The 57,671-nt window shown below is 30.4% G+C and carries 52 protein-coding genes (1 of these 52 running past the window's edge); 28 read left to right on the top strand and 24 right to left on the bottom strand.

Features of this window, described 5'->3' with window-relative positions; all coding sequences use genetic code 11:
- The 10 genes from ITB9_RS04405 to ITB9_RS04355 all read right to left on the bottom strand — a co-directional run.
- On the bottom strand, positions 1-359 hold the 5' portion of the coding sequence (locus ITB9_RS04405; protein ID WP_054851301.1) for a hypothetical protein. The gene continues 277 nt to the left of window position 1, outside the view; 359 of the gene's 636 nt are visible here — the first part of the coding sequence; it begins with the start codon at positions 357-359; its stop codon lies off the left edge, out of view.
- A gap of 152 nt (positions 360-511) precedes the next feature.
- Positions 512-907 (bottom strand): type VI secretion system tube protein TssD, encoded by a 396-nt coding sequence (tssD, locus tag ITB9_RS04400; protein WP_054851300.1) that lies wholly within the window; start codon positions 905-907, stop codon positions 512-514.
- Positions 908-998: 91 nt separating this feature from the next.
- A complete protein-coding gene (gene tssD, locus ITB9_RS04395) occupies positions 999-1,385 on the bottom strand; it encodes a type VI secretion system tube protein TssD (RefSeq protein WP_028291069.1) in 387 nt (128 codons plus the stop codon).
- Between the two features lie 333 nt (positions 1,386-1,718).
- Positions 1,719-2,105, bottom strand: coding sequence for a type VI secretion system tube protein TssD (gene tssD, locus ITB9_RS04390; RefSeq protein WP_028291068.1), 387 nt, complete (start codon positions 2,103-2,105; stop codon positions 1,719-1,721).
- A 1,101-nt stretch (positions 2,106-3,206) separates the two neighbouring features.
- Positions 3,207-3,719: a hypothetical protein gene (locus ITB9_RS04385; protein ID WP_148638368.1), complete on the bottom strand. Its 513-nt coding sequence runs from the start codon at positions 3,717-3,719 to the stop codon at positions 3,207-3,209.
- 12 nt (positions 3,720-3,731) lie between these two features.
- Entirely contained in the window at positions 3,732-3,953 is a 222-nt protein-coding gene (locus ITB9_RS04380; protein ID WP_054851298.1) for a hypothetical protein, read from the bottom strand.
- A gap of 220 nt (positions 3,954-4,173) precedes the next feature.
- Positions 4,174-5,304: a nuclear transport factor 2 family protein gene (locus ITB9_RS04375; RefSeq protein WP_054851297.1), complete on the bottom strand. Its 1,131-nt coding sequence runs from the start codon at positions 5,302-5,304 to the stop codon at positions 4,174-4,176.
- A gap of 113 nt (positions 5,305-5,417) precedes the next feature.
- Positions 5,418-5,987, bottom strand: coding sequence for an AraC family transcriptional regulator (locus ITB9_RS15425; RefSeq protein ID WP_148638366.1), 570 nt, complete (start codon positions 5,985-5,987; stop codon positions 5,418-5,420).
- 592 nt (positions 5,988-6,579) lie between these two features.
- Positions 6,580-7,497, bottom strand: coding sequence for an IS3 family transposase (locus tag ITB9_RS04365; RefSeq protein WP_261975558.1), 918 nt, complete (start codon positions 7,495-7,497; stop codon positions 6,580-6,582).
- Between the two features lie 543 nt (positions 7,498-8,040).
- Positions 8,041-8,562, bottom strand: a complete 522-nt coding sequence (locus ITB9_RS04355) for a hypothetical protein (RefSeq protein ID WP_261975552.1) — start codon at positions 8,560-8,562, stop codon at positions 8,041-8,043.
- Positions 8,563-9,433: 871 nt separating this feature from the next.
- Between ITB9_RS04355 and ITB9_RS04350 the strand changes: the two genes are divergently transcribed.
- Positions 9,434-10,405, top strand: coding sequence for an IS110 family transposase (locus tag ITB9_RS04350; protein WP_054850850.1), 972 nt, complete (start codon positions 9,434-9,436; stop codon positions 10,403-10,405).
- Between the two features lie 48 nt (positions 10,406-10,453).
- Here ITB9_RS04350 and ITB9_RS04345 read toward each other — a convergent pair whose 3' ends face one another.
- The 7 genes from ITB9_RS04345 to ITB9_RS04315 form a co-directional block, all read right to left on the bottom strand.
- On the bottom strand, positions 10,454-10,801 hold the full coding sequence (locus ITB9_RS04345; RefSeq protein WP_054851294.1) for a hypothetical protein: 348 nt from the start codon (positions 10,799-10,801) through the stop codon (positions 10,454-10,456).
- A 653-nt stretch (positions 10,802-11,454) separates the two neighbouring features.
- Entirely contained in the window at positions 11,455-11,979 is a 525-nt protein-coding gene (locus ITB9_RS04340) for a hypothetical protein (protein WP_054851293.1), read from the bottom strand.
- A 281-nt stretch (positions 11,980-12,260) separates the two neighbouring features.
- Complete coding sequence (gene tssD / locus ITB9_RS04335) at positions 12,261-12,656, bottom strand: type VI secretion system tube protein TssD (protein WP_054851292.1); 396 nt, start codon at positions 12,654-12,656, stop codon at positions 12,261-12,263.
- Positions 12,657-12,752: 96 nt separating this feature from the next.
- The gene (tssD, locus tag ITB9_RS04330) at positions 12,753-13,139 is read right to left on the bottom strand and encodes a type VI secretion system tube protein TssD (protein ID WP_054851291.1); all 387 of its coding nucleotides are present in this window, start codon (positions 13,137-13,139) and stop codon (positions 12,753-12,755) included.
- A 135-nt stretch (positions 13,140-13,274) separates the two neighbouring features.
- Positions 13,275-14,153 carry a TssN family type VI secretion system protein gene (locus ITB9_RS04325; RefSeq protein WP_028291053.1) on the bottom strand — a complete coding sequence of 293 codons (879 nt, stop codon included), beginning with the start codon at positions 14,151-14,153 and terminating at the stop codon, positions 13,275-13,277.
- Between the two features lie 11 nt (positions 14,154-14,164).
- Positions 14,165-15,076 carry a hypothetical protein gene (locus ITB9_RS04320; RefSeq protein WP_054851290.1) on the bottom strand — a complete coding sequence of 304 codons (912 nt, stop codon included), beginning with the start codon at positions 15,074-15,076 and terminating at the stop codon, positions 14,165-14,167.
- A 12-nt stretch (positions 15,077-15,088) separates the two neighbouring features.
- On the bottom strand, positions 15,089-16,117 hold the full coding sequence (locus ITB9_RS04315; RefSeq protein ID WP_054851289.1) for an NlpC/P60 family protein: 1,029 nt from the start codon (positions 16,115-16,117) through the stop codon (positions 15,089-15,091).
- 208 nt (positions 16,118-16,325) lie between these two features.
- Between ITB9_RS04315 and ITB9_RS04310 the strand changes: the two genes are divergently transcribed.
- The 13 genes from ITB9_RS04310 (at position 16,326) to ITB9_RS04250 (ending at position 36,832) form a co-directional block, all read left to right on the top strand.
- Positions 16,326-16,757, top strand: a complete 432-nt coding sequence (locus ITB9_RS04310) for a GPW/gp25 family protein (RefSeq protein ID WP_054851288.1) — start codon at positions 16,326-16,328, stop codon at positions 16,755-16,757.
- Between the two features lie 7 nt (positions 16,758-16,764).
- Positions 16,765-18,597, top strand: coding sequence for a type VI secretion system baseplate subunit TssF (locus ITB9_RS04305; RefSeq protein ID WP_054851287.1), 1,833 nt, complete (start codon positions 16,765-16,767; stop codon positions 18,595-18,597).
- A gap of 11 nt (positions 18,598-18,608) precedes the next feature.
- Positions 18,609-19,613, top strand: coding sequence for a PKD domain-containing protein (locus ITB9_RS04300; RefSeq protein ID WP_054851286.1), 1,005 nt, complete (start codon positions 18,609-18,611; stop codon positions 19,611-19,613).
- Positions 19,614-19,643: 30 nt separating this feature from the next.
- On the top strand, positions 19,644-20,801 hold the full coding sequence (locus ITB9_RS04295) for a hypothetical protein (protein ID WP_054851285.1): 1,158 nt from the start codon (positions 19,644-19,646) through the stop codon (positions 20,799-20,801).
- A gap of 27 nt (positions 20,802-20,828) precedes the next feature.
- Entirely contained in the window at positions 20,829-21,335 is a 507-nt protein-coding gene (gene tssO, locus ITB9_RS04290; RefSeq protein ID WP_028291047.1) for a type VI secretion system TssO, read from the top strand.
- 150 nt (positions 21,336-21,485) lie between these two features.
- Complete coding sequence (locus tag ITB9_RS04285; protein ID WP_054851284.1) at positions 21,486-22,247, top strand: hypothetical protein; 762 nt, start codon at positions 21,486-21,488, stop codon at positions 22,245-22,247.
- Positions 22,248-22,402: 155 nt separating this feature from the next.
- On the top strand, positions 22,403-25,189 hold the full coding sequence (locus ITB9_RS04280; protein WP_261975551.1) for a triple tyrosine motif-containing protein: 2,787 nt from the start codon (positions 22,403-22,405) through the stop codon (positions 25,187-25,189).
- Between the two features lie 230 nt (positions 25,190-25,419).
- Positions 25,420-28,467, top strand: a complete 3,048-nt coding sequence (locus ITB9_RS04275) for a TonB-dependent receptor (protein WP_054851283.1) — start codon at positions 25,420-25,422, stop codon at positions 28,465-28,467.
- Between the two features lie 3 nt (positions 28,468-28,470).
- Positions 28,471-29,937, top strand: a complete 1,467-nt coding sequence (locus ITB9_RS04270) for a RagB/SusD family nutrient uptake outer membrane protein (protein WP_054851282.1) — start codon at positions 28,471-28,473, stop codon at positions 29,935-29,937.
- A gap of 30 nt (positions 29,938-29,967) precedes the next feature.
- On the top strand, positions 29,968-32,094 hold the full coding sequence (locus tag ITB9_RS04265; RefSeq protein ID WP_187294251.1) for a hypothetical protein: 2,127 nt from the start codon (positions 29,968-29,970) through the stop codon (positions 32,092-32,094).
- Positions 32,095-32,106: 12 nt separating this feature from the next.
- Positions 32,107-33,744 (top strand): family 16 glycosylhydrolase, encoded by a 1,638-nt coding sequence (locus tag ITB9_RS04260; RefSeq protein ID WP_054851281.1) that lies wholly within the window; start codon positions 32,107-32,109, stop codon positions 33,742-33,744.
- A gap of 2 nt (positions 33,745-33,746) precedes the next feature.
- Positions 33,747-36,050: a beta-glucosidase BglX gene (gene bglX, locus ITB9_RS04255; RefSeq protein WP_054851280.1), complete on the top strand. Its 2,304-nt coding sequence runs from the start codon at positions 33,747-33,749 to the stop codon at positions 36,048-36,050.
- Positions 36,050-36,832, top strand: coding sequence for a family 16 glycosylhydrolase (locus ITB9_RS04250; protein WP_054851279.1), 783 nt, complete (start codon positions 36,050-36,052; stop codon positions 36,830-36,832). Before bglX ends, ITB9_RS04250 begins: the two co-directional genes overlap by 1 nt.
- A gap of 69 nt (positions 36,833-36,901) precedes the next feature.
- On the opposite strand, the gene ITB9_RS04245 is transcribed toward ITB9_RS04250, so the two are convergent.
- The gene (locus ITB9_RS04245) at positions 36,902-37,579 is read right to left on the bottom strand and encodes a Crp/Fnr family transcriptional regulator (RefSeq protein ID WP_054851278.1); all 678 of its coding nucleotides are present in this window, start codon (positions 37,577-37,579) and stop codon (positions 36,902-36,904) included.
- Between the two features lie 110 nt (positions 37,580-37,689).
- Here ITB9_RS04245 and ITB9_RS04240 point away from each other — a divergent pair, with 110 nt between their 5' ends.
- The 9 genes from ITB9_RS04240 to ITB9_RS04200 all read left to right on the top strand — a co-directional run bounded on the left by ITB9_RS04240 (position 37,690) and on the right by ITB9_RS04200 (position 47,360).
- Positions 37,690-40,062, top strand: a complete 2,373-nt coding sequence (locus ITB9_RS04240; RefSeq protein ID WP_054851277.1) for a heavy metal translocating P-type ATPase metal-binding domain-containing protein — start codon at positions 37,690-37,692, stop codon at positions 40,060-40,062.
- 220 nt (positions 40,063-40,282) lie between these two features.
- Positions 40,283-40,477, top strand: coding sequence for a cbb3-type cytochrome oxidase assembly protein CcoS (gene ccoS, locus ITB9_RS04235; RefSeq protein ID WP_028291037.1), 195 nt, complete (start codon positions 40,283-40,285; stop codon positions 40,475-40,477).
- A 2-nt stretch (positions 40,478-40,479) separates the two neighbouring features.
- On the top strand, positions 40,480-42,678 hold the full coding sequence (ccoN, locus tag ITB9_RS04230) for a cytochrome-c oxidase, cbb3-type subunit I (RefSeq protein WP_054851276.1): 2,199 nt from the start codon (positions 40,480-40,482) through the stop codon (positions 42,676-42,678).
- A gap of 6 nt (positions 42,679-42,684) precedes the next feature.
- A complete protein-coding gene (locus ITB9_RS04225) occupies positions 42,685-42,876 on the top strand; it encodes a cytochrome c oxidase subunit IV (protein ID WP_028291035.1) in 192 nt (63 codons plus the stop codon).
- Positions 42,873-43,841 (top strand): cbb3-type cytochrome c oxidase N-terminal domain-containing protein, encoded by a 969-nt coding sequence (locus ITB9_RS04220; protein WP_054851275.1) that lies wholly within the window; start codon positions 42,873-42,875, stop codon positions 43,839-43,841. The genes ITB9_RS04225 and ITB9_RS04220 overlap by 4 nt, the downstream gene beginning before the upstream one ends.
- 10 nt (positions 43,842-43,851) lie before the next feature.
- A complete protein-coding gene (gene ccoG, locus ITB9_RS04215) occupies positions 43,852-45,276 on the top strand; it encodes a cytochrome c oxidase accessory protein CcoG (RefSeq protein ID WP_054851274.1) in 1,425 nt (474 codons plus the stop codon).
- 11 nt (positions 45,277-45,287) lie between these two features.
- Complete coding sequence (locus ITB9_RS04210) at positions 45,288-45,734, top strand: FixH family protein (RefSeq protein WP_028291032.1); 447 nt, start codon at positions 45,288-45,290, stop codon at positions 45,732-45,734.
- A complete protein-coding gene (locus ITB9_RS04205; protein WP_054851273.1) occupies positions 45,734-46,435 on the top strand; it encodes a sulfite exporter TauE/SafE family protein in 702 nt (233 codons plus the stop codon). The genes ITB9_RS04210 and ITB9_RS04205 overlap by 1 nt, the downstream gene beginning before the upstream one ends.
- Positions 46,436-46,532: 97 nt before the next feature.
- A complete protein-coding gene (locus tag ITB9_RS04200; protein ID WP_054851272.1) occupies positions 46,533-47,360 on the top strand; it encodes a universal stress protein in 828 nt (275 codons plus the stop codon).
- A 5-nt stretch (positions 47,361-47,365) separates the two neighbouring features.
- On the opposite strand, the gene ITB9_RS04195 is transcribed toward ITB9_RS04200, so the two are convergent.
- The 5 genes from ITB9_RS04195 to hemN form a co-directional block, all read right to left on the bottom strand.
- Positions 47,366-47,995: a hypothetical protein gene (locus ITB9_RS04195; protein WP_054851271.1), complete on the bottom strand. Its 630-nt coding sequence runs from the start codon at positions 47,993-47,995 to the stop codon at positions 47,366-47,368.
- A gap of 5 nt (positions 47,996-48,000) precedes the next feature.
- Positions 48,001-48,432: a hypothetical protein gene (locus ITB9_RS04190; RefSeq protein ID WP_028291029.1), complete on the bottom strand. Its 432-nt coding sequence runs from the start codon at positions 48,430-48,432 to the stop codon at positions 48,001-48,003.
- A complete protein-coding gene (locus tag ITB9_RS04185; RefSeq protein WP_054851270.1) occupies positions 48,398-49,297 on the bottom strand; it encodes a universal stress protein in 900 nt (299 codons plus the stop codon). The genes ITB9_RS04190 and ITB9_RS04185 overlap by 35 nt, the downstream gene beginning before the upstream one ends.
- 132 nt (positions 49,298-49,429) lie before the next feature.
- Positions 49,430-50,266 carry a universal stress protein gene (locus ITB9_RS04180; protein WP_028291027.1) on the bottom strand — a complete coding sequence of 279 codons (837 nt, stop codon included), beginning with the start codon at positions 50,264-50,266 and terminating at the stop codon, positions 49,430-49,432.
- 86 nt (positions 50,267-50,352) lie between these two features.
- Entirely contained in the window at positions 50,353-51,717 is a 1,365-nt protein-coding gene (hemN, locus tag ITB9_RS04175) for an oxygen-independent coproporphyrinogen III oxidase (RefSeq protein ID WP_028291026.1), read from the bottom strand.
- Between the two features lie 204 nt (positions 51,718-51,921).
- Here hemN and ITB9_RS04170 point away from each other — a divergent pair, with 204 nt between their 5' ends.
- Positions 51,922-53,085 (top strand): DUF748 domain-containing protein, encoded by a 1,164-nt coding sequence (locus tag ITB9_RS04170; RefSeq protein ID WP_054851269.1) that lies wholly within the window; start codon positions 51,922-51,924, stop codon positions 53,083-53,085.
- 8 nt (positions 53,086-53,093) lie between these two features.
- On the opposite strand, the gene ITB9_RS04165 is transcribed toward ITB9_RS04170, so the two are convergent.
- Complete coding sequence (locus ITB9_RS04165) at positions 53,094-53,753, bottom strand: HAD family phosphatase (RefSeq protein WP_054851268.1); 660 nt, start codon at positions 53,751-53,753, stop codon at positions 53,094-53,096.
- A gap of 102 nt (positions 53,754-53,855) precedes the next feature.
- Between ITB9_RS04165 and ITB9_RS04160 the strand changes: the two genes are divergently transcribed.
- The 4 genes from ITB9_RS04160 to ITB9_RS04145 all read left to right on the top strand — a co-directional run.
- Positions 53,856-54,635, top strand: a complete 780-nt coding sequence (locus ITB9_RS04160) for a zinc-dependent peptidase (protein ID WP_028606320.1) — start codon at positions 53,856-53,858, stop codon at positions 54,633-54,635.
- Between the two features lie 56 nt (positions 54,636-54,691).
- Positions 54,692-55,324 carry a Crp/Fnr family transcriptional regulator gene (locus ITB9_RS04155; RefSeq protein WP_028291023.1) on the top strand — a complete coding sequence of 211 codons (633 nt, stop codon included), beginning with the start codon at positions 54,692-54,694 and terminating at the stop codon, positions 55,322-55,324.
- Between the two features lie 69 nt (positions 55,325-55,393).
- Positions 55,394-56,191 carry a sulfite exporter TauE/SafE family protein gene (locus ITB9_RS04150; protein WP_028291022.1) on the top strand — a complete coding sequence of 266 codons (798 nt, stop codon included), beginning with the start codon at positions 55,394-55,396 and terminating at the stop codon, positions 56,189-56,191.
- A 116-nt stretch (positions 56,192-56,307) separates the two neighbouring features.
- The coding region (locus tag ITB9_RS04145) for a rhodanese-like domain-containing protein (RefSeq protein ID WP_054851267.1) at positions 56,308-57,671 on the top strand (1,364 nt) is incomplete at its 3' end.

The raw sequence follows: 57,671 nt of genomic DNA, 5'->3' as shown, positions 1-57,671 counted from the left end.
GATGGATTTACTTTAGATCCAAAGTCTTCTGAAGTACCAATTTTTTTAACATTAGCAGTCCAATGCTGATCTGTTGTTACCCACTGTATGTCAAACTCTAAATTAAATTCTTTTTTGTGTAAAGAGGCGTTACTATTATTTTCGTCATGGACTAGTGCACAAAAAACAAAGTGACTTCCCCATTGTTGCCAAATAACGTTATCTGCTTTTTGGTGCCATGCTTTTTTTTCTAAATACGACCAGTTTGGTAATCCAGAAGCGACGGTCCAAATGTATTTCCATTTTTGACGGATAACGATAGTCTTTCGGCTTGGTTCAATATAGATATCGTAAGCATCTGTTTTTTTTATGTAGTTCATTTCAAAAAGTAGCGTTTAAGTCGTTGCCATAATACGGTTTGGTATGTGCGTGTTTTATTGCATACCCTATTATTGTTTATTAAAAACAATAGTACAGTCTTTAACTATATAATAGTTATACGTTGAAAGTGTTAGGTTTGGACTTGCAGAAATTACATTTTTGCTGGCCAATTATTTGTATAGGTTGTTCCTTTTACACTAATTTCTTTAGCAGAAATTACGATTCTTGTTTTTAAGGGTTGTGCACTAACAGCATCAAAATCTTCCATATAATCTAGGCAGTAGGCCTCATTAAATGTTATGGTTTTAAGGCTGGACATATTATCTCTTTTATAAAAGACAATATCACCATTTTTGGTCATGTTATGAGAGATCATCCACTCTAAAAAGTCTGTTTTATTAGTAGATTCGATCAAGATAGTTATTTGTCCTCCACGAGGTTTTTGAGATGGTCGACCTGTAGTATCAGCGCCTTGGTGAAAACCAAAGGAGCATTCTAATACATTCATTTCGTTATCATCAATATTAAGTTTTGCTAAAAATGACATAATGAATAGGTTTAAAAAATGAGAATAAAGAAATAAAGGGAGTGCATATGCAACTCCCTTTAAATTTATGAATTATTAATAATGGGAGTTATTATACCCAGTCATTAACATGTTCTCCGTTTCCTATTCCAATACCTTTAGCAGAAATAACAAAAGATTCTGACATTGGATTTTTACCAGTAGAGTCAAAGTTTTCTAGATACTTAACCATGTATCCTTCTGTAAACTTTAATTCTTTAGAAGTAGACTCGCTATCTCTTTTTAAGAATACGATAGATCCGTCTCTACGCTCAAAGTTGTTAAACATCCAGTCAGAAAGACTTGTATCTGCAGTAGACTCAACAGTTAATTTAATTTTTCCACCTCTAGTAATAGAAGATGGTCTTCCTGTTGCATCAGTTTCTTGGTGTAATTCGTAAGATGAATTTAATACGTTATACTCTTGTCCTCCTACTTTAAGTTTTGCTTTAAAAGCCATAATAATAAATATTTAATTAATAAAAAAAGTTTAAAAGCCATTAGTGGCATACCCTAAAATTATAAAACGTAATTGAATACGCCTATCTTTTTTCGTTAAAAAGTTTTTTTATTCGATAAAGTGTAGTGTTGTTGTATGTTTCTAAATTTATAGTGCTGTTTTTTAGAAGATTATCTTACTGTGAATTGATTTGTTTACGGTGTGTTTGAAAATAATATTTTAGACTGTCAAGTTAAAAGGGGAGGAAAGGGGGTGTTTAATTGTATTTGTTTTATTAGTAAAAAAAGGGATGCCTAAGCATCCCTTTTTATTTGGTTAACTATACTAACTGGTTTATACCCACTCATTAAGGTGTTCTCCATTACCAATACCAATACCTTTTGCAGATATTACAAAAGTTTCAGCCATTGGGTTTCTGCCTGTAGAATCAAAAGTTTCACGGTATTTAACCATATAACCTTCTGTAAATTTTAATTCTTTTGAAGTAGACTCGCTATCTCTTTTTAAATATACTATAGATCCATCTCTACGTTCAAAGTTGTTAAACATCCAGTCAGAAAGACTAACGTCTGCAGTAGACTCTACTGTTAATTTAATTTTACCTCCTCTTGTTACAGAAGATGGTCTTCCTGTTGCGTCTGTTTCTTGGTGTAATTCGTAAGAACAATTTAATACGTTGTACTCTTGACCTCCTACTTTAAGTTTTGCTTTAAAAGCCATAAAAAATATTTGAAAAATTAATTGCCATTATCGGCATTTTTATAAGTTACTGATTATGTTGAGTGAATAAGATTTATAAAGGTAAACAGTAATAATATCTGTTTAAGTGTGCTTGTGGTTTGTTTAAAGTGCTATGGTATGTTGATTTTAGGTCTTAAATTTTAGCCGTTTTTTTAAGCAGCACCTTGTCTTGTTTGGTGTCTTTTTAAAAAAGTTATTTTGTGTGATTTTATATTTCTGAGACATCGTATAATGACTTAAAACATTTAAAATATTTAAGACAATTAAACAGATTTTACTTAAGTACACTAGAGTTATGGATTTGTTGCACGAGGGAAGGCTTTGATTACCATTTTCTGTTTATTATTTAATAAACATTTAGATCGTTTTAATTTTACTTTAAATAGTACTATTTACAAACAAGTGCTAGTTGGGGATTTGTACACAGTATTAATGTTTTTTTGAAGTTGTCTTGATGTTTTATTATCGGGATACTCTGTATTAAGTTTTACACACAGCTATGTTTTTGCTAATTAATTAATAACAACAACAACCTAATATAAAATCTGTTAGGTTTTTTATAAGTAGGCTGACATTAGGTATACATTATGTGCGGTTTGACGCTATATGTTTAAATTATTGTGTTATGCATTACACTAAGTTATAAGTGGTTTACTTAATTTATACTATAAGCTTGCTATAAGCACGTTATAACCATGCTATAACCACGCTATAACCTACTTTGATAGGTGTCTTAAAGTTTTGTTTATTAGGTGTTTAGTTTAATTTTTGGTTTTATGGCAAAATAGACCAGAATTATCCCTTGTTATAGGTGATTTTTACGGTATTACTTTTCTAATTTATGAGGTGTTTTAATGGCTGTAAATACATGAAGTCATGTAAAGTAATTAATGAGTGATAAGTCGCAAAAGGAAAGCATAAAATATTAATGCTAATAGCAATATGTGATATACTATTAACATAAGTTTTTACGAATGTAAAATCAGGATTATTTTATTAAGGTTTTTATAGAAGTACTTTAGCTAAACTTGAGTGGGTTTTTACTTGTTTTTTACTGTGGTGCTTTGTTGAACACTGGCTTTAATTCCAACGTTCTTTAATATAATTCATATTATTATTTAATCTATCAGAAAATTTTTCTTCATTAAATTTTTCAGCTTTTTCTAATTTTTCAATAATCTTTATACACTGTTTCCAAATCTGAATTAATTCAGAAAGTTTTGGTTTTAAAGCGTTGGCATTATCTGGTGTAAAATGAACAGTTTTATTCCTCAAGTTAAAAAGACTTACAATTTCGTTCAAATGAATTTTATTTTCTTTTAATTCATCTTTGAAGATATATATAACTCTTTCGATTATTCTCGCTTTTGAAATCCTTGTATAACTGAAATTGTCAATTTTATTTGTTTGATTTAAAAAAAGCAAATGTCTATTAATTAAAGTCTCAAAGAAAAAACCTAAATTGTTAATGTGTCCTAATATTTCTATGTTTGTAATTCTATGACTTAACTTGAAATTATAACTTCCATTTTCAGCTTCTATTTGTGACTTTTCCCAAGCTTGAAACATTAACTTCGATGTTTCTTCTGTCAAAACATTTGGAATTTACGCTTGTAAAAGTTCAACAGGATTTTCAGGAACATCTAAAAAATCTGTCATTTCTCTATCTTTTATAGAAGGTTCAATTTTATGTATTTTTTGAGAGAATAATATTCCTGCATATTCATAAGATAATGCAATATGTATATAATTAAATGACTCTTGAAGAAAGAATGAAGCTCCAGATTCAAGTTTCGAATAAATTTCAATATCGTGTTTCTCGTTCATTTTTTCGCTTGTGTAACGGTTAGTATAAGTAACGTAGGACAGTTGATAAGCGATACGTTTCGGTTTTGTACTAAGCCAAATATAATATTTTACTTTTATGTTGAAAATGCTAAATTTTATATTTGGCGACTTTATAAATAAATACAGACCTTTCGGCAAGCCTAAACTGTCCTATGTTTTTTATACATTGTTAGCCACTGGCTTTATTCTATTTTAGAAGCTAATTAGATTTTCTTCTATTATTTAAATTCTCGATTATTTTTAGTGCAACATCTTTGGATGATAAATAATTTTGGCCTGTGATTAAATTTCCATCGACTTCAACGTGAGAATTATTTCGTGGGGAAAATTTAAAAATAGCTCCTCTATCTTCTAATGTTTTCTGTATTAGAAATGGGAAATGTGTGAAATATTCTGCGTCCTTTTTTTCGAAGGAATCGGGATATCCACTGACTACTTTATTCTTAAATAAATAGTTGCCATCTTTAGTTTTTAGATTTACAACTCCCGCTGTTCCGTGACAAACCGAAGATATAATTCCGTTGTGTTGCTCATAAATAGTCATTGCTATTTTTTGAATTTCAGCATTTTCAGGAACTCCAAACATTGCAGCACCGCCACCTATATAATGTACGGCTTTATAATTCTTAGTAATGATCTCATTAGGTTTATTTGTGTTTTTTAAAGCATACATAAAGTCAGAATTATATAAATATTTCATCGCTAATTCGTCCGATGTGTCAATATATGAAAGAGGGATTGTTCCTCCTTTTGGACTTACAAAATCCACAGTAAAACCTGCCTTTTTAAAAGTATCATAGGCATTTATTAGTTCAGAGAAGCTATTTCCTGTAGAAATATCAGAATTTCCATAATATGCTGCATTTGATACTATAAATAGAATCTTATCAGGGACTGTTTTACTATTATTTTCATCTTTTGTTGCGGCTTTACTTATAATTTTCCATTTATTCTCTATCTTTTTTAAAAGTAACAAGTCTATATATCTTGAATTATTATCAGGGAATAGTACTTCAACCTTCGCAGTAGCAATTGTATTGTTATAGTCCATTGATATAATGTTTCCAATTCTACCATTAAATTCGCCTTGTTTTTTATTTTCATACCAGCTTTGGTATTTTTTAATAGGAACTATCCATAATTTTTCTTCTTTGTTATCCAAAAAGAGGTTTGCTTCAGGATAAAATGCTTTTTCAATAAGTTCAGGTTGATTGTAAGATGTACCATTTACATAATTTAAAATTGTAGTTTCAATTTTAGATTCTTCTGTTTGGGCAAAAACTATATTGCTTAAAATTAGAAATCCGATTAATAAAAGAAATTGTTTCATAAGTATTATTGTTAATTAATTTAAACACAATAATACTCTTAATACTTACTGAAATAGTTACGGAATTATATTCTAATATTCCTATTGTATAAATCAGGAATTTAATATGTCAATTATTGTTTCGTGTATTTAGCTGGTGTTGTGTTTGTTATCTTTTTAAATGCTGTGTAAAACGTACTGTTAGAATTGTAGCCACATTTTTCAGCAATTATTTCAATTTTAAGGTTCGGCTCGGTGTTTAAAAGAATTTTAGCTTCTTCAATTCTATATTCATTGATAAATTGAGAAAAACTTTTGTTTAAATCATTATTTAATAATTGCGACAATAACTGTGGACGAATATTAATCTTTTTAGCTAATATAGGTAATGTCAGATTAGGATTTTTAAACAATTCTTGCTCTTTTAAAGTAGATTCAAGTTTGCTTAACAGTCGGTTGACTTCATCTTTTTCTATCTGATTGTTGGCATACTTTTCTTTTTTTAATGGTATTACAAACTCTTTTTTTCTTTTATAAAAAAGAAGTAATCCGGATAAATAAAATACAAAAGAGAATAAAAATGCTCCTAAAATATAAGAGGTGTAACTTGCTGTATAATATGCTAACCAAATAATAAATACACCAAAAAATACACTTAAAGACCAGACTTCATTATAGTTCAATTTTTTATTTTTAGTTAACATATTTCTAAAAGTAGTTTTTAATAAAAGTGCAGATAATAGAATATATGTTAGCCATTGATAATCAATTACTCTATAAATATAATTAACCCAAAGGTCTATGTTTTTTTGATATGGATATAAAAAACCTACACTCAAAGTAATTATAAGTAATACAGAGCTTTGAAAATAAAATGACTTGTTTGATTTCTCGTGTTGAAAGGTTTTAGATTTAATATAGAAGTATAAAAATGGACCAATAAAAAAACAAGCCGACAAACCAATTTGTAAATATGTTTTTGAGAGTTCAGGATTAAAATAAAAAAATAAGGATTTCCAAACTCGAATGCTCAAAACTACGAGTAGTCCACCTAAAAAATAATTAGATTTATTTATAGGCTTCGAAAAAAATAAAAAATAGATACTTAATACAACACTATTAAAAGCACCTAAAGCACTAAAGAAAAATATTAATTTGTTATCTAAATTCAATTTGTTTTCGTAATTTTTGTATTATACTGATATAGGTTGACTCTTTTTAGTTAATATTTAGAGGTTCAAAAGTTTTTTTTAGCCGTTTTAGAATACAAAAAAAAAGTTTGAACTAGGTTTGTTCTTAAATTGTAAGTTCAGGTAAATTTACATTATTTTTTCGGTACGACTTGTATTTGATGTTTGGATTGAGATGGACTTCAGCAGGTTTTCTGAGATCCAGGCTAAAATGTGTTCTTAAATTGTTATAAATATAGACTGCTTGTTGTGTCATTTTTTGTGCTAATTGAGTGTTTTTAATGGTTTGTTTTAATCCATATTCATATTTAAGCGTTCTATTAATGCGTTCAGCAACAGCGTTTTCATAAGGGTCGTATTGTTCAGTCATACTCATTGTTATTCCGTTACTTTCGGCAAATTCTGTGTATTTGGGATTGCAATATTGAAACCCTCTGTCGGAATGATGAATAAGCTTTTGCTTAGGATATTTTCTGTTTTTAATAGCCATAGCAAGCGCCTCTTTACAAAGCGATGTTCTCATATGGTTATCGAGTTTATATCCCATTATTTGTTTAGAATAGGCGTCTGTGACTAAAGCTAGATAGTTGTGTCCATTTTCTGTTTTAATGTATGTTATATCGCTAACCCAAAGTTGTTCTGGTCGAGTAGGAACGTGGTCTTTTACCAGGTTCATATATTTTTTGTACATATGGTTTGAGTTTGTCGTTGTGATGTAATTTTTAGTTTTAGGAATCAAAAGATTATTTAGTCTGAGGAATCGATAGAACTTGTCTCTACCAATTTTAATGTCAGCGTTTATAAAGTCCTGTTTTAGTTCTTTATGTAGCTTAATACCAACGGTTTTCGAGCCTACTTTTTTACGGTAGTCCTTAACCATTTTGATTAGTTTTTGATGGTCTACTTCTTGTTTCTGTTGGGTTTTGAGTCTTTTGTAGAAGGCTTGTTTAGATAACCCAAAACATCCATAGAGCCATTTTCTTTTATACGCTGTTTTTTCTTTAGCTCTATCTCTTTTGCTAATGTTTTGGGCAATGACTTTTTTGACATATCGACGCCTGTAATGAGTTCCATATCAGCAATAATATCTTGTTGGAAGTCTTTTTGAAACTCAAGTTCTTCAATTTTTTCCTTTAACTTTTTAATTTCATCGTTTTTACTCATACCCGTATTTTGTTGTACTAAGGTACTGTATTTTCTTAACCAATAGGAAATAGTTGTTCTGGGAACGTCGTATTTTTTGGAAGCTTGGTTGTTTGAAATCTGCCCATTTAAGATTTGGTCAACGACTAAAAGTTTGGTTTCTAAAGTGGCTTTTTGGTAGCTTTTTTTTCACCAGTGTTCATTTTGTGTTTTCATAAGTGACTGTAATTAATTGTTTGATTTTTAGTCAACCTATTTCAGGAAAGTTCATTTTTCAAATGTTTGCTAACGTGATTGTGTATGATTTCGTTGCGTGTTTAAGCACTAAAGTTAGCAAATAAATCACAGATAGAAAGTCCGCGAGGACTTTCGTAAGTAGGCTATAACCAGCAATGAATTATACACATTGTTGTGCAACGTATTTTTATATTTTCTTTATAATCCAATTCGGTATTTTTTCAATTCGGAATATTATTATTAGTGTCAAAATCGTTTTTAGAATATAATTCGCTATCGCAAAATCAGGTAATTCAATTTCTTCATTTCCATTCATGCTCGAAATAAATTTAGAACAGTATTCAACTAGATCAGGAATTAGATAAATCAATTTCGCTAACCAAATAATTCCGACTGTCAATAAAATCACTTTTGTCAGAGATTCAGCGTTCAGTTCCGTTTTTATTTCATTGTCCGCTTTTATTAGTTTTTTAGCAATCCATTCCGCTTTCACGAATAGAAATATTGAAACGACAATATTCGCTATTGTCAGAAATGTTCCAGTAAAAAAGAATTTGTCAATCGGTTCACTCAACAATTCGTCAAATCGAGCCATAGTAGCAGTTCCGTAAACTGAAAAAAAGTAAGAACCAAAATGGTCAAAAATTTTCGTGAATAAATATATTCCAGCTATTCTAATTGTAAGAGCTGTTAAAATTCGGTTTGTCATTAACTTTCGGTTTTGGTCATATGTTGCACAACGGTCTTGGCTATGGTTTCGTTGCGGAATGGTTCGGAAGAACTATTCCGCCGTAAACCAAAGTTAGCAAACACGCAGGAATTTCCGTGAGGAAATTCCGCTGCAATGAACTATAGCCGTTGTTGTGTGTAGGTTTTTTTATTATTTAATAATTTAGTTATTTTTTCCGCTTTTCCATAATCCGCATCGTTCAGCCATATTTTTAAATTCCGATTTTCTTTTTTCAGAATTAAGTTTGCTTTGGTTTTGAATTTTCCACCATTTGCGCTTCCAGTTAAAAAGTCGACGATTATGCTTAAAATTGAAATCAGCCAATTTGTTCGTTCCGCATTTAGTTCCGCACTTTTTATTTCAGCGTATGAGTAAGTTCCGTTATTTTTCGGTTCCGTACTGTCGACGATATCAATTCGTCCGTATTCAGAATAAATTTCAATTCCGGTTTGTTTCTCAATTCAACTGTTTCTATCATTCAGCGTTCTGATTTTTAACTTACACACAACGTGTTTGTATATGGTTTGTTGCGTGGTTTAGCACGTAATTTAGTAAATAAAAACCGAATAGAAAATCCGCTAGGATTTTCGTAAGTAGGCTAGAACTAGCAATAAATTATATACGGCTTAAGTTAGCATTTTAATAAAAGCATTAAATTTAAGACATATAAAATAGAAAGCACAAAAGAGAGGAATAAGGTTAATATATACGCAGAGACTACAGATCTCGTCAACATTGAAAATCCCCTCTCTTTTACTACCCAGATTTCGTACAGTTCTATGAGGCTTTTAGACCTCGATTTTAAGTCGTTGAAACTCGCGTAGCTTGTCCTTTCAAAAAACATTTTGTTATGAATAAAGATATAAAATATTTTGGAATAGACATCAGTCATTTAGTTTTTGATGTCACAGATTCAGAAGGTAATTATTACCAGTTTAAAAACAGTATTTCTGGATTTAAAAAGTTCGTAAAATTGTTAGATTTTAATAGTCATTGTGTAATGGAAGCTACGGGATATTATCATTATCAATTAGCTTATTATTTACAAGAAGAAGGTATTAAAGTTTCGGTAGAGAATCCCTTAGCAGTAAAACGATTTATACAAATGAAGTTGTCTAAAATAAAGACAGATAAAAGTGACTCAAAGTTGATTTGTGAATATGCCAAAGATGTAAAATTAAAGCTTTGGAAAGGCAACTCAAAGCATCAATTAGAATGTCTTCAAATGACCAGACTCCTTGGTGTGTATACAAAACAAAGCACAATGCTAAAAAATAAACTACATGGCGAAGCTGTTTTAGGCAATCCAAGTAAAGTAGTAGTTAGCTCTTTAAAACGTAGTTTAAAACAGGTTGAGAAAGAGCTAAAAATGATAGAAGATAAATTGTTAGCTTTAGTAAAAGAAGTGCATCAAGATGTTTTAACACGCTTAAAAAGTATTCCAGGAATTGGTCCCAAAACATCATTAATGTTAGTGGTTTTGACCGATGGATTTGATCGTTTTACAAGCGGAAGTGAATTGTGTAGTTACGCAGGTTTAACACCAGTGATCCGTCAAAGTGGGAGTAGTGTAAAAGGACGTCCTAGAATTAGTAAAATAGGGAATCAAAAGCTTCGAAATTTATTATTTATGTGCAGTTTTAATGCCTGTAAATATAACTATGCTTGCAAAGCAATATATGATCGATTAGTAGCCAAAGGGAAGAGCAAAAAACTAGCATTAATAGCTGTTTGTAATAAGCTATTAAAACAAGCTTTTGCAATAGCAAAATCAGGACTAACTTATGATAATAATTATAGAAGTGTTTTATTGAAAAATTAATGAGTTTTTACTTGTTTTTTACCACAGTACTTTGTTGTATGTAGTGTTTTATTCTACGTACGCAATATTTTCTCCTATTTTATATCTCAATTGATGCTTTTTTAATTCAGGTTCTTGACTTATTGTTCCTCCATTTAGATTGACTTTAAAAGCTCCAAATACTAATACTTTTTGATTTTTTTTATCAATAATAATTTTCTCAGCATTCACAAATTCAAATACACTAGTTTTTAGATTAGCATTTCCAATAAGAGTAATCGTTTTTTTATCAGAGTCAAGTTTGACTAATTCATCTGCAGAATAGGTTAATTCATTTTCGCTTTTTATTTCTTCTTGCGCATAGCTACTCATTCCTAGCGCAAAAATTAGACCTACTGTAATAAATATTTTTTTCATAATTCTATTATTTTAATGTTCAAATTGTGTTTTCATAATTCGTTGCTCACATTACATACAACGGTTTGGTATAAGAATAGTTGCGGGTTTGCGTGCGAGGAATTTCCGCAGGAAATTCAGATGTAGCAAACACGCAACTACCTTTGTTTAAGCACTAAACCGCAATTATTTTTATACATTGTTAGCTTTTAGTGCTTTTTCGTCCGTTTGTTTTTTTCGTTAATATACTATTTTTCAATCGGCTTTTAAATTCCGCATTTTATGTTTTATTCAGCTCGATTTTCATTCCGCAAACTTGCTCATATTCCGTAATGTTTTTAATTCAGATTTTGAGTGAGTAATTCCGCAACTTTCTAAATTCCGAGTTTCTAATTCAGTTTCCGATTCCGCAAACGAGCTAAAAAGTCAGACGCAATTCAATTCAGAGTTTGAGTGATAATTCAACTCAATATTCCGTATTTTATTTTCAAATTCCGCTTTAAATGACTTTTAATTTAAACCCGAAATTTGCGGTTTTGCAACGACCTTCAGCATTAAAGCTAACGTTGTTGTATAAGATTAGTTGCGTGATTTAAGCACTAAAGTTAGCAAATAAATCACAGATAGAAAGTCCGCAAGGACTTTCGTAAGTAGGCTAGAACTAGCAATTAATTTTATACGGTGTTGTGTGCAGGCTTTTTCCAGTATTTATGTCTTAAATATAATCCAATTCCGAAAATTCCCAAAGCAAAAGAAATTAAAAAACCGAATCTTGAATGAGATTTCGATTCGTTAAAATCATAAAGTATATTTCCATTTTTATCAGCTATTTGGAAAACGGTTGGCTTATATTCCTCTTTTTCACTTTCTTTAATCCACACAGTTACTATTTCCGATTTTTTTAATTGATTTTCTAACTTTTCAAATCTTTCGTTGTATCTACTGTAACCTATGTTTTTCATAAGAACATAAAAACTATGAGTTGAATTCAGAGTGAATTTCAGTTCAGATTTAACACTTTTCGAGCCTCTTGAACTTTCTACTTCAGTATAATGAGTATTTAGATTTTCAATTTTTCCGTTTTGCTCTATTAGTGAACTTTTAAAGGTGAAAAGAGTTGATGCGAAAAAGTAAAAAGCACAGATAATAGAAGTGATTCCAACAAATAATCCTTTTTCAGCGTAATAAGTTTTATCCATTTATTTTTTCAGCGTAATATTTTGTTCAGCTTGCACACAACTGGTTATATGACAACTAATATAGTTGTTTTTGGGGTTATATTTCCCGTTATGACAACTTTTAGTAACTTATATCAAATAAGTTTCATTTTATTAAAGCTGTTTTATTAATAAGCTAAACTACAATAATGTACTTGGAGGTACAATACGTATTACTACGTATTTTTATTAAAAAACAATAGTACAGTCTTTAACTATATAATAGTTATATGTTGAAAGCGTTAGATTTAAACTTGCAGAAATTACATTTTTGCTGGCCAATTATTTGTATAGGTTGTTCCTTTTACACTAATTTCTTTAGCAGAAATTATAACTCTTGTTTTTAAGGGTTGTGCGCTAACAGCATCAAAATCTTCCATATAATCTAAGCAATATGCTTCGTTAAATGTTATAGTTTTAAGGCTGGACATATTATCTCTTTTGTAAAAGATAATATCACCATTTTTGGTCATGTTATGAGAGATCATCCACTCTAAAAAGTCTGTTTTATTAGTAGATTCGATCAAGATAGTTATTTGTCCTCCACGAGGTTTTTGAGATGGTCGACCTGTAGTATCAGCGCCTTGGTGAAAACCAAAGGAGCATTCTAATACATTCATTTCGTTATCATCAATATTAAGTTTTGCTAAAAATGACATAATGAATTAATAGGTTTAAAAAATGAGAATAAAGAAATAAAGGGAGTTGCATACGCAACTCCCTTTAAATTGATAAAATATTAATAATGTGAGTTGTTATACCCAGTCATTAGTGTGTTCTCCATTACCTATACCAATACCTTTAGCAGATATTACAAAAGATTCTGACATTGGATTTTTACCTGTAGAGTCAAAGTTTTCTAGATACTTAACCATGTATCCTTCTGTAAACTTTAATTCTTTAGAAGTAGACTCGCTATCTCTTTTTAAGAATACGATAGATCCGTCTTTACGCTCAAAATTGTTAAACATCCAGTCAGAAAGACTTGTGTCTGCAGTAGACTCAACAGTTAATTTAATTTTTCCACCTCTAGTAATAGAAGATGGTCTTCCTGTTGCATCAGTTTCTTGGTGTAATTCGTAAGATGAATTTAATACGTTGTACTCTTGTCCTCCTACTTTAAGTTTTGCTTTAAAAGCCATAATAATAAGTATTTAATTAATAAAAAAGTTTAAAAGCCATTAGTGGCATACTGTAAAGCTATTAATGCAAATGAACAAGATAGCTTTTTTTCGGTAAAATGCCTTTTTATTAGTTAAACCGTAGTTGGGTAACTTTTAGTTAACATTAGTACGTTGACATACAATGACATAATCTTCTTTTATGTCGTTATTTAATACTGTTTTTGAGAAGTTAATATGTCTTAAAGAGGATATCCAAGTCGGTTTTTTGTAAAAAATCCAACCATTTGGTTCTTTAGTGTTTTGATCTAAGTAATCTATTTGGCTTTCAGGATGTCTTTCATTGTAATCATTAATAAAAAAATAAAATAATTTACCAAACTCCATATTTTCTGGAGCTTTAACCCTGAAGTTAGTTATATCAGGTAAGTTTTCATTTTTCTTAAATTCAAAACTTATAACTAATGGGTTTTGAAGTTCTTTTTTTGTAGGTTCTTTTACATCAACTTCTAATGGGTAAAACCAGTTTTTGTATTCAGGAACAGGTATTAGTAATGAAAATTCATATAATTTATATACCATAAAAGGGAAAATAAATGGTATTGATGCAGCTAGAAAGGTGTAGTTAATACCTTCTCTAAAATTTGTTACGACATTTAAAAAAGCAAATAACCCAATTAGTGTAATAGCTATAGTAAATAAAAATTCTGAAAAGTAATCAGATTTATCTTCAGATAGAGCTGGAAAAAATTTTCTTAATATATATAGGTGTAATAAACCTAAAATTAGAAATACAATTTGCATCCCTATAAAACTATTTACAGCTGTGTCGTTTAAAATTTTACTAGAACTAATAAATCCCACTAAACCAAAAGTGATTAATATAAATATGGCATATAGTATAGATTGTTTTTTTTGTTTTGAAAATGTTTTTCTTATTTTGGTAAATAGCATCATTATTATAGAGCCTACTATAAATAGCAAAATACTAATTTTAAAAGCGTTACCGTTTAATAAACTTGAAAGAGAACCCATTTTTTTCTTTATTATAGTGTTGTTGAAATCCCTAAAGAGGAACTGTTATTGTTGTCCAATAAAAATTTTGAAGGACCTTTAACTTGATATTTTGTAGTTACATCCAGCTCTAAAGGTAAAAAATAACTGTAAAATACCTTTAAAAAATTTGAAATTCCCTTGTTTGAAATGTAACTATCTATTTCGTTTTTATCTTTTAACCAAATAGTAACCTCTAAATTTAAGTATGATATAGGGTTGTCAATATTATCTAAAACAGCATTTATGCCTAGTTTTAGGTCTGTATCTTTATGATTAGATTTAAAACTGTTGTTTTCGTATTTTTTTTGAAACGTGACGTCTGTTTTAAGTATTTTTTCTAAACTTAATCTTGTTAATTCTAGGTTACCAGCTATTTTAAAGCAATGTGGTAGTAGTTTGACAAGTTTTAGTAAATATGCTTTTGGCATATCTTGATTAAGGTTCCAGAAGTCTATTAAGTAATCATCTTTTAAACTATAAAAGTTATTTAATAGTATGCGTTCGTTTTTTTCAATATTTAATCTTTGTTCAAAAAATTCGTTTTCAATAGGAGAGAAGAAAGATCTTGCATCTGCTTCTTCTTTTTTTGTTTTAATTCTGTTTGATGAAAACGAGTTTGATCGATTGTTTTTTTGAGTATGAAAAAAACCTTCTGGTAAATAATCATAAAGACCACTTCTAGATATATCCATGCTTAATAAGTTGTCTTCAAGCTTGGATACATCTATATTTAGTAAATCACGTCTGTATGGTCTTTGAAAAGTACTTTTATTATTGACAATTATGTGTTCAGACTTTAGGTCTGTACGCTCTTGTACTTCTGCAATTAAAACTTCAGTTTTTAAGTTTTGATATACAGATAATAATTCACTAAAAATATCTTTTATTTGGGACGTATTCATTGTAATAAGGACTTAGTTTTCTGGTAATAGTCGTCCTGCTGCAACAAATTTTGTTTTCCAGTATTTATCATTTAAGTTACTTATTTGAACACCGTTTTTTCCGTTAGCATCCAAATTACTTGTAGAATGAACAAACATACCATTATAAAGGTATAATCCAACATGGTTTAAAGCGTCATTATCTTTACCAACACCTGTAAAAAAGATTAGGTCTCCTTCAAAAAGCGCTTCTTTTTGTTTAAACTCGTCTATAAAGTCTGATTCATATTGTTCTCTGGCAGTTCTTTCAATTCTTACATCGTAAATTTTAGAGGCAATTAATTGTGTAAAAGAGGAGCAGTCGATCCCTTTTTTTGTAACTCCAGCATATTTGTAAGTTACATTATCCCATTCTTCAATTAGATTGTATAACTCTACATTTGTTAGATCTAATGGGTCAACATTCAAAATTTCTGCATATTTTTTTTGTACTTCTGTAATCTCAAAAGTATCAGTTCCTATAGCTGGTTCAGGTTCTGGCTCTTTATAGTCAACAACAGGTTCATCTTTTCCTGTTTTTCCTTTACGATGTAGTTTTTCTAATTTTTTAAGTTCTTTAGAATAAGCTTTATCTTTTTTACGTAATTCTTTCTCTATTGATGCAATTCGTTCGGCTTCTTCTTTTTCTGCGATTTTTTCTAATTTTTTAGCTTCTCTAGCAGCCACTTTACGATTGTAAAGTTCTTTTTTTGTAGGTTCCAGTTTTACTTCTTTAGCTTCAATTTTTTTAGTCCCTTTGACATCAATTAAAAAGATTTCATGTTCAAATTCCTTCTTTTCAATGATTATAGCATATTGACCTTCTGGTAGCCTGTTGGTGAAGATAAATTTACCTTCAGCATCTGTAGCTTCAGTGTATTCAGTATCTTTAATCGTTACGATAGCGCCTTCTATAGGAGTCGATAATTGCTCGTCAAAAACAACGCCTTCAAAAAATATTTCTTGAGCATTACTTACTAAACACAATAAGATTAAAAATGGAGTTAAAAGTAGTTTTTTCATTTAACTAAGTATTATTTTTTTGGTTATTTTATTATTGAAAAATTTGATTTATAAAAGTAGATAAAAAAAATATCGTAGACTTCATATATCGACAAAATACATTAAAATAAGTATGAAATGAATTTAATTTTAAAAGTAATAAAATTATATTTAATTTCAGCTTTTTTATTTGAATGATACACTTATCTTAGTACTGTAACAATATTTAATGAACAACAATTACTATAAATTACCGATAAACGCCGAATCGCTTATTAAAAGCAGAATTCATCAAACCTGTGGATTGTCAGATTCCATAGCTAATAATATTCATTTAATAGCAACATCCTACTTTGGAGAGTGTACTTTTGATGATAGTTATGGATGCTCTATTTGGAATATAGATTTTGATAATTTAAAAAGCACCAACAAATTAAAGTCTTTAATTGAAGAGTCTTTAATAGACTCGTTAAAAATTCATGAAAAAAGATTAACTCATGTAAGAGTTTCAGTAAGAATTAAACAAGAAGAATTAAATCTAAACGAACAAAGTAATAGGATTAAAAAAAGAGTAGATATTAACGTTAAAGGGAAAATTAAAAAAATTGATGAAGATTTTTCTTATATCGAACACTTTTTTATCGGACCATTATCATATTAAACAGTAAATGAATAATACCAAAGAACAGATTAAAAATAGGATGCTTAAAAAGGCAGCAACACTTTGGGGTGTTCCTGCTAATGAGATAGAGATGTCCTTTGACCCATTGGTGGCTTTGTTAATAAGTGCTTGCGCTAGTGAAATTGAAAAAATTAGTGGAGAAATAAACGAGTCTCAAACTAGGATTACAGAAAAAATAATCCAGTTAATGACGCCAGAAACTATTTATGGTCCAAAACCGGCTCATGCAGTTATGGTAAGTCATCCAATTGATGCTAAAGCAATAGTTATGCCTGAAACCTTATTTTATTACAAAAAAAAGGTTACACAAAAAAAGACAACCCAAAATTTTAAAAATTTATACTTTACGCCAGTATCAGAGTCTACTTTGATTGATGCAAAGATAGATTATATAGCAGCAGGCAAAACCATAAAACAAATTGAGGGTAAAAATGACGACCTAGTTTTGCATGACTCTGGATCTAGAAACAGCTTGCCAAACTCTACATTATATATAGGTTTGTCTAGTGATTTAGAAGTTTTAGACTTAAATGATGTTTCTTTTTATTTTGAATTATTAGATTTAGATGACAAAGCATTATTTTATCACCATTTAAAATTTGCCGAATGGTACGTGGATGGTAAAAAAATTAATACAGAATCAGGTTTTATAACTAATCAAAAAAGTGCAGCACTGGATTTAGATGCTATTTTTGAAGATGCACCTAATAAAACCAACAATATTGTACAACAGGCTTGTAAATTTTATGATAAACATTTTGTTAAGATTCAGCCTAATAAGCAAAATCCAACATTTAGCGACTCAAAATTTGAAGAATTAGAACATGTAATATCTGAAAACAAAGTAAAAATTGCAGATAACGTTAAGTGGATTAAAATTGTATTTCCAAGAGTCATTTCTAACGCTACATTGTCTAATATATTTGTGACTGTAAATGCATTTCCTGTTTTAAATAGAGAAATTAATAATTTTTCATACAGACTAAAAGAGTTTATTAGTATTGTACCAATTAAAACAGATGATTTGTTTTTAGATGTTAATAGTATATCCAATACTAGTGGAAAAGAATATAAGCCACAAAGTAAAGACAATTCTTACGAAGAAAAAGGAACTTATATTACAAGAACAGAAAATGTAGGTAAATTAGGTTACAGAAAAGCTAAAGAGTATGTTGTTTATCTTTTAGAGTTATTAAAAGATGAAAGTGCGTCTTTCTCTATGTTTAATAACGATTTTTTACAAGCTAACCTTAAGGAGCTAAATCAACTAATAGCGCGCTTAGAAAAAAAGGTGTCAGAAATAACAAATGATGTTTCAGAAACCACATACTTAAGTCTTAAACCAATAAAACCTAAAGAGTCTTTAATAGTGGAATACTGGACAACAAATGGTGCACAGGCAAATAATATAAAAACAGGTAGCGAACTAGAAATATATAAAGGAATAGGGATAAGACAAAAAAGTAGTAAGTTGTTGTCTCCAACCTTTGGAGGTAAGGACCATCTTACTATGGAAGAGCGTTTAAACGCCTACAGACGCTCTTTATTATCAAGAGACAGAATTGTAACTAAAGAAGATGTTAAGGCGTTATGTTATGAGATATATAATGATAAAATTGTTGATGTAAAAATTAAAAAAAGTTATATAAAAGATATAGCATTAAACAAAGGATTAGTAAATTGTATCGAAATTGAACTTTTAGCCAACCCAGAAAACAATACAAATGTAGAAGAATGGGAGGCTTTAAATAGTAATTTATTGTTATTTTTGGAAAATCATTCGGTAAGTGTTTTTCCTTACAAAATCAAAATATCTTAAAAATTATAATCATGTCAGAAAAAAATATTACACATTATCACATGGATAAAATGGTAAAATATTTATTCATTTTTGTATTTTTAATTTCAGCATCAGTATTAGGCTATCATTATAATAATCAATCAGGATGTAATATTGTAGTTTTTGAAACCGAGGCTCAAAATTTTACAGTAAAAGAAGCCATTATATTTAATGATAAAACAATTGATGCTGAAAAATGGCAATGGGATTTTGGAGATAATACCTCTTCGTTTCAAAAAAATCCTGCACATTATTTTGAAAAACCAGGTAGCTATGATGTACAACTTATAGTAAATGGTAAATGTACTGCTATACAAACAGTCCAGATAAATGAAGCTATTAAAATTGTTGATTCTACAAAATTTCCTGTTTTTAACTTACCAGAATCTATTAGAGCAGGAGAAAAACTAGTGTTAAATGATGAAACTGAAAACGCTAGCGCATGGGAATGGCGTTTTGGTGAAAGTCCAAATGTAGATGATAATAACAAAATAGCAAGTTATGTTTATAAAGAGCCAGGTTTGTATACTATCAAGCTTGTTGTAAATAATGAGTATGATTATATTTCTAAAAAGAAAATTAAAGTATTAGAACCAGAAAAAGGCGTTTCTATTTTGGATCAAGAATTACCAAGTGTTAAACCAATAAAAAATTGGAATGTAAAGGATTATCCAATTGGTTATAAATCAGGAGATGATGACGATAAGCCAGAAGATGTTAAGCCAATGACTGCACCTAATATTACAGATAAAAACTTTTCTAGAATGTTAATTCAGGTCTCTAACGGAACCAAAACAGCTTTAGATTTTAAGATGTATTTCTGTGGTGATATAAACAAAACAGTAGTAGTAAATAAAAGTACAATGTCATTTTCTGTTTTATGTCAAAAAATAGCAAACAAAAACATTAAAATTAAATCTCTAGAGTTAGATAAGCAAAAAGGGACCAATTGTATTGAAAATGTATCTTTAATATATAAAAGAACCATTTTTTAATAAAGTTTTACCCAAATAATATAATATAAAATGAAAGCAGAACACACACATCATAAAATCAATTGGGTTGATGGCATGAAGATTAATAAAAATCATTTTATTGGTATGGAAAATGCCATGATGAGTGCCTTGCATAATAGTAATGCTAATAATGTTACACCAGTAAATTTTGGTTTGTTACCGTCAAGTAGTTTGGCTCAAAACTCTATTGATTTAGTAATGTCAATGGATGGCCAATCAACAATTCATGTTGAAGTAAATACATGTAGAGCTATAACATTAGGTGGTTTTGAAATTAATATAACAGAACATACAAAAACACTATTAGAGCAGTCTGGTCAAATACTTAAACATCAATACGATCTTGATACTAATGATCTAGAATGGTTTATAGTATTATATGTTAATCCGTTTAATAAAATTCCTGTTGGAGACGCGGATCCGCAAGAAGATCCACCACGCCATCCTTTTGTGTTATCAGATTATAAAATAGATATCATTCCAAAAAATGAATCCTCTGACAATGAAATGGGATTATATCATATTACCATTGGTAAGGTTGAAATGGTAGGAGAGACACCTACATTAGTAGAGGATTTTATACCACCATGTCGATCAATTCAAAGTCATCCTGATTTAAAATTTACATATTCTGAGATTGGTGCTTTTCTAAATCAAATGGAGCATTTTTCAATGCATATTGTTCAAAAAATATATCAAAAAAAGCAAACTAATGACCTTGCGCATATGGTTTTGCATTTAGCTCAAAAAACAGGCGAATATCTAAATGCAATAATACCAGAATTTAGACTGAAAGATAAATATGAAGCTCCTGTAGCCATGTTAACAAAATTAGTAAGTTTATCTAGAGTTATTAAAAGTGCCTTAGACGTCTATGTAGGAACAGGTAAAGAAGAACTTTTAAATTACTTAACCGATTGGTGTGATTTAAATCAAGGTGCATTTGAAAACGTTTTAATAGAAATGATAGAACTAGACTATGTTCATACTAATATTAATGAATCATTATATAAAACTTCTGCATTTACTAGATTAATGTTATCCTTGTATAAAAAATTAAATGAGTTAGATTATATTGGAAAAAAATCAGATTCTAATATATTTGTAAAAGAAGAAGTTGTAGATAATACAGAAGTTAAAAGTAGAAGAAGCTTTTTATTAGATTAATCAACCATAATTATGTCCATATAAATAATGAAACCAAAAAATAGTAAAGAAAGAAGAAATAGCTTTTTAAAATTCCTTTTAATTTTTTTAGTAACCGTAGGTACAATAGTTGGTGCTGTATATTTTAATTTTCAAATTTCTAATAAAGAAAATGAAGTTTTAAAAGAACAAGCCTCTTTGGTTAAAGAAGAACTTAAATTTCAGGCCAGTTTTGCTAACAAAATGGAAGAAGTTTCGGTAATAATAGACTCTTTAACAGCTCCTGGAGCTACAGTTTCTTTTGATAATGCAGAAATTGGAAAAAGATTATCAGAACTTCAGAATTCGATTCCTAAAAAAGATTCTACTCAAAATTATGATCTTTATGAAAACATAGTTAGTACATTTATGAAGCTTCAAAAAGCTCAAAATAGATTAATTAAGGTTAGAGAAACAGAGCAAAAAATTGATGAATATGAATTAAAACTTGAAGAATGCTTTGAAAGTGTTAAAGACCTACAAAGAGATGTTCAGTTTTACAGCAGAAATAATTAGATATTAAAATTATCATAAGTTTAAAAGCCTGATTACTTAAATAGTAGTAATCAGGCTTTTTTTGTGCTAGAGTAATAAGCTAATAATTATTGGCTTATCTTGCAGCGTTTTATTTGTAGTTAATGCAAATAGAAAAAGTAAACTATAAATATGGAAAGAAGTCTTAAAGCAGAAGATAAAATTGCACAAATAAATAAAGTAGTACAGGCCTATTTTGATAATAATTCAAACATCGATTGGATACCAGCAAAACAAATTATGCCTGAATTAGTTAAGGTAGGAGTATTTGCAAAGGATCAAAAAAAAGGATTACCACTTCGAAAAGTTTTACGTGATTTAGATCAAAAAAATGCTTTAGACACAATACCGTTACTACATGTAGAGCGAACGGATAAAGCAATTTACTGGTATTTTCTAAAAGAAGGAGCTAAATTTCCTGAGAATACAGCTATAAGTACTGTGTCTAAAAAAGAAAAAGCTAAAACCATAAGAGAAAACACAGATGAGTTTTATATTATAAACCTTTGTGATGAAATTTTAAAACAAAAAGCCTCACGTAAGCATACTTTTTCATGGTTATTTGGAGACTTACACAAAAAAGGGAAAACAAGGACTTTACTACCCTTAGCAGCATTTTATGAAGATTTAAATTTGGTTATAGAATTTGCAGATAATAAAAATAAAACAGAAGCACAACAAGTAAAACTTGAAGCATTAACAGCAAGTGGTGTGACTAGAGGTGTTCAGATAGAAAAGTATAATAAGAGGAGAAAAGACATGTTAGCAAAAAAAGCTATCAATTTATCTGTAATTGATTATTCTTTATTTGAAACGAATAATAAAAACAGACTAGTTCGTAACAAAACTGAAGATGTTATTGTGTTAAAAAAAATATTGAAAAAATATCTTTAGAATATTATTTTCAATTTTACTGATTTTTAGTCAATTAGGTTTATAGCAATATTGCTTGTATAGTTTAATTTCCCTTTATAATTTAACCATACAATGTTGTATATTGCTATATGCTTAAATTGAAAATTCTATCTTTTAGAAAAGTAATTAAAACCTTGATATTTATAGGTTTATGTTTTTTTTGTGATAATTTGCTATCTCAAAACTTACCACCTATACAATATTTTTCTCCCAAACATTACAAAGCCGAAAATCAAAATTGGGCACTTTCACAAAGTGATGATAAACATATTTATGTAGCAAACTCAAAAGGACTTTTAGAGTTTAATGGTGCAGAATGGACCTTGTATCCTTCGTCTAATAAAACTATATTAAGATCTGTAAAGGTTTTTAAAGATAAGATTTATACAGGTAGTTATATGCAATTTGGTTTTTGGTCAAAAACCCCTAAAGGCGCATTAAGTTATACTTCACTTTCGGATAAAATAAAAGATAAGTTATTAGAAGATGAGCAGTTTTGGAAAATCACCAATCTAGATAATTGGTTGCTGTTTCAGTCTTTAAATAGGATTTACGTTTATAATTTAAAAACTAAAACATTTAAAATATTGTCCTCAGACGCTGGTATTATTAAGATGTTTAAAGTTAATAATACTATTTATTATCAGGATAGAGCAAAAGGGATTTTAAAGTTAGAAAATGGTGAGCCCACTGTTGTTGGTGGTAGTACTTTTTTTAATCAAAAAGTGATTTCTGGTTTATACCTTTTGGATAATAACTTAATGGTTGTAACCCAAAATAATGGAATTTATAAAGTTAGTAGTAATGTAATTTCAGTTTGGTCTCAAAAATTAAATCAAAAATTATTAAAGTATTCAATCTATAGCAGTATTAAAACTAAGGATAATAGTTTGCTATTGGGTACCATTAGTAATGGTTTAATTAAAGTAAATTCTGATGGAGTTATAAAACAACATATAAATCAGATCAATGGGTTAGGTAATAATACCGTATTATCATTATTTCAAGATTTGGATGATAATTTATGGTTGGGTTTAGATAATGGTATTAATTTTATCAATAGCAATTCTCCTTTCAAGATATTTAATGATGACGAAGGAGCTTTAGGTGCAGTTTACGCTTCAATTGTTTATGATGATATCTTATATCTAGGTACAAATCAAGGATTATTTTATAAAAAAGAAAATCAAACTAAATTTTCTCCAGTTGATAACACTAAAGGACAAGTTTGGGTTTTAAAAATTATTAATAACCAATTATTTTGTGGCCACAATTCGGGTACTTTTTTAGTAAAAAAGGATCAAGTTGAAAAAATTTCAAGTATAGATGGAACTTGGGACTTAAAAACAATTAAAGGCAAATCTAATTTATTACTTCAGGGTAATTATAATGGATTAAATGTTTTAGAGAATAAAGAAGGTACTTGGCAATTAAGAAATAAAATTGAAGGTTTTGATAATTCATCCAGATTTTTTGTAATGCCAAAGACTAATCAAATTTTTGTTAGTCATGAGTATAAAGGTGTTTTTAAATTAGAAGTTGATGCTGACTTACAAAAAGTTTTAAAAGTTTCAAAGGTCAAAAATTTAGAAAAAGGTTTGTTCTCTTCGTTAGTAGAGTACAATGGGATTTTATACTATGCTTCGGATCAGGGGATTTATAAAAAATCAGCAACTGATACTAATTTTATTAAAGACCCGCTATTAACTAGTTTGTATGATGTCCAAGGATATTCATCAGGTAAATTAATAACAGACCAAGCAACTAATTCATTATGGATTATTACTCAAAAAGGCATTAACTATATTAGTCCAGGTAAATTAAGTAAGGTTCCTAAAGTATCATTTATACCTTTGCCTAGTGCTTTAAGAGAGGGAATTTCTGGTTATGAAAGTATATTTAGTGTAAAACCCGACACTTTTTTATTTGGAACTTCAAAAGGTTATATTCTAATTGATGTTACTCAAATTTTAGCAAAAGATTACCATGTTTCTATAAATGCTATTAATAAATCACCTCTAGGGAACACTAAAAACTTAATAGACTTAAACCAAGACGTTATTTTAAATAATAAAGAGAATAACCTAGATATTGGCTACAGTATAGCTGAGTTTGATAAGTATTTAGAAGCAGAATATTCTCATAAATTAGAAGGTTTATATGATTCTTGGAGCGATTGGACCACACAGTCAAATGTCTTATATAAAAACTTATCCTATGGAGAGTATAATTTTAAAGTTAGAGCCAGAGTAGGAGAGCAAGTAGTGCCAAATCAAGCTTCTTTTAAATTTACAATCCAAAAGCCTTGGTATATATCAAATTTAATGATTGTAGTGTATGTGTTATTTGGGGTGTTAATCGTTATATTAATCAATTTCCTTTATAAACAGTATTACAAAAAACAAAAACAAAAATTAGTAATTAAAGCAAACCGTGAGTTAGAACTTAAAGATTTTGAGACAAAACAACAGTTAATGGCTTTAAATAACGAAAAACTTAGACAAGAAATTGAAAATAAAAATCGAGAATTAGCAATTTCTACAATGAGTTTGATTAAAAAGAATGAATTTTTAAATACTATTAAATCTGAGCTTAATGAGAAGGTAAGCGATTCTAATTTAAAATCAGTTATTAGAATTATTGATAAAAATATTAATAATAAAGACGATTGGAATTTATTTGAGGAGGCTTTTAATAACGCAGATAAAGATTTTCTAAAAAAGGTAAAGTCTAAACATGCAACACTAACTCCAAACGATTTAAGATTGTGTGCATATCTTAGATTAAACTTATCTTCTAAAGAGATTGCTCCACTACTTAACATTTCTCCAAGAAGTGTAGAAGTTAAGCGATATCGTTTGCGTAAAAAAATGAATTTAGAGCATAATGTTAATCTAACAGACTATATTCTTAGTATTTAAACACCATACATTTGCTTATTTTACCTATACATAACCTATACAAACCTTGATTTACAACGTTTTAGTAGTGTAAATATAGTGTCATTAAATAAACGTTAACGCTTTATAGATATAAGATTAACAAGTTTTATTGTGATTTTTTTTGTCATGTATGTTTTTTGTAGCGGTTAATTTTGTCAAATTATCATTATATCTCAATAATTTTGATAAAAGCACAAAAACTTTATCATATGAAAAAAACTATTTTCTCATTTCTACTAATATTATTTACTCTATTTGTTTCCGCTCAAGAGTATACAATATCCGGAAATGTTACTGGTCTTCAGGATGGTTTTCCCATTCCTACCGTTAACATTATAGTAAAAAACACCTCCAATGGTGTGACCTCAGATTTTGACGGAAACTATAGTATTAATAATGTTCAAAAAAATGCAACTTTAGTATTCTCTTATGTAGGATACAAAACAAAAGAAGTTGTAATTACTAATGGTAACACATTAAATGTACAATTAACTGAAGACATTGAAGCTTTAGAAGAAGTTGTCGTAATTGGTTATGGTACTCAAAAACGTAAAGAAGTAACAGGAGCTGTAGCTACTGTTTCAAGTGAAACTATTGAAGCTTTAAAACCTACACGTATAGAGCAAGCTTTACAAGGTCAAGTAGCAGGTGTTAATATAACAGCTCAATCTGGTGCTCCAGGAAGTGCTTCAGATATTAGAATTAGAGGTATTTCTACTAATGGAGATAATAAACCTTTAATTTTAGTTGATGGAAACGTCATTGAAGACTTAAGTGTAATTAATCCAAATGATATTGAAAGTTATACTGTTTTAAAAGATGCTACAGCTGGTATTTATGGTGTAAGAGCAGCAAATGGTGTTATTTTAATTACTACTAAAACTGGTCGTAAAAATAAGTCAATGACATTTAGTTATGATTCTTACGTAGGGTTTCAGCAGACAACTAGAAAAATACCTTTATTAAACGCGACAGAATATGCTTTAATTAAAAATGAAGCTGCAACAGCAAGTGGTGACGACTTAATATTTTCAGATGTTTATGGTTTAAATAGAGGTACAGATTGGCAAGATGAAATTTTTCAAACAGCACCAATTTTTAGTAATGCATTAACTGCTAGTGGTGGTACTGAAAAATCTACTTATTCATTTGGAGCGTCATTATTAACTCAAGACGGAATAATTGGAGGAAGTAAAGCTAATTTTACAAGATATACGACTCGTGCTAATTACGGTTTAGAAATTATTGAAGATTTAAACTTTAAAGCTAACTTAATTTATACAGGTACAATTAGAAAAGCATTGTCAGAAGGTGGTTTAGGTTCGGTTTTATTTAATGCTGTCAACTTTGCTCCGACTGACACTCCAAGAGACGAAAATGGAGAATATACTTCGTCAGAGGGTTATCCAATAGAAGTTGTTAATCCATTAAAACAAATAGAAAATACTTATAATAGGACTAAAGTAGATAAGATTAGTGGTGTATTTGGCTTAAATTATAAATTTTTGAATGGTTTTTCAGCTGAAACAAATTATCAATGGAACTATTCTGAAGTTAGAACAAGAGGACTTAATCCTCTAGTAGAGTATGGTAATGGTTCTGTATTTGACAATACTAGTAATCTTCAATTTACTGAAGGGATATCTTTTTTTAGAGATTATACTTTTGATGCTTTTATTAATTATGAAACGTCCCTTAATGATGATACACATAATATAAAAGCAACTTTAGGTACCTCAGTTTTTAAAACAACAGGAGATTATTATTTAGCAATTGGAGACGGTATGCCAATTAATACTGCTTTTAGTGATGCAGATATTAATGATGCAACCACAATTACGGACCCTTATTCACAAATTAGTAACCGTTTTTACGACTCTAGATTATTATCTTATTTTGGTAGATTACAATACAATTATAAAGGGAAGTATTTGTTTTCAGCAGTAGTAAGACGTGATGGTTCTACTGCATTTGGGCCTGAAAATAAGTTTGGTGTTTTCCCTTCTGGATCTGTTGGCTGGGTTGTTTCAGATGAAGATTTTTTATCAAAAAATAATACAATCAACTTTTTAAAACTTAGAAGCTCTTATGGAATTTTGGGTAATGACAGGATCCCAGCATTTGCATTTGAATCTCTGTTAGATGGAGAAGGAGTCTATGTTTTTGAAGATCAATTAGCTTTGGGTAATGCTATAGGTCGTATTTCAAACCCAGAAGTTAAATGGGAAGAACAAAAAGCATTTGATATTGGATTTGAAACTAGACTATTTAATAACAAAATTGATATTTCTGCAGATTATTTTAATCGCAAAACCGAAAACCTATTACTTCAAGTAGAAAGTTCTGCTATTTTAGGTGTTGCAGCTCCAGGTTCAGGTAATCCAATTGTAAATGCAGGAACAGTTCAAAACAGCGGATTAGAATTTCAGATTAGTTATAAAGAGCAATTATCCGATGATTTTAAATTTAATATTAGTTATAATTTTGCAACTCTTAAAAATGAAGTTCTACAAGTAGATAATAGTATAGGTTATGTAACTGGTGGAAGTTTCGGTATTGGACAACTACCGCCTTCAAGAATGCAAGAAGGGCAACCAATAGGTGTATTTTATGGATTACAGACTGATGGAGTATTTCAATCACAAGAAGAGGTTGATGCACATCCGTCCCAATTAGCTTTGGGTGCAAATGCTGAAGCTGGAGATTTACGTTTTGTAGATGTTAATCAAGATGGTGTTATAGACGATAGTGATAGAACATTTATTGGAGATCCAATTCCAGATGTAACTATGGGATTAAATATTACATTTGATTATAAAAACTTTGATTTTCAATCTTATTTCTTTGCATCAATAGGTAATGATATAGTAAGGAATTATGACCGTAATAGTTCCAAAACAAATTTAACATCATATGTATTAGACAGATGGACAGGTCCAGGAAGTACTAATAGTGATCCTAGAGTAACAAATAGTGCAACTTCTAATAGTGTTTTTTCTGATTACTTTGTAGAAGATGGATCATTTTTAAGAGCTCAAAACATGCAATTGGGCTATACCTTTGATAAAAATAAAATGGATAGTATAGGGTTAGATAACATCAGATTATATGTGTCTGTTAGTAATGTTTTTACACTGACTAAATATAGAGGTTTTGATCCAACGACTTCAAATGGAGCACCAATTGGAGGAGGTATAGATTATGGGTTTTATCCAAATCCAAGAACATTTTTAATCGGAACAAACGTAAAATTTTAAGACATGAAAAATATAAAATATACAATACTATTTATAGCTACAGTTATGATGACTGTGTCTTGTAGTGACGATTTTGTTGATGTCGAATCACAAAATGAAAGTTCAGAAAATTATTTTAATTCAGAACAAGATTATCAAGATGCCTTAATAGGTGCTTATGACTTATTACAGTCCACTTATTTAAATGTTATGTTAGGAGAAATTGCTTCAGATAATACTTTGGCAGGAGGGGAAAGCGCAACTGATGTGCCAGGTTTTCAACAAATTGATGATATGATTCATACTCCCAATAACGAACAACTAAGGTCTATTTGGGGTTGGATGTTTGCAGGTGTTAATCGTGCAAATTACATTTTAGAATTTCAAAATAAAACTGATTTTCCAGGTAAAGAAAACGTATTAGCTCAAGCTAGATTTTTAAGAGCATATTATTATTTTGAATTAGTAAAATGGTTTGGTGATGTGCCATTAATTGTAGATCAACGTTTCTTATTTGGAGATCAATTTGAAGTTGACAGAACACCAAAAGAAAATGTTTACGCTCAAATCGAGTTAGATTTAATGTATGCTTCAGATAATTTACCTTATATGCAATCTCAAATAGGACGTATAACCAAAGGTGCAGCACAAGCACTATTGGGTAAAGTCTATTTATATCAAGAAAAATTTGGTGATGCAGCTTTAGTATTAGAAGACCTAATTACTTCAGGTCCTTATGATTTAGTAGCAGATTATTCAACCATTTTTGAAAATGATAATGAAAATAATATCGAATCTGTTTTTGAAGTGCAATATTCAGATTTAGAAGGTGCAGGTTTTGCTTGTTTACAATGTAGTGAAGGTAATGTCGCTGTAGGTTTTAATGGTATTCGAAACTATAATGGTCCAGAGTTTGATTCTGGTTTTAGTTTTAACGTTCCAACTCAAGAGGTCGTAGATCAGTTTGAAAGTGATGATCCAAGAATTGATACAGCAATATTAGATATAGAAGCTTGGTCAGCATCAACAGGAGCTACATATGGTACAGGATATGAGCACACAGGATATTATAATAGAAAATATATTGCGCGTCAAGGAGATTCAAATATTGGAGACCAAAACTTGACTAATCCTAATAACTATAGAGCTATTCGTTATGCAGATGTTTTATTAATGGCTGCTGAAGCTTTAAACAGAGGATCTATTGCAGACGATAGAGCTCAAAATTATCTTAATTTAGTTAGGCAACGTGCTTTTGGAGATATGGATCATAATATAACTTCAACAGGAAGTACATTAACTCAAGCTATTTATCATGAGCGTCGTGTAGAGTTAGTAGGAGAAGGACATCACTTTTTTGATTTAGTAAGAACAGGTCGTGCTGCTTCAGAAATAGATGGTTTTGTAACAGGAAAAAATGAAATATTTCCTATTCCTCAAATCGAAATAGAATTAACAGGTAATCGCTGGGCACAAAACCCTGGTTATTAAAAAGTATATAAATTAAAAACTCAATAGAATATGAAAAATTTCAAATACATTCTTAGTTTATTCATGATTATTTCAGCCTTTATTGGTTGTGAAAAAGATGATGACTTACCAGATGTTAGTGCTCTACCAGCACCAACAAATGTAGCAGCAGTAGTAACAATTACTCAAGATAATTCAGGAGTAGTTACAATTACACCTACAGGAGAAAATGTAGCTAAATTCAGAGTTAATTATGGTGATGGTTCTGGTACAGATTCAGGCGAATTAAATCCTGGAGAAAGTACACAACATACCTATGCAGAAGGTACCTATGAAATAGTTATTGCTGCTTCTGGTATTAACGGAAAAACAACTACAGTAGCTCAAACAATTGTGGTGTCTTTTCAAGCTCCTGAAAACCTATTAGTAACAATCGAGAATGATTTAGGAGTATCTAGACAAGTTAATGTAATAGCTACTGCAGATTTCGCAATATCTTATGATGTAGATTTTGGGGATGTTGCAGGTACAGTTATTACTAATACCATTGGTGAAACAACCTCTTTTGTATACGATGCTGCAGGTGTTTACACCATAACAGTCACAGCAAGTAGTGGTGCAATTGAAACCATATCATATACAGAGGATTTTGAAGTCACAGAAATTTTAGCACCTTTAGTAGCAGCACCAACTGCTCCTGCTAGACAACCTGAAGATGTTATTTCAATTTATTCAGGTGCTTATGCAAACATTGCAGGAACAGATTTTTATCCAAATTGGGGACAACAAACAACATTTGAAGAGGTTGATGTCGCTGGTGATTTAGCTATTAAATATGGTAATTTAAATTATCAAGGTATTCAATACGGAGAAGAAGTAGACGCGTCTGCAATGGAAATGTTACACATTGACATATGGACTCCTGATGCAACCCAAGTAGAAATTTATCCTATAAGTGTTGCTTCAGGTGAGCAACAGGTTACTAAATTATTAGAATCAAACCAGTGGAATAGTTTTGATATTCCGTTGTCAGATTTTACAGACCAAGGTTTAAGTATAAATGATTTACATCAGTTTAAATTTGTAGGTTCAGGAACTTTATTTTTAGATAATATTTATTTCTATAAAGAACTGGAGGTTTCTACATTACCAAGTTTGCCTGTGGATTTTGAATCTTCTAGTTTAGTTTATGAATGGACAGGTTTTGGTGATGCTAGTTTTGGACCAATTCCTGCATCAGTAGTTTCAAATCCTGATGCTTCAGGTATTAATACAAGTGCAAATGTTGTACAAATTGAAAAAACTGCTGGAGCGCAAGTTTGGGCAGGTGCATCAATGGATTTAGACGGAGCAGTAGACTTTACTAACGGTACAACTATGTACATGAAAGTTTGGTCTCCAGTAGCTGGATCTACCATTAGATTTAAAATGGAAGATTCAAACTCTACTCCAGATGCTAACGGTAATCCAACAGTTGTTGTAGAGGTAGATGCAGTTTCAACTGTAACAAATGCTTGGGAGGTTTTAGCTTTTGATTTGACAACATGGGCAGGATTTACTACAACTGCGTCTTATGACAGGGTTGTGATTTTTCCAAACTTTAATACTGGAGGAAATGGAGAAATCTTTTACTTTGATGATATCCAGTTAACTAATACAACAAACAATAATCAAATACCAGTTAATTTTGAAAACTCAAATTTAACTTACACTTGGACTGGATTTGGTGACGCAGGATTTGGACCAATTCCAGCTGCTGTCATTACTAATCCAGATGCTTCAGGAATAAATACTAGTGCAAATGTTTTAGAATTAATTAAAACTGCTGGAGCGCAAGTTTGGGCAGGTGCATCAATGGATTTAGATGGAGCAGTGGATTTCTCAAACGGAACAACTGTTAAAATGAAAGTTTGGTCTTCAACAGCAGGTGCAACTTTCAGATTTAAATTAGAAGACTCATCTTCAACTCCAGATGCAAATGGAAATCCAACTATTGTAGTCGAAGTAGACGCTGTATCAACTGTAACAAATGGTTGGGAAGAGCTTACTTTCGATTTAACAACAGGAGTTGGATTTAGTGCTTCAGAGTCGTATGATACTATTGTTATTTTTCCAAATTTTGGAGCTAATGGTAATGATGATGCATATTACTTTGATGATATAATGCTAACAAACTAAAATAGAGTTACAATGAAAAAAAGAATAACATATAATTTTAGTCTACTAGTCTTAATGTTGACGGTTATTTTTGCTTGTCAAGAAGAAGATCAAACATTTGGAGAGATAGTAGCGCCAAGTAACCTTGTTGTTACGGCAACAATTGTTGGTCAAGATGCCTCTAACCCTAATGGAGATGGTAGTGGACTGGTACATTTTAATGCAACAGCAGACAATGCTTTAAGTTATAAGTATAATTTTGGAACAAGTCAATTAAATGCACCTTCAGGTTCAACTTCATTTACATTTTCAGATTTAGGAGTTAACACATACACTGTAGCTGTAGTCGCTTATGGTACAGCTGGTGTATCTACAACAAGTACGATTGAAGTAGAAGTTTTAGCTACTTATTCTCCTCCTGCAGATTTATTAGATGCTTTAGTTGGTGATGGTTCTAAAACTTGGAGGATTAAATCCGAAAAAAATGGACACTTTGGTTTAGGTCCTGTTGGCGGAACCGTAGCAGCAGAATGGTATGGAGCAGCTCCAGGAGAAAAATCGGCAACTGGAATGTATGACGATCGTTTTATTTTTAACGAAGATGGTACATTTACCCACATTGTTAATAGTACCAACGATGATCCTGCTACTGATACTTCAGGAACTATTTTTGGACGTGATCCATTAGTTAATGAGTTAGGTCCACACAGTGAAACACCAAATGGAGCAGACATTGAAAATTATCCTTACCAAGATTATTCTGAAACATGGGTAATCACAGCTCCAGGAGGAGTTGAAACCATTAATATATCTAATTTAGGTTTTATTGGATATTATACAGGTGGTAATCATAGATATGAAATTTTTGCGCGTGACATTCCTAATGAGTTAACTATAAGAACTACTGACGGAAATAGCGAATTTGATTGGTGGTTTATAATAACTTCAGAAGAAGAAGGTGCTTCAAACGAACTTCAAACTATATATAATACTTTAGCTTGGTCAGATGAGTTTGATGTAGATGGAGCCCCAAATTCAGCAAATTGGACCTATGATTTAGGAACAGGAGATAATGGTTGGGGAAACAATGAGTTACAAACTTATACTAACAGCTCAGAGAATGTTATTGTAGAAGGTGGTAATTTAAAAATTACAGCTAAAGCTGAAAATGGTTCTTATACTTCAACTAGAATTAAATCTCAAAATTTATTTCAGTTCACCTATGGTAGAGTAGAGGTTAGAGCTAAATTACCAGTAGCACAAGGGACTTGGCCTGCAATATGGATGTTAGGATCTAATTTTGAAACTGTTGGATGGCCAAATTCTGGAGAGATTGATATTATGGAACAAACAGGTCAAGATAAAAACACAACTTTAGGTACTTTACATTATCCAGGTATGTCAGGTGGTAATGCAAATGGTGGATCTACTACAGTGCCAACATCTACATCAGAATTCCATAATTATACTGTAGAATGGACACCAGATGTAATAAAAATAGCAGTTGATAATGAGGTGTTTCATACAGTCATTAACTCAGACGCATTACCTTTTAACGATAATTTCTTTTTCATTTTAAATGTAGCAATGGGAGGAAGCCTAGGAGGAGATATTGATCCTGCATTTACAGAAGATTCAATGGAAATTGATTATATAAGACTTTATCAATAATTATGAAATTTAATAAATATATTATTTTAGTCATAGCAGGTCTTCTCATTTTTTCTTGTAAAGAAAACAATGGGAAAGACTTAGCTATAAAAGACGCTAATACATCACAACAGGCTTCAGATATTGAAGATAAAGTTTCAGAATTACTGTCTAAAATGACCCTTGAAGAAAAAATAGGTCAAATGAATCAGTATAACGGATTTTGGGACGTTACTGGACCAGTTCCTGAAAATGGTGATCAAGCCAAAAAATATGAGCATTTACGTAAAGGTTATGTAGGATCAATGCTTAATGTTAGAGGAGTTAAAGATGTTAAAGCAGTTCAAAAAATAGCAGTTGAAGAAACGCGTTTAGGTATTCCTTTAATTATTGGCTTTGATGTTATTCATGGTTATGAAACCTTAAGTCCAATACCATTAGCTGAGTCTGCAAGTTGGGACTTAGAAGCTATCAAAAAATCAGCAGAAGTAGCTGCTAAAGAAGCCTCTGCAGCTGGAATAAACTGGACATTTGCACCAATGGTTGATGTTTCAAGAGACGCGCGTTGGGGACGTGTAATGGAAGGTGCAGGAGAGGATACTTATCTAGGGTCAAAAATTGCAGTTGCCAGAGTTAAAGGGTTTCAAAGTGATGATTTGTCAACACATTATTCAATAGCTGCTTGTGCAAAACATTTTGCGGCTTATGGTTTTGCAGAAGCTGGTCGTGATTACAATACTGCAGATGTAGGTACTTCAACTTTAAACAATATAATTTTCCCGCCTTTTAAAGCTGCTAAAGACGCTGGTGTAAGGACGTTTATGAACTCGTTTAACGAACTTAACGGGATTCCTGCAACTGGAGATAAATATTTACAACGTGATATTTTAAAAAAACAATGGGAATTTGATGGTTTTGTTGTTTCAGATTGGGGATCAATAACAGAAATGATTGCTCATGGTTACGCTAAAGATGGTAAGCATGCAGCAGAACTTGCTGTTAATGCTGGTTCTGATATGGATATGGAATCTTATTTATATGTTGAAGAATTAGCTAATTTAGTAAATGAAGGCAAAGTAGATCCTAAACTTATTGATGATGCTGCACGTCGTATTTTACGCGTAAAATTTGAATTAGGTCTTTTTGAAGATCCTTATAAATATTTGGATGAAAGTAGAGAAAAGGAAGTTATAGGGAGTCAGACTATTCATGATGCGGTTTTAGATATGGCCAAAAAGTCTATAGTATTACTAAAAAATGAAAATAAACTTTTACCACTAAAAAAGGAAGGACAAAAAATTGCTTTAATTGGTGACTTGGCTGCAGATAAGACCAGTCCTTTGGGTAGCTGGCGTATAGCTGCAAAAGACGAAACTGCTGTGTCTGTTTTAGAAGGTTTAAATAAATATACAGGTAATACTGTTTCTTATGCAAAAGGAGCAGATGTTTCTATTGGTAAAAATGAGTTTGCGTTTGAAGTAAAAATTAATACTACAGATACTTCGGGATTTGATAAAGCTATTCAAACAGCAAAACAAGCTGATGTTGTTGTGATGGTTTTAGGAGAACATGGTTTTCAAAGTGGAGAAGGTAGAAGTAGAACAGATTTAGGTTTACCAGGTGTTCAGCAAGAGCTTTTAGAAGCTATTTATAAAGTCAATAAAAACATTGTACTAGTTTTAAATAATGGAAGACCTTTAGCTATTAATTGGGCAGATAAAAACATTCCTGCAATTGTTGAGGCTTGGCAATTAGGTACCCAAAGCGGTAATGCTATAGCCCAAGTGTTGTATGGTGATTATAACCCTAGTGGTAAATTACCAATGACATTTCCAAGACATGTAGGTCAAGTACCAATTTATTACAATTATAAAAACACAGGTCGTCCAACCTTACCAGCAAAAGATATTGTGTTCTGGTCTCATTACCAAGATGTAGCCAACACACCATTATATCCGTTTGGTTATGGATTAAGTTACACAACCTTTGACTATGCTAACTTAAAAGTATCTAATACTTATGGTAAAGATAAAAAAGTAACTATCAGTGTTGATGTAACCAATACTGGTGATGTTAAAGGTAAAGAAGTTGTTCAATTATACGTTAAAGATAATTTTGCAAGTATTACACGTCCTGTCAGAGAGCTTAAAGGCTTTGAATTATTAGAATTAAAACCAAATGAAACTAAAACTGTACAGTTAACATTAACTGAAGCAGAGCTTGGTTTTTTTGATAATCAAGGACAATATTTAGTAGAAGAAGGTGATTTTGAAGTCTTTGTTGGTGGTGATTCTTATGCGGATTTAACCTCTAAATTTAAGTTATAATGAAGTATTTAAAATTTTTATTAATTGTACTTCTATTTTGGTCATGTAAAGAGGCTAAAAAAGAGATTGATACAACCGAAGGTTTTAGCTTTACAGAGCAATTTGAAGGCGAACAATTAAATTTGGACCATTGGAATTATGATCTTGGAGATGGATGTCCTAATTTATGTGGATGGGGAAATAACGAAAGACAAATTTATACCAAACAAAACGTACAAGTAAAGGATGGTAAGCTTTTTATAACCGCAACTAAAGATTCTACTGGATATTATTCTGGTAAAATTACGACTAAAGATAAAATCCAATTCCAATATGGTACAGTAGAGGTTAGAGCAAAATTAGCTTTAGGTAAAGGTTTGTGGCCAGCATTTTGGATGTTGGGTAGTGATATTGACACCAATACTTGGCCTGCTTGTGGTGAGATTGATATTTTAGAATACGTAGGTAAAATGCCTAATCAAATTCATACTACATTACACACGCCAGACAGTCATGGTCAGTCTATAAATACCAAAATTTCTAAAATAGAAAATATTGAAGAAGGTTTTCATAACTATAAAACTAAATGGACAAAAGATGCTATTACATTTTATGTAGATGATGTTTTAGTGTATACGTTTTCTCCTGAAATTAAAAATAATCAAACATGGCCTTTTGATAAACCTTTTTATCTAATTTTAAACTTAGCTATTGGCGGAAATTTTGGTGGTCCAGAAGTGGACGATTCTGTTTTTCCTGAAGAGTTTGTAATAGATTATATAAAGGTATCTAGCCCAAAATAGTCCTATCCTAATAACTATATATAGAAGAGGATGTAATGTTATATTACATCCTTTTTTGCTTTGAAGATGTTATTCAATATGTTTTAAAGCCTCTAAATTTTCAATTTTAATTTGTTTCCCTTTAGTACTTATTAAACGTTCTTTTTTAAACTGAGATAAAATTCTAATTGCACTTTCGGTAGCAGTACCAACAATACTTGCATAATCATCTCTAGATAGTGTTAAGGATAAATACCCATTGTTATCTATTCCAAATTTATTATTGACATATATTAAAGTTTCAGCTAAACGTTGTTTTACAGATTTTTGTGCCATATCTACAATACTATTATCTGCATTCTTTAAATCTAAAGCCATTCTTTTTAATACGTCCATACTAAAATCAACATTAGTATGTAAATCATGTAAGATTTCTTGTTTAGGTATAAAACAGACTTGCATATCGTTAATTGCCACAGCTTTTAAATTAGAAGACTGACCACTAACTAAAGTGCGTTGTCCCATCATACCTCCTTTAATTACTAATTTTACAACTTGATCCTTACCATTTTTGCTTAATTTAGTCATTTTACAAACTCCTTCTCTCACGCAATAAATACCATTTAAAATATCACCTTCATCAAAAATAACATCTCCTTTTTTTATGAATTTTGTTATTTTACATGCAGAGACTCGCATTAATTCTTCTTTAGTCAAGGCCTTTAAACTATTAAATTGCCTAACAATACATTGTTCACATTTACTCATACCTTAATTTGTTGGAAGTTTACCAAAAGTTTGTAATATCTAACATGACAAATATCATATAATAAAAGCGCTTAAAATGTAACCTTTGTTACAGGTAAAAAGAGCAAATTATGGATTATAAAGTATGTTATCATTGTGGAGATAATTGTACAGAAACCACTATTATTTTAGAAGATAAACCCTTTTGTTGTCAAGGTTGTAAAACAGTTTATGAGATTTTGTCAGAAAGCGATTTAACGTGTTATTATGACCTGCAGTCTTCTCCAGGCGCTATTCCAAAAGAAATTGAAGGTAAATACGATTTTTTATCTCAAGAAAAAATTATTGAAAAGTTAGTCGAGTTTTCAGATGATAAAACTCAGATTGTAACACTTTATATTCCGCATATACATTGTAGTTCTTGTATTTGGATTTTAGAAAACCTCAATAAATTAAATACAGCCATAACTTTATCGCAAGTTAATTTTGGAAAAAAAACAGTAAGGGTGTCTTACAATACCGAAGTATTTTCCCTTAAACAATTGGTCCTTCTATTAAGCTCAGTTGGTTATGAGCCATATATTAGTTTAGACGATTATAAAACAGGTCAAGAAAACGTTAACCGAAGTTTAATTTACAAACTAGGTGTCGCAGGATTTGCTTTTGGAAATGTTATGTTTTTGTCGTTTCCGGAGTATTTTGAGGTTAACGAGTTTTGGTTAGAACAATACAAACATGTTTTTAGATGGGTAATGTTTGCGTTTTCATTACCTGTAGTATTTTATGCTGCACAGGATTATTTTGTATCAGCTTACAAAGCAATAAAAACTAAAATGTTAAACATTGATATTCCTATAGCTCTTGGTATAGTTGTTTTATTTATAAGAAGTACTGCCGAAATAGCTTTAGACCTTGGTTCTGGTTTTTTTGATAGTTTAACAGGATTGGTTTTCTTTTTATTATTAGGAAAGTTTTTTCAGCAAAAAACCTATTCTTTTTTATCCTTTGAGCGTGACTACAAGTCCTATTTTCCTATTGCAATTACTAAAATAACCAATGGTTTAGAAACACCTGTTCAGGTATATGATATCCAAAAAGGAGATCGACTTTTAATAAGAAATCAAGAGTTGATACCTGTTGATGGTATTTTAATTAACGGAAACGCTAAAATAGATTATAGCTTTGTAACAGGAGAGTCTGAAGCTTTAAAAAAACAATCTGGAGATAAGTTATTTGCTGGTGGTAAGCAAACCTCAGGAGTTATTGAAATGGAAGCTATTAAGTCTGTTGAACAAAGTTATTTAACGCAATTATGGAGTAATGATGTATTTAATAAAAACAAAGAGGATGGATTTACAACGTTAACTAATGCTATTAGTAAACGTTTTACTATAGCAGTTTTAAGTATTGCATTTATTGCTACAATAGTATGGTTATTTTTAGATAGTAGTAAAGCTTTAAATGTATTTACAGCGGTTTTAATTATTGCATGTCCTTGTGCAATTGCTTTATCTGCACCTTTTACTTTTGGGAATTTATTACGAATTTTAGGAAAGAAAAAATTCTACTTAAAAAATGCATCAGTTTTAGAGCAATTAGCACATGTTGATACATTAATTTTTGATAAAACAGGAACTATAACTTCTAACAAAAAAAGTGATGCTCAATATGAAGGTTTACCATTAAACCAAACGGAAGAAACATTACTTAAAAATACTTTAAGAGGATCTAATCATCCTTTAAGTAGAAGTTTATATGATATTTTAAAGGAAAATGCTATTGTCACTTTAGATAGTTTTGAAGAACACTTAGGACAAGGTATTGAAGCGACTCATAATACTAACCACATTAAAATAGGGTCTGCTAAATTTGTAGGTTTTAAAACCGAAACAGCTGTACTAAATACAGCTGTACATATTAGTACTAATGATAATTATAAAGGTAAATTTACTTTTTATAACAGTTATCGTAAAGGCTTATCAAAGTTGTTTAATACTTTAAAAAAACATTATGATTTAGTGATTCTTTCGGGAGATAATGAAGGCGAATTAGAAAACTTGAAAAAACTACTTCCAGCAAAAACAAAGTTACTTTTTAATCAAAAACCAGATGATAAGCTAGAGTATATTAAATACCATCAATCTGAAGGAGCTAAAGTGTTAATGGTTGGAGATGGTTTAAACGATGCTGGAGCTTTGGCACAAAGTAATGTTGGTATAGCAATATCCGAAAATGTTAATGTGTTTTCGCCTGCTTGTGATGCCATTTTAGGTGCAAGTAAGTTTAATCAGTTAGATCAATATATAAAGGCATCTAAAAGCGCTATAAAGATTATAAAATGGAGTTTTGTATTGTCTTTTTGTTATAATGTTGTGGGTTTATATTTTGCGGTTACTGGTCAATTAGCTCCTGTTATAGCTGCTATTTTAATGCCTTTAAGTTCTATTAGTATTGTAGTGTTTACAACATTAGCTACAAATTGGATTGGACGACGATTGCAGTAGGTTGTAAAGTAGAAAAACAGTCTCCATTAGTAGAAGAAACGTTTAGAGTTAAGGCATAAGTTTCGGTATGAAAAAATGACTTATGGCTGTATTTCCGCGAAAGCGAAAAACAATCTTAAAATAATCTTAATTTTTTTTGATAAATCTACTTAAACATGATAAATGTCATCTTTTAAAAAGCCCTTCTAATTTACTTTTGTAACATAACTTCTTAATAGGTATGAGTGTTATTTATATTTTACTTACGGTCAGTGTCATAGTGGCAATAGGCTTTTTTGCAGCGTTTATTCTGGCTGTTAAAAATGGACAATTTGATGATGGGTATACACCATCTGTACGTATGCTTTTTGATGACGAATTGGTTAAAAGCAAACACACACTAACAAAAAACAATAAAAAGACTAATCACAATTAATTATGGAAATGCAGCAATTTTATTACGATAACAAGATCGTTAAAAAGTTTCTTTATGCTACTATGCTCTGGGGAGTTGTAGGTATGCTTGTAGGGCTTATTTTAGCGTTCATGTTTTTATTCCCAAACATGACTGATGGGATTTCATGGCTAAGCTTTGGTCGTTTAAGACCGTTACACACTAATGCAGTAATTTTTGCATTTGTTGGTAATGCTATTTTTGCAGGAGTGTATTATTCGACGCAACGTTTACTTAAGGCTAGAATGTATAGCGATTTATTAAGTAATATTAATTTTTGGGGTTGGCAGTTAATTATTGTTGGTGCTGCTATTACATTACCTTTAGGTTATTCTACTTCAAAAGAATATGCAGAACTTGAATGGCCTTTTGATATTGCTATTGCTTTAATTTGGGTAGCTTTTGGAGCTAATTTAATTGGTACAATGCTAAAACGTCGTCAACGTCATTTATATGTTGCGATTTGGTTTTACATAGCAACATTTGTAACAGTTGCAGTTTTACATATTTTTAATAGTTTAGAGATGCCTGTAAGTTTTACAGGAATGAAAAGTTACTCGGTTTACGCAGGTGTACAAGATGCCTTAGTACAATGGTGGTATGGTCATAATGCAGTTGCGTTTTTCTTAACGACTCCGTTTTTAGGATTAATGTACTACTTTGTACCTAAAGCAGCTAACAGACCTGTTTATTCTTACAGATTATCTATTGTACACTTTTGGTCTTTAATCTTTATATACATTTGGGCTGGACCACACCATTTATTATATACAGCTTTACCAGAATGGGCTCAGAATTTAGGAGTTGCATTTTCAGTAATGCTACTAATGCCATCTTGGGGAGGAATGATAAATGGGTTATTAACACTTCGTGGTGCTTGGGATAAAGTACGTGTTGATCCTGTACTTAAATTTATGGTAGTAGCTATTACTGGTTATGGTATGGCAACCTTTGAAGGACCAATGTTATCGCTTAAAAATGTAAATGCAATTGCACACTTTACAGATTGGATTATTGCACACGTACACGTTGGTGCATTAGCATGGAATGGGTTTTTAACTTTTGGTATGATTTATTATCTAGTACCAAAATTATTTAAAACCAAATTACACTCTTTAGCATTGGCTAACCTTCACTTTTGGATAGGAACTTTAGGTATTATCATGTATGCATTACCAATGTATGTAGCTGGATTTACTCAAGCTAGTATGTGGAAGCAATTTAATCCAGATGGAAATATAAAATACGGTAATTTCCTTGAAACAGTAACCGAGATTATACCAATGTATTGGATGCGTGCTATTGGAGGAACGTTGTATTTAACAGGAATGCTAATTTTAGTATTTAACGTTATTCAAACTATAAGAAAAGGAAGCACTGTTGAAGATGAGCTAGCAGAAGCTGCTGCATTACAACGTGTGTCTAAAAAACGTGTCGCTGGAGAAGGATGGCACACTTGGTTAGAACGTAAACCAATTAGATTAACAATTGGAGCAACTATAGCTATTTTAATTGGTGGTGTAGTGCAAATTGTACCAACTATAATGGTTAAGTCTAATATTCCAACAATTAGTAGTGTTCAACCTTATTCGCCTTTAGAATTAGAAGGTCGTGATATTTATATACGTGAAGGTTGTGTTGGGTGTCACTCGCAAATGGTACGTCCTTTTAGAAGTGAGGTAGAACGTTATGGCGAGTACAGTAAAGCAGGAGAGTTTGTCTATGATCATCCATTTTTATGGGGAAGTAAACGTACTGGACCAGATTTACATCGTGTAGGTGGAAAGTACTCAGATAACTGGCACTTTAACCACATGTATGATCCACAAAGTACGTCTTCAGGATCGATTATGCCATCTTATAAATGGTTAATCAATAACACCCTAGATAAGTCACAAATCGAAGATAAAATGAGAGTTATGGTGTCGTTAGGTGTACCATATACAGAAGATGATATTGCTAATGCTAAAGCAGAAATGTTAGCACAAGGAACACAAATAGAGAAAAACCTATACACAGATCCTGATTTTGCAAAATCTTATGAAGCTAGTAAGAAAAAAGGAGGAGATGATTTTGTAGAAATGCGAAACAGAGAGATTGTTGCTGTAATAGCTTATCTGCAACGTTTAGGGACAGATATTAAAGTAGAACAAACAGAAGAAGAAACAACAGTACAAAACTAAACTATCATGTTAAAATTTGTAAAAAATCATTTAGAAAGTATTACTGGTGTAGAGATATATCCAATCCTTTCATTACTTATATTCTTTGGCTTTTTTGTAGTACTTTTTTGGTGGGTTATTACTGCCAAAAAAGACTACATCACTAAAGTAAGTAATATTCCATTAGAATTAGATAACCAAAACGAAACCGAAATATGAAAAATTTATTCCCATCATACATCAGAGTTCCTGTAGTGTTTTTTATCATCTTCGGAATGGTAGAGTATTTTGTTGACTCTGGTGATAAGCCTGCTTTTTTAGAGTATCCAATAATAATGTTGTTTTTACTATTAATACTATTTGTATTAATAGCAATTGAAGGTATTGTTGGAGCTATTGAAAGTGTTTTGTTTCAAAGTTTAGACGAAGCTGGTAAAGCACGTTACATAGCAAATGCTTCAAAAGTACCACAGTTTAAAAAACTTAAAGCATTGTATGCTAAACTTAAAGGAGATGAAACACCTATTGAGGAAGAACACGAAATTATTTTAGATCATAATTATGACGGAATAAAGGAGTTAGATAATAATTTACCACCTTGGTGGCTATATTCTTGGTATGCTTCAATGGTTTTTGCTGCAATTTATTTATTCAATTTTCATGTTACAGGAAGCTCAGATACTCAGTATGAAGAATTAGATAATGAGTATGCTCAAGCTAAAATTGAAATTGAAGCTTATAAAAAGACTGCCAAAAACTTAGTAGATGTAAACTCGGTTGTTTTACTAACAGATGCTGCAGATTTATCAAATGGTAAGAAAATATTTGGAGCTAACTGTGTAGCATGTCACATGGCTGATGGAGGAGGAGGAATTGGACCAAATTTAACAGATAAATATTGGATTTTAGGAGGAGACATTAAAAGTGTGTTTAGAACAATATCTGAAGGAGGTCGATCTGGAAAAGGTATGATATCTTGGAAAAAAGAAGGTTTAAAACCAGTCGAAATGGCTCAAGTAGCAAGTTATGTATTGTCTTTACAAGGTACAACGCCTGCAAGTCCTAAAGATCCAGAAGGAGACATTTGGCAACCAGAAGGTACAGAGGATACAACAACACCAACTGAAACAATTGAAACTACTGAAGATTTAGAAATAGAAGAGTCTGTTTCAATGAATAATTAAATAAAAACAAATGGAAGCTCCAGATAACGAGAGTTTTAGAGACTCGATTGCAACAATTAATGAAGACGGTAAACGCGCTTGGATTTTTCCTAAAAAACCAAGTGGTAAGTTTTATGACTACAGGAAAATTGTAAGTTATGTTTTATTAGCCTTTTTATTTGCAGCTCCATTTATTAAAATTAATGGTAATCAGTTTTTGCTATTCAATGTATTAGAGCGTCGTTTTAATATTTTTGGATTTCCGTTTTGGCCTCAAGATTTTCACTTGTTTGTCATCTCAATGATTATTGGTGTTGTCTTTATAACCTTATTTACAGTTGCTTTTGGTCGTATATTTTGTGGATGGATTTGTCCTCAAACTATATTTCTAGAAATGGTATTTAGACGTATAGAATATTGGATAGATGGAGACAGAGGTGCACAAATGAAGCTTAAACGCTCTAAATGGACACCACAAAAAACAAGAAAACGCCTTTTAAAACATACTATTTTTGTAATTATTTCATTTTTAATAGCTAATGTGTTTTTAGCGTATTTAATTGGAAGTGATAAATTATTAAATTATGTAACAGAAGGTCCTTTTAAGCACTTATCTACATTATTTCCATTATTAATATTTACTGGATTATTCTACTTTGTATTTTCATGGTTTAGAGAGCAAGTCTGTATTATAGCTTGTCCTTATGGACGTTTACAAGGTGTACTTTTAGATAACAAATCTATAATAGTAGCTTATGACCATAAAAGAGGAGAAGGAGAAAACGGTCGAAAAAAATTCCGTAAAAACGAAGACAGAGCAGCTTTAGGACATGGAGATTGTATAGATTGTATGCAATGTGTAAATGTCTGTCCAACTGGTATAGATATTAGAAATGGGACTCAATTAGAATGCGTTAATTGTACAGCTTGTATTGACGAGTGTGATACAATTATGGATAAAGTTGGGTTGACTAAAGGGCTAATCCGTTATGCTAGCGAGGACAATATAGAGAAAAAAGAACCTTTTAAACTCACAACACGTCTTAAAGCATATATCGTAGTTTTAGTCATATTAACAGGCGTTTTATTTGCAATGCTTCAATTACGTAATGATGTAGAAGCAAGAGTACTTAGATTGCCTGGTCAATTATACGAGCATAAAGAGAATAACATTATAAGTAACGTGTTTACCTATAAATTGGTTAATAAAACAACACAACAAATTGAAAATGTTAGCTTCAAATTGCAAGACTATCAAGGTACTATCAAATTGGTGTCTGCCGACCATAGTTTTGTGGTTCCTGAGCAAGGATTAGCAGAAGGAACGTTATTTATAGAGTTAAATGAAAACGATTTAAAAGGAGATAAAACCAAATTAACTATACAAGTTTATAGTGGACAGAAATTAATAGAAACCACAACAGTTAACTTTTTAGGACCAAGAAGCTATAATTAAAACACAGTATTATGAAATTAAATTGGGGAACAGCAGTCGTAATAGCATTTATATTATTTATAAGCTTTATCATGTACTTTGTAATAGCCATGAATACAGACAAAAGTCTAGATCATGACTTGGTAAATGATAATTATTACAAACAAGAGTTAGAATATCAAAACGATATTAATAAAGAAAAAAATGCTAAAACTTTAGCATCTAAATTAACTTGGGAAAAAACACCAGAAGGTATGCAAATACACTTCCCTAAAGAGTTGGATTATAAAACAATAAAAGGACAAGTGTTCCTATACAGACCATCTAATAAGCAATTAGACTTCAATACCACAATTTTGTTGTCTAACCACACTTTGCTCATACCTGACAATCGTTTGTTAGATGGTCGTTGGAACCTTAAAATAGATTGGTCTTATAACAACAATAACTACATGTTTAAAGATCAAATACAATACTAATGTTATTAACAGCATTCATATTTGGATTATTAGGAAGCTTTCACTGCGTTGGTATGTGTGGTCCAATAGCCTTTATGTTGCCTGTTGACAGAAGTAATTCAATTAAAAAAATATCACAAATCACAGCTTATCACATTGGTCGTTTATTAGCCTATAGTATTATTGGTTTAATTTTTGGGCTAATAGGTAAAAGCTTGTATATATTTGGATTACAACAAAAATTGTCCATCATAATTGGTGTGTTAATGATTGTTGTTATTGTGTTTCCATATAAAAAAATAGGTCAAAACTTTATAGTAAAACCTATTTATAAAGCAGTAGGTTTTGTAAAAAAACAAATGGGACAAGCCTTAAAAAAGAAAACAGCAGACACATTTTTAACCATTGGTTTTTTAAACGGATTTTTACCCTGTGGATTAGTTTATATGGCAGTTTTTGGAGCCATAGCTACAGGTACAGCTTGGCAAGGAGGCCTGTACATGTCTTTTTTTGGTCTAGGTACCATACCTTTAATGACCACAGCAATTTACTTAGGTAAATTTTTAAATGCACATGTTAAACAACGTATTCAAAAAGCCATTCCTGTGTTTATAGTCGTTATTGGAATATTATTTATTTTACGTGGTTTAGGTTTAGGTATACCTTATATATCGCCAAAGCCTGTCGTAGAAATGGTTAGTAGCGCAATAGATTGTCATTAAAAAATAACGCTTTCGCGGAAATTTTGCCAGGCAGCTAAAAACTTATAATTTAATTGTAAATTAGAGGAAGCTAAATAATTTTTAATTCTGTATTTAAATGAAAAACATAATATTACTTACCGATTTTTCCAATAGTTCAAAAAATGCAATGCACTATGCATTACAGTTATTTGCCAACCAAACCATAAATTTTCATTTGGTATACGTGCATAAAGCTTCTGCATTTACTTCAGCAGATTTAATGACTTCAGGTAATGATAATTTATATGCTTCAATAGTAAAATCACCAAAAGAAGATTTAGAAGATTTAGTCGTAACGCTTAAAAATTCATTTAAAAATAAAAAACATACATATACAACTCACATGGATTATGATGTGTTTACAGATGCAGTCAATCAATTAGTAGACACTAAAAATATAGATTTAATTGTAATGGGTACTAATGGTGTAACAGGTGCAGATGAGGTTGTTTTTGGTAGTCATACGTTAAACGTTATTAGAAAAGTGATTTGTCCTACATTAATAATACCTAAGGATTTTAAATTTATTAAACCTAATAATGTATTATTACCTTTAGATTTAAAAGACCAATTAACAGCACAACGTTTAAAAAATATTGTAAATGTAATAGGTGAAGGTAATGGGCATTTTCATGTATTACGCATCAATCAAGATAATACAGATGTAACCTTTGATGATCAAGCAGTTTTAAAGCAATTATTACAAGATAGTCTTTACAATTATTATAATATATCAAATGTGCCAATGCATTACGTAATCGATACATATGTGCAAACAAATACTATAGATTTAGAAGTGTTTATAATCCAAAAAACAAGCTTTTTAGAACGCCTGTTTTCTGGATCACCAATTACTAAACACAGTAAGATTGCAGTAGTACCACTTTTTATATTACACGATTAAATAATTTAGTTTAATGTCGGTATTATTTTGTCTTCTTCTAAAACGGAAAGTAATAATTTTGCGTATTGATTTATAATTTTACTGCTATTTTCAGGGTCAATAATATCTATATAACCTTTCCAAACTAGGGTTCTGTCTTTAGTTGGACATAAACAGTACACTGATGTTTCTGCATTGTATACTTGATATTCTTTATAATTATCAGGATTAAAATATTGATCTTGATACATTAAATAATCATCCTTAAACTTGTTATGATTTAATATTTGAAAATTTTTCTTGTATTGTATTTTGTTTTTTATAGCAGCTACTTTAGTAAATATGACAGCATCATAACCTTCGGTTAAAAGTTGATTTTCTATAACTTTTAACTCAGTTTCTGTACGTTCTTTTTCTAAAAAAGCAGTATCAAATTTAGTTAAGCTTGTATTAGCCTCTAAGCCTCTTAAAGTTAATTGAGTTTGTATTTTTTTTTCAAATTTTTCTCTGACTTCAGTATCTTTTGTAAGCCCTATAACTAAAACTTTGTTTAAGCTATAGTCATTGGCTTCGGGACTAATCCAATGTTCTTTTAACTTAGTAGATGCACAATTTAAAAAAGTTAAGCTAAGTAAAACTATAATTAATTTTCTCATGTTTTTTACAATTTAGGATCTTGTTTATCAGTTTTCATTAAGTCTTTTACTAATTTAAAAATTTCAAATTTCACAGCTTTATAATCGTAAAAAAACTGACTTATGGTTTTAGTAAATTCAACATGATTTGTTTTGTATTGTTGTTCTTTATCAAGCTGGTCAATACCATCAACCATTATACTTAGTTGATTTTCATGAGTTGTTAAGTCTGTAATTAATTTGTGATTACCTCTTTTAGTACGTTGTAAAGCAGTTGCTGCATTTTGTGCCTTAATATAAATGTCATCGTTGCTTATTTTTTGAGAGTAATCTGATATTAGATCTTCTAAAAAAAGTTGTTCGTCTTTAATAAAATGTAATTCGGATAACCATGTTTTTGTCATTTCGTGCATACGATCTGCACTATACCATTGTGTTGTTGTGTGTTGTGTTTTCATGATGTATAGGTGTTTTAGTATTAGTGTTAATTTTCATTATTTCAGGAATTATTAAAAACGGAATATGAGGCTTAATTCCTATTTTTTTTATAACAGGTTCATGTATTATTCGTTTAACAATGTTGTGTTTATAGTTTACCATTATAAGTAGATCTATACTTAGTTTTTCAATACACTCGTTAATTATGGTTTCTTTTTTATTGTAATTATTAATAGAGTGGTAATGGGTTTCAATACTATTAAATCCTTGTTTTAGGACAGATAAATTATACTTCTGAATTTTATTTAAAGATTTGTTTCCCTTAATGTTTAAAACTCTTAAAGTAGCATTATGCTCGATGGTTATTTGTTTGATTAAGTTAATTTCATTTTCACTATAAAACCTATTTAAATCAGTAGGAAATAACACTTCTTTTATAGGTTGATGATTATAATTATCAGGTATTATAAATATTGGACTGTTGATTTTTGCATCCATTATATATTTGGTAGTCGTTCCAAATAAATTTGGTTTATGCTTACAAGTTTGTTTTGTACCCATAATAATTTTATGAATAGGATACTTTTTTAAGCAAGATTTAATGGCTTTTGGTAAGCTTAAAAACTCGTTTAACGTTTCAAAACTGTGTAGTTTGTTTGAGTAGTTTTTTAAAATTTGTTCTTTAAAATCTTGTAATTGAATACTTGATTGTTCAATGATGCTTTTTAAAGTGAACGTAGGCATGTTTTCAATTGTTGAGGGCTTTAAAGGGTGTGTATGTAATAAATAAAATTTACAGACTTGAGTCTTATAGTATTGTAATATATATACAATAGCATTCCATGAATTTTTAGAAAAATCTGTAGGTATTAATATATGTTTCATAACTATCAATTTTAAGGTTTACTTAAAGTTAATAGATTAATATCTTAAAAAACATGATATATATTAGGTTTAATAAAAAAGCCTCTTACAATTTTATTGCAAGAGGCTTAGGGTTTTATATGTAATAGGTTTTTAATCTATTCTAAATGTGATAACAGGTAATGCTGCATGATTTGCAATATCCTCAGAGATGCTTCCACTTAAAAAGTGACTAAATCCTGTACGTCCATGTGTTGCAATAGCTATTGCGTCCGCTCCAGTAACGTTAGCGTAACTAAGCACACCTTTTTCAACGCTATAATCTGAAATAAAATCTACTTCTGATAATTTATCTAAATTACCATCTGCTTTTTGTAAAAAGTTAACGACAATTTGTTCCATTTCTGAAGTACTGTTAAAGTTTTCTCCAGGAGTGTTAATATATACTAGGTGCATGTTTGAACCTAATGTGTCAAATAATTGACTAGCCTTTAAATATGGATTGATACTACTTTCTGTAAAGTCTGATGCAAATACAACGTTATCAAAACTTAAAGCTGTTGGTTTGTTTTTTATTACAAGAACAGGTACTTCTGCATTTCTAACAACTTTTTCTGTGTTAGAACCAACAAAGATTTCTTTTAAACCGCTTGAACCATGAGATCCCATAACAATTAAGTCAGCACTATGCTCTTTAGCAACCTCGTTAACTTCGCTAAAAACTTTAAAATGTTTAACAATTGGTACAACTGTAACGTCTTTCAAAAAATCTTGCTCTAAAAATTCATTAAAACGTTTTTCAGCTAATTTTAATAAGAATAATGTTTCAGATTCTATTTCAGACTCACCTTGTGTTAATATAGTTTCAGAAATTTCTAACATATGTAAAGCTAAAATTTCTGCATTATATTTTTTGGCTAGTATTGCAGCAGTTTCTAATGCGAAATTTGAGTGATCAGAAAAGTCTACTGGTACAATTATTTTTTTCATATTTAGTTGTTTTTTGGGTTTTGTATTATATCTTAAATTTAATAAATCTAAAGTCCAATGGTTAGTTTTTATAATTACTTTAACAGCTAAACTGTCATTGAAAATAGTTGTGTTTCTGGTTTGTTACGTTGCAACAGTACATCAAAAGCCATACATATATTACGTACAAAAGGTTTCCCTTTTTCTGTAATTATTATTTGTTGTGATTCAAAAATTAATAAACCGTCGTCTTGCATTTCTTTTAACTTATAAATAATTTCTGGTAAGTCTTTAAAATTTAAGTCTTCAGCAATCCAATTTGTTTCAAAATTACACATTAAATTTAAAATGTGTTGTCTAATTATTAAGTCTTCTTGATTTAAAATATGACCTCTGTATACAGGTATGCAGTTGTTTTCCAATAGGTCGTAATAAGACTCAATACTTTTTACATTTTGTGCAAAAGCATACCAACTATCACTTATAGAAGACACTCCAAGACCAATCATTACTTTAGTTTTAGAGGCAGTGTAACCCATAAAATTGCGATGCATGGTTTTGGATTGGCTAGCTTTATAAAGTGCATCTGTTGGTAAAGCAAAATGATCCATACCAATATCATGATAGCCAGCTTCTGTTAATAATTGTTTTCCTAATTGGTATTGGTTTTGTTTGCTTTCAGCCGAAGGTAAATCGTTGTCATTAAAACCACGCTGACCATTGCCTTTAATCCAAGGGACATGTGCATAACTATAAAATGCAATGCGATCTGGTAGTAGTGCTTTAGTTTTAGTAATAGTTTCTTTTACATGGGCTTCTGTTTGAAAAGGTAACCCAAAAATAATATCATGACTAATGGATGTATAACCAATCTCACGTGCTAATTGTGTGACTTGTTTTACATTTTCAAATGGTTGAACACGATGTATTGCTTTTTGTACTTCTGGATTATAATCTTGTACACCAAAACTAACACGATTAAAACCTAGATTATATAAAGTTTGTAAATGATCTTTAGTTGTATTATTAGGATGACCTTCAAAACTAAACTCATAATTTTCAGCAAGAATAGCATGATGTTTTATACTATTAATTAATAGTTTTAAGTTTTCAGAGTCAAAAAAAGTTGGAGTTCCACCTCCAAGATGAAGCTCTTTTATTACAGGTTTTTCAACCAATAAATCACAATATAATTGCCACTCTTTTATAATTGCTTTTATGTATGGTATTTCTACATCGTGACGTTTAGTTATTCGTTTGTTACAACCACAAAACGTACAAAGACTTTCGCAAAAAGGAAGGTGTATGTATAAACTAATACCTTCAGTGCTGTTGCTTTGGTCAAATGCTTTTTTTAAATTTTGTTTCCATTGTTTTAATGAAAAAGCTTCTGGATCCCAATACGGAACTGTCGGATAGCTAGTATATCTAGGACCAGAAACATTATATTTATTGACTAACGAGACGCACATATATTTTTTATTTATACTTCAAAATTAGGTGGTTTTAATCAAGCAGTATATGACAAATATCATGTCTTTAAATTTTGTCTTTTCAATTTGAAATAGCTTTTCAAAGTCTATTAATGTTAATTTAAAACTAATTAGATTGCTGTTATAACGATAATTCTTACATTTATTTTATTCAAAAAAAATAACAATAAGACTCCCAAACATTTGAAAACTAAAAAACCAGCATACAAGAAAAAAAGATACCTTTTACCTTTATTAGTTTTATTAATATTATTAGCAGTAAGACTATACTTACCAACGTATGTAAAAAATTATGTAAACAAAGTTTTAGCAGATATACCAGGTTATTATGGAGAGGTAAAAAGTATAGATATTTCACTTATAAGAGGTGCTTATGTTATTAACGGATTGTACTTAAATAAAGTAGATGCCAATACACAAGTTCCGTTTTTAAATTTCCCAAAATCAGATATTTCAGTAGAGTGGAAGTCTATTTTTGATGGTAAAGTAGTTGCTGAAATTATTATGAGTAATCCAGAGGTTATTTATGTTTTTGAAGACCAGCAATCCACACCAAAAGATGGATTACCAGAAGTAGAAGATTGGACTAAAGCTTTAACAGACTTGGTGCCATTAAAGATTAATCATTTTCAAGTACATAATGGTAAAGTTGCTTTTGTACAATTATCTGCAGAGCCTAATGTAGATTTATCCATAAGTAAACTAGAGTTATCAGCAGATAATTTACGTAATGTTATAGAGAAGGAGCGCATACTACCGTCACCAGTTACTGCAACAGGAGTATCCTTTGGAGGAGGACAAGTCCAATTAAACGGAAATGTAAACATTATAAAAGAAATTCCTGATATGGATTTAGCATTTTCACTTGAAAAAGCTAATGCTACAGCATTAAATGATTTTACAAATTATTATGCAGGAATTGATTTTGAAAGTGGCACAGTAGAGCTGTTTAGTGAAGTCGCTATTGCAGATGGATACTTAAAAGGTTACATGAAACCACTATTGACAGATAGTAAATTAATAGGAAAAGAAGATGGGTTTTTGGAAACCCTTTGGGAAGGTTTAGTAGGCTTTTTTAAGTTTGCCCTTAAAAATCAAAAAACTGATACATTAGCAACCCAAATACCAATTGAAGGAGATTTAAATAATGTAGAAACTGGTGTTTGGACAACTATTGGTGGTATTTTTAAGAATGCTTGGATTAAAGCTTTTAGAGGTGAAACTGACGATACAATTAATTTTGATGATGCTATTGATGGTGCAGATCAATTAACCAAAGAAGAAAAAAGAGAAGCACGACAAGCAGCTAGAGAAGAAAGACGTCAGGTACGTAAAAATGAAGACTAATTAAAGTCTTACAATTTTAAGTTTTTTAAATAGTTAGAATCTATAATATTAAGGTCGTTAACTACAACATCAGCTTGACTGTAATCTTGATTTTTAGAGTGTAAACTATCATATCCAATACAAAAGCTACCAGCAGCTTTAGCAGATTTAATTCCGTTTGTAGAGTCTTCAATAACAATACATTTGTCTTGACTATAACCAGCTAATTCAGCAGCTTTTTCAAATATTTCAGGATGAGGTTTAGAGGCTTTTAAATCTGCTCCACTAATTTTAGCTTTAAAATATTGGTCTAATTCAAAACGTGTAAAGACTTTGTTTATAGTTCCCATGGAAGCTGATGAGGCTAAAACTAGGGTAATTCCGTTATGGTGATAATCCTTAATAATATTTAAAACACCATCAATTAATTTTAAACTGGGATCACTATGGAACAATCCCGAAAAAATGTCACGTTTACAAAGCATTAATTCTTTTGGGTCGTTTTTTAAACCAAAAACATCACATAATTTTTTACAAACATTAATAGTAGATTGTCCTGTGGTAGACTCGTATAATGCTTTTGAAACTTCAATATTAAATTGATCAAACATTAAAAAATAAGCTTTTTTATGTAAAGGTTCAGTGTCTACAATAACACCATCCATATCAAATAATACTGCTTTAACCATATGTTTTTATATTTAATGCGAATATACTTATTATCAGCTTTTTTACACACTATATTTTTTTCTAAGTCGTAATTGCAATATTTTGCAGTACAATTTTAAAATATGATCTACTTATTTGTTTTTATAGTATTTGTTGGACTAGTTGCCTATGCGTTTTATTTAATGAAGCCTAAAGCAATTAAACAATTTCCTAAACATTGGCATAAATTATTGTTAGACAATGTCTTGTTTTATAAAAAGCTATCTGCTAAAAATCAAGCAGTTTTTAGACAACGTATGTTATTATTTTTAAGCGAGGTAAATATAGATGCAGTCAACACAACTATTGAAGATATAGATAAAGTATTATTAGCCTCAAGTGCTATCATACCAGTATTTGGATTTAAGGAGTGGAGTTACAACAATCTATCTGGTATCATTGTTTACCCAGATAAGTTTAATGCAGATTTACAATTTTCCAACCAAGACAAGGATAAAAAAATATTAGGTATGGTTGGAACAGGTCGTTTTGATAAACAAATGATTTTATCTCAAAAAGCCATCAGACATGCTTTTTTAAATAAAACAGATAAACATAATACTCCAATTCACGAATTTGTGCATCTTTTAGACAAGATGGATGGAGATACAGACGGAATTCCAGAGTATTTTTTAGGTAAAGCATACATACAACCTTGGTTAACTTTAATGCATAAAGAAATGGAAGCAATTAATAATGATCAATCTGATATCAGAAAATATGGAGGAACAAGCCAAGCAGAATTTTTTGCTGTAGCTTCAGAGTATTTTTTTGAAAGACCTAAATTATTTAAACAAAAACATCCAGAGTTATTTAATATGCTTTCCATGTGTTTTCAGCAATCTAAAGCTGTTAAAAATTGATTTGCCAATTAGTTTTACTGTAACTATTGGTTAACTTTACAATTAAAATTATTAATATGTTAGAGCAGTTACAGCAACATTATGGGTATTTGTTTGAAGATGAATTAATTCAAGAAATTAATAATGTTGGGACATATAAAGATATATCTGAAGGTTTTAAATTAATTGAAATTGGAGACTACATCAAGTCTATGCCACTTTTAGTTAGTGGAGCAATTAAAATTTTAAGAGAAGATAAAGATGGTGACGAGTTAATTTTGTACTTTATAGAACAAGGTGATACCTGTGCTATGACATTATCTTGCTGTTTAGGAAATTCTAAAAGTGAAATAAGAGCTATTGCAGAAACAGACACCAAATTAATTATGGTTCCGGTAGCTAAAATGGAGGAGTGGTTAGGTAAGTACAAAAGTTGGAGACAATTTGTATTGCAAAGCTATCATAATCGTATGTCAGAACTGCTTGAGGCTATTGATACTATTGCATTTTTGAAAATGGACAAACGTCTGTTTAAATACTTAAAAGACAAAGCAATGGTTAATCATAACGAGTTAATACATGTTACACATCAAGAAATTGCTAGAGATTTACATACCTCTAGAGTTGTTATTTCTAGACTTTTAAAAACATTAGAGCTTGAGGGTAAAATTGAATTACATCGAAATAATATCAAAGTTATAGATTTATAATTATGTAACTTATGTTACTATATATGCTAATTAGGATAATTACTTTTGACTAAATAAATTATAAAATTAATGGATTTACAACAAGTAGTTACCTATCTAGGAGCCTTTATAATTGGAGGTATACTAGGATTGATTGGTGGTGGTGGTTCTATCTTAACAGTACCTTTATTGGTATATTTTTTAGGATTTAACCCAATAATAGCCACTGCATATTCATTATTTGTAGTAGGATCCTCTTCTTTGGTAGGTGTTATACAAAAACACCAAAAAAAATTAGTAGATTTTAAAACAGGCTTAGCATTTTCTTTTCCATCCTTTTTAGCAGTATATTTATCTAGACGTTTTTTAGTACCTGCTATACCAGAAAACCTTTTTACAATAGGTGGTTTTATAGTAACAAAAGCTATGGCGATCATGATATTTTTTGCTTTAATTATGTTTATAGCAGCTTTTTCAATGATTAAAACCAAAAAAGAAGTTGTAAATCATAAAGCATCTCAACCATATTATAAAACTTTTATTCAAGGTATAATAATAGGTTTAATTACAGGTTTAATTGGTGCAGGAGGAGGGTTTTTATACGTGCCAGCATTAGTGCTTTGGGCTAATTTAGATATGAAAAAAGCGGTAGGTACATCTTTGGTAATAGTTGCAATAAACTCGTTAATAGGATTTACAGGAGATGCTCAAACTTTGGATATTGATTGGTATTTTTTATTAAGTTTTTCATTATTAACAATTATTGGTATTTTAATAGGAGGCTATTTTTCTAAATTTGTATCAGGAAAAAAATTAAAAAAGAGTTTTGGTTGGTTTGTTTTAGTAATGTCTATTTACATTATTCTAAAAGAGCTAGTTTTAAAATAATGTAACAAAAGTTGCTGTACAAACTTAAAAACATTAGTAAATTTGAATAAATAAAGTAAAAAAGGGTTTGCTTTTTTAGATGCAAAACACTTTAATTACTATAAAATATAATCACAATGAAGGTAGAACAAATATATACAGGTTGCTTAGCACACGCTGCATATTATATAGAAAGTAACGGTGAAGCAGCAATAATAGACCCATTAAGAGAAGTACAACCATATATTAACAAAGCTAAAGCAGATAATGCTAAAATCAAATATATTTTTGAAACACATTTTCATGCAGATTTTGTGTCTGGTCATTTAGATTTAAAAGCTAAATCTGGAGCTCAAATTGTATTTGGTCCAACAGCAAACCCATCTTATGATGCAATAATAGCAGAAGATGGTCAAATATTTGAAATAGGAGATTATAAAATAAAAGTAATACATACTCCAGGTCATACTATGGAAAGTACGACGTACCTTTTGATAGATGAAAATAATAAAGAACACGGAATCATAACAGGTGACACCTTATTTATTGGTGATGTTGGTCGTCCAGATTTAGCACAGAAAATAGCCTCAGATTTAACCCAAGAAAAGTTGGCAGGTTATTTATACGATTCGCTTCGTAATAAAATCATGCCATTAAGCGATGATTTAATCGTGTATCCAAATCATGGTGCAGGTTCTGCTTGTGGTAAAAACATGAGTAAAGAAACTACAGACACGTTAGGCAACCAGAAAAAGGTTAATTATGCTTTACGAGCTAATATGACTAAAGATGAATTTATAGCTGAATTATTAGATGGTTTGTCAGAACCTCCAGCATACTTTCCTCAAAACGTTATGATGAATATTCAAGGTTATGAAAGCTTTGATAAAGTCATGACAAAATCGCAAACACCATTAGCTCCAAAAGCTTTTGAAGCTGCAGCAAACGAAACAGAAGCCATTGTTTTAGACGTACGTCACCAATCAGAATTTATTAAAGGTCACATACCACGATCTATTTTTATAGGTATTGATGGTGGATTTGCACCTTGGGTTGGTGCATTAATTGCAGACGTTAGTCAACCTATTTTATTAGTAGCTCCAGAAGGTAGAGAAGAGGAAGTTATTACGCGTTTATCTCGTGTAGGTTTTGATAATGTTATTGGTTATTTAGAAGGTAGTTTTAAAGCATGGAAAGATTCTGGAATGGAGTATGATACTTTAACATCTATTTCTGCAGAAGAGTTTGCAAACAGATACCAAGAGAATAAAGACGTCATTTTTGATGTAAGAAAAGATGGAGAGTTTACAGCCGAACATGTTGATGGAGCTAAACATACTGCTTTAGACAATATTAATAGTCATTTAAGCCAGTTTCCTGAAGATAAACCTTTTTATGTACATTGTGCAGGTGGTTATCGATCTGTAATTGCTGCGTCAATTTTAAAAAGTAGAGGTATACATAATTTAATAGATATAGCTGGTGGTTATGGAGCTATTAA

This window comes from Olleya sp. ITB9 (assembly GCF_001315805.1).
In the GTDB taxonomy this organism is placed as follows: Bacteria; Bacteroidota; Bacteroidia; order Flavobacteriales; family Flavobacteriaceae; genus Olleya; species Olleya sediminilitoris.
The sequence above is the reverse complement of the archived record's forward strand: the minus strand, read 5'-3'. Positions and strand labels throughout refer to the sequence as shown.

What these genes read in the sequence shown, in the direction of transcription:
- tssD (WP_054851300.1), bottom strand. Translation starts at nt 907, where the DNA reads ATGTCATTTTTAGCAAAACTTAATATTGATGATAACGAAATGAATGTA.
- tssD (WP_028291069.1), bottom strand. Translation starts at nt 1,385, where the DNA reads ATGGCTTTTAAAGCAAAACTTAAAGTAGGAGGACAAGAGTATAACGTA.
- tssD (WP_028291068.1), bottom strand. Translation starts at nt 2,105, where the DNA reads ATGGCTTTTAAAGCAAAACTTAAAGTAGGAGGTCAAGAGTACAACGTA.
- ITB9_RS04380 (WP_054851298.1), bottom strand. Translation starts at nt 3,953, where the DNA reads ATGAACGAGAAACACGATATTGAAATTTATTCGAAACTTGAATCTGGA.
- ITB9_RS04375 (WP_054851297.1), bottom strand. Translation starts at nt 5,304, where the DNA reads ATGAAACAATTTCTTTTATTAATCGGATTTCTAATTTTAAGCAATATA.
- ITB9_RS15425 (WP_148638366.1), bottom strand. Translation starts at nt 5,987, where the DNA reads ATGTTAACTAAAAATAAAAAATTGAACTATAATGAAGTCTGGTCTTTA.
- ITB9_RS04355 (WP_261975552.1), bottom strand. Translation starts at nt 8,562, where the DNA reads ATGACAAACCGAATTTTAACAGCTCTTACAATTAGAATAGCTGGAATA.
- ITB9_RS04350 (WP_054850850.1), top strand. Translation starts at nt 9,434, where the DNA reads ATGAATAAAGATATAAAATATTTTGGAATAGACATCAGTCATTTAGTT.
- ITB9_RS04345 (WP_054851294.1), bottom strand. Translation starts at nt 10,801, where the DNA reads ATGAAAAAAATATTTATTACAGTAGGTCTAATTTTTGCGCTAGGAATG.
- ITB9_RS04340 (WP_054851293.1), bottom strand. Translation starts at nt 11,979, where the DNA reads ATGGATAAAACTTATTACGCTGAAAAAGGATTATTTGTTGGAATCACT.
- tssD (WP_054851292.1), bottom strand. Translation starts at nt 12,656, where the DNA reads ATGTCATTTTTAGCAAAACTTAATATTGATGATAACGAAATGAATGTA.
- tssD (WP_054851291.1), bottom strand. Translation starts at nt 13,139, where the DNA reads ATGGCTTTTAAAGCAAAACTTAAAGTAGGAGGACAAGAGTACAACGTA.
- ITB9_RS04325 (WP_028291053.1), bottom strand. Translation starts at nt 14,153, where the DNA reads ATGGGTTCTCTTTCAAGTTTATTAAACGGTAACGCTTTTAAAATTAGT.
- ITB9_RS04320 (WP_054851290.1), bottom strand. Translation starts at nt 15,076, where the DNA reads ATGAATACGTCCCAAATAAAAGATATTTTTAGTGAATTATTATCTGTA.
- ITB9_RS04315 (WP_054851289.1), bottom strand. Translation starts at nt 16,117, where the DNA reads ATGAAAAAACTACTTTTAACTCCATTTTTAATCTTATTGTGTTTAGTA.
- ITB9_RS04310 (WP_054851288.1), top strand. Translation starts at nt 16,326, where the DNA reads ATGAACAACAATTACTATAAATTACCGATAAACGCCGAATCGCTTATT.
- ITB9_RS04305 (WP_054851287.1), top strand. Translation starts at nt 16,765, where the DNA reads ATGAATAATACCAAAGAACAGATTAAAAATAGGATGCTTAAAAAGGCA.
- ITB9_RS04300 (WP_054851286.1), top strand. Translation starts at nt 18,609, where the DNA reads ATGTCAGAAAAAAATATTACACATTATCACATGGATAAAATGGTAAAA.
- ITB9_RS04295 (WP_054851285.1), top strand. Translation starts at nt 19,644, where the DNA reads ATGAAAGCAGAACACACACATCATAAAATCAATTGGGTTGATGGCATG.
- tssO (WP_028291047.1), top strand. Translation starts at nt 20,829, where the DNA reads ATGAAACCAAAAAATAGTAAAGAAAGAAGAAATAGCTTTTTAAAATTC.
- ITB9_RS04285 (WP_054851284.1), top strand. Translation starts at nt 21,486, where the DNA reads ATGGAAAGAAGTCTTAAAGCAGAAGATAAAATTGCACAAATAAATAAA.
- ITB9_RS04275 (WP_054851283.1), top strand. Translation starts at nt 25,420, where the DNA reads ATGAAAAAAACTATTTTCTCATTTCTACTAATATTATTTACTCTATTT.
- ITB9_RS04270 (WP_054851282.1), top strand. Translation starts at nt 28,471, where the DNA reads ATGAAAAATATAAAATATACAATACTATTTATAGCTACAGTTATGATG.
- ITB9_RS04265 (WP_187294251.1), top strand. Translation starts at nt 29,968, where the DNA reads ATGAAAAATTTCAAATACATTCTTAGTTTATTCATGATTATTTCAGCC.
- ITB9_RS04260 (WP_054851281.1), top strand. Translation starts at nt 32,107, where the DNA reads ATGAAAAAAAGAATAACATATAATTTTAGTCTACTAGTCTTAATGTTG.
- bglX (WP_054851280.1), top strand. Translation starts at nt 33,747, where the DNA reads ATGAAATTTAATAAATATATTATTTTAGTCATAGCAGGTCTTCTCATT.
- ITB9_RS04250 (WP_054851279.1), top strand. Translation starts at nt 36,050, where the DNA reads ATGAAGTATTTAAAATTTTTATTAATTGTACTTCTATTTTGGTCATGT.
- ITB9_RS04245 (WP_054851278.1), bottom strand. Translation starts at nt 37,579, where the DNA reads ATGAGTAAATGTGAACAATGTATTGTTAGGCAATTTAATAGTTTAAAG.
- ITB9_RS04240 (WP_054851277.1), top strand. Translation starts at nt 37,690, where the DNA reads ATGGATTATAAAGTATGTTATCATTGTGGAGATAATTGTACAGAAACC.
- ccoS (WP_028291037.1), top strand. Translation starts at nt 40,283, where the DNA reads ATGAGTGTTATTTATATTTTACTTACGGTCAGTGTCATAGTGGCAATA.
- ccoN (WP_054851276.1), top strand. Translation starts at nt 40,480, where the DNA reads ATGGAAATGCAGCAATTTTATTACGATAACAAGATCGTTAAAAAGTTT.
- ITB9_RS04225 (WP_028291035.1), top strand. Translation starts at nt 42,685, where the DNA reads ATGTTAAAATTTGTAAAAAATCATTTAGAAAGTATTACTGGTGTAGAG.
- ITB9_RS04220 (WP_054851275.1), top strand. Translation starts at nt 42,873, where the DNA reads ATGAAAAATTTATTCCCATCATACATCAGAGTTCCTGTAGTGTTTTTT.
- ccoG (WP_054851274.1), top strand. Translation starts at nt 43,852, where the DNA reads ATGGAAGCTCCAGATAACGAGAGTTTTAGAGACTCGATTGCAACAATT.
- ITB9_RS04210 (WP_028291032.1), top strand. Translation starts at nt 45,288, where the DNA reads ATGAAATTAAATTGGGGAACAGCAGTCGTAATAGCATTTATATTATTT.
- ITB9_RS04205 (WP_054851273.1), top strand. Translation starts at nt 45,734, where the DNA reads ATGTTATTAACAGCATTCATATTTGGATTATTAGGAAGCTTTCACTGC.
- ITB9_RS04200 (WP_054851272.1), top strand. Translation starts at nt 46,533, where the DNA reads ATGAAAAACATAATATTACTTACCGATTTTTCCAATAGTTCAAAAAAT.
- ITB9_RS04195 (WP_054851271.1), bottom strand. Translation starts at nt 47,995, where the DNA reads ATGAGAAAATTAATTATAGTTTTACTTAGCTTAACTTTTTTAAATTGT.
- ITB9_RS04190 (WP_028291029.1), bottom strand. Translation starts at nt 48,432, where the DNA reads ATGAAAACACAACACACAACAACACAATGGTATAGTGCAGATCGTATG.
- ITB9_RS04185 (WP_054851270.1), bottom strand. Translation starts at nt 49,297, where the DNA reads ATGAAACATATATTAATACCTACAGATTTTTCTAAAAATTCATGGAAT.
- ITB9_RS04180 (WP_028291027.1), bottom strand. Translation starts at nt 50,266, where the DNA reads ATGAAAAAAATAATTGTACCAGTAGACTTTTCTGATCACTCAAATTTC.
- hemN (WP_028291026.1), bottom strand. Translation starts at nt 51,717, where the DNA reads ATGTGCGTCTCGTTAGTCAATAAATATAATGTTTCTGGTCCTAGATAT.
- ITB9_RS04165 (WP_054851268.1), bottom strand. Translation starts at nt 53,753, where the DNA reads ATGGTTAAAGCAGTATTATTTGATATGGATGGTGTTATTGTAGACACT.
- ITB9_RS04160 (WP_028606320.1), top strand. Translation starts at nt 53,856, where the DNA reads ATGATCTACTTATTTGTTTTTATAGTATTTGTTGGACTAGTTGCCTAT.
- ITB9_RS04155 (WP_028291023.1), top strand. Translation starts at nt 54,692, where the DNA reads ATGTTAGAGCAGTTACAGCAACATTATGGGTATTTGTTTGAAGATGAA.
- ITB9_RS04150 (WP_028291022.1), top strand. Translation starts at nt 55,394, where the DNA reads ATGGATTTACAACAAGTAGTTACCTATCTAGGAGCCTTTATAATTGGA.